The sequence below is a fragment of the Mesorhizobium sophorae genome, assembly GCF_002270415.1.
Taxonomy (GTDB): Bacteria; Pseudomonadota; Alphaproteobacteria; order Rhizobiales; family Rhizobiaceae; genus Mesorhizobium; species Mesorhizobium sophorae.
In genome coordinates, this window is sequence record NZ_NNRI01000007.1 from 1 (window position 1) to 57,671 (window position 57,671).

The 57,671-nt window shown below is 60.9% G+C and carries 43 protein-coding genes and 9 pseudogenes (1 of these 52 running past the window's edge); 32 read left to right on the top strand and 20 right to left on the bottom strand.

Features of this window, described 5'->3' with window-relative positions:
• The 3 genes and pseudogenes from CGZ66_RS40320 to CGZ66_RS04515 form a co-directional block, all read right to left on the bottom strand.
• Positions 1-257 (bottom strand): annotated as a pseudogene (locus CGZ66_RS40320) (IS4 family transposase); the annotation flags it as partial.
• A gap of 450 nt (positions 258-707) precedes the next feature.
• A pseudogene (locus tag CGZ66_RS04505) lies at positions 708-1,720 on the bottom strand (IS110 family RNA-guided transposase).
• A gap of 587 nt (positions 1,721-2,307) precedes the next feature.
• On the bottom strand, positions 2,308-3,138 hold the full coding sequence (locus CGZ66_RS04515) for an Effector protein NopP (RefSeq protein WP_095082018.1): 831 nt from the start codon (positions 3,136-3,138) through the stop codon (positions 2,308-2,310).
• Positions 3,139-3,938: 800 nt separating this feature from the next.
• Here CGZ66_RS04515 and CGZ66_RS41680 point away from each other — a divergent pair.
• Positions 3,939-4,281 (top strand): annotated as a pseudogene (locus CGZ66_RS41680) (IS110 family RNA-guided transposase); the annotation flags it as partial.
• A 417-nt stretch (positions 4,282-4,698) separates the two neighbouring features.
• Positions 4,699-4,881: pseudogene (locus CGZ66_RS04525) on the top strand (IS66 family transposase); the annotation flags it as partial.
• Positions 4,882-5,155: 274 nt separating this feature from the next.
• Here the strand turns inward: CGZ66_RS04525 and CGZ66_RS04530 are convergent.
• Positions 5,156-6,178 (bottom strand): IS110 family RNA-guided transposase, encoded by a 1,023-nt coding sequence (locus CGZ66_RS04530; RefSeq protein ID WP_095084243.1) that lies wholly within the window; start codon positions 6,176-6,178, stop codon positions 5,156-5,158.
• 74 nt (positions 6,179-6,252) lie between these two features.
• On the opposite strand from CGZ66_RS04530, the pseudogene tnpC reads away from it, so the two are divergent.
• The 9 genes and pseudogenes from tnpC to CGZ66_RS41685 form a co-directional block, all read left to right on the top strand.
• Positions 6,253-6,813 (top strand): annotated as a pseudogene (tnpC, locus tag CGZ66_RS04535) (IS66 family transposase); the annotation flags it as partial.
• Positions 6,814-7,391: 578 nt separating this feature from the next.
• A complete protein-coding gene (locus CGZ66_RS04540; RefSeq protein WP_167391999.1) occupies positions 7,392-8,444 on the top strand; it encodes an efflux RND transporter periplasmic adaptor subunit in 1,053 nt (350 codons plus the stop codon).
• A 3-nt stretch (positions 8,445-8,447) separates the two neighbouring features.
• Positions 8,448-10,376 carry an ATP-binding cassette domain-containing protein gene (locus CGZ66_RS04545; protein ID WP_095084244.1) on the top strand — a complete coding sequence of 643 codons (1,929 nt, stop codon included), beginning with the start codon at positions 8,448-8,450 and terminating at the stop codon, positions 10,374-10,376.
• Between the two features lie 70 nt (positions 10,377-10,446).
• Positions 10,447-10,595 (top strand): annotated as a pseudogene (locus CGZ66_RS04550) (IS3 family transposase); the annotation flags it as partial.
• Positions 10,596-11,249: 654 nt separating this feature from the next.
• Positions 11,250-12,833 (top strand): TIGR02677 family protein, encoded by a 1,584-nt coding sequence (locus CGZ66_RS04560; protein ID WP_245331017.1) that lies wholly within the window; start codon positions 11,250-11,252, stop codon positions 12,831-12,833.
• Positions 12,830-14,113, top strand: a complete 1,284-nt coding sequence (locus CGZ66_RS04565; RefSeq protein ID WP_095082024.1) for a TIGR02678 family protein — start codon at positions 12,830-12,832, stop codon at positions 14,111-14,113. Before CGZ66_RS04560 ends, CGZ66_RS04565 begins: the two co-directional genes overlap by 4 nt.
• Complete coding sequence (locus CGZ66_RS04570; protein WP_167392000.1) at positions 14,110-18,276, top strand: TIGR02680 family protein; 4,167 nt, start codon at positions 14,110-14,112, stop codon at positions 18,274-18,276. Before CGZ66_RS04565 ends, CGZ66_RS04570 begins: the two co-directional genes overlap by 4 nt.
• Positions 18,273-19,574, top strand: coding sequence for a TIGR02679 family protein (locus CGZ66_RS04575; RefSeq protein WP_095082028.1), 1,302 nt, complete (start codon positions 18,273-18,275; stop codon positions 19,572-19,574). Before CGZ66_RS04570 ends, CGZ66_RS04575 begins: the two co-directional genes overlap by 4 nt.
• 151 nt (positions 19,575-19,725) lie before the next feature.
• A pseudogene (locus tag CGZ66_RS41685) lies at positions 19,726-20,093 on the top strand (IS481 family transposase); the annotation flags it as partial.
• Positions 20,094-20,145: 52 nt separating this feature from the next.
• Here CGZ66_RS41685 and CGZ66_RS04585 read toward each other — a convergent pair.
• From CGZ66_RS04585 to CGZ66_RS04595, 3 genes are all read right to left on the bottom strand, one after another.
• Positions 20,146-22,299 (bottom strand): xanthine dehydrogenase family protein molybdopterin-binding subunit, encoded by a 2,154-nt coding sequence (locus CGZ66_RS04585; protein WP_095082032.1) that lies wholly within the window; start codon positions 22,297-22,299, stop codon positions 20,146-20,148.
• Positions 22,300-22,311: 12 nt separating this feature from the next.
• Entirely contained in the window at positions 22,312-22,764 is a 453-nt protein-coding gene (locus CGZ66_RS04590; protein WP_095082034.1) for a (2Fe-2S)-binding protein, read from the bottom strand.
• Between the two features lie 301 nt (positions 22,765-23,065).
• Positions 23,066-24,148, bottom strand: a complete 1,083-nt coding sequence (locus CGZ66_RS04595) for an LLM class flavin-dependent oxidoreductase (protein WP_095082036.1) — start codon at positions 24,146-24,148, stop codon at positions 23,066-23,068.
• Here CGZ66_RS04595 and CGZ66_RS39785 point away from each other — a divergent pair.
• Positions 24,129-24,482, top strand: a complete 354-nt coding sequence (locus CGZ66_RS39785) for a hypothetical protein (RefSeq protein WP_167391994.1) — start codon at positions 24,129-24,131, stop codon at positions 24,480-24,482. The genes CGZ66_RS04595 and CGZ66_RS39785 overlap by 20 nt on opposite strands.
• On the opposite strand, the gene CGZ66_RS04605 is transcribed toward CGZ66_RS39785, so the two are convergent.
• From CGZ66_RS04605 to CGZ66_RS04620, 4 genes are all read right to left on the bottom strand, one after another.
• The gene (locus tag CGZ66_RS04605) at positions 24,449-26,050 is read right to left on the bottom strand and encodes an SDR family oxidoreductase (protein ID WP_095082040.1); all 1,602 of its coding nucleotides are present in this window, start codon (positions 26,048-26,050) and stop codon (positions 24,449-24,451) included. The genes CGZ66_RS39785 and CGZ66_RS04605 overlap by 34 nt on opposite strands.
• Positions 26,051-26,261: 211 nt before the next feature.
• Positions 26,262-26,801 carry a nuclear transport factor 2 family protein gene (locus CGZ66_RS04610; protein WP_095082042.1) on the bottom strand — a complete coding sequence of 180 codons (540 nt, stop codon included), beginning with the start codon at positions 26,799-26,801 and terminating at the stop codon, positions 26,262-26,264.
• A gap of 171 nt (positions 26,802-26,972) precedes the next feature.
• Positions 26,973-27,218: a ferredoxin gene (locus CGZ66_RS04615; protein ID WP_095082044.1), complete on the bottom strand. Its 246-nt coding sequence runs from the start codon at positions 27,216-27,218 to the stop codon at positions 26,973-26,975.
• A 44-nt stretch (positions 27,219-27,262) separates the two neighbouring features.
• A complete protein-coding gene (locus CGZ66_RS04620) occupies positions 27,263-28,480 on the bottom strand; it encodes a cytochrome P450 (protein WP_095082046.1) in 1,218 nt (405 codons plus the stop codon).
• Positions 28,481-29,719: 1,239 nt separating this feature from the next.
• Between CGZ66_RS04620 and CGZ66_RS04625 the strand changes: the two genes are divergently transcribed.
• Together CGZ66_RS04625 and rpoN are read left to right on the top strand one after the other, a co-directional pair.
• On the top strand, positions 29,720-30,253 hold the full coding sequence (locus CGZ66_RS04625; RefSeq protein WP_095082048.1) for a peroxiredoxin: 534 nt from the start codon (positions 29,720-29,722) through the stop codon (positions 30,251-30,253).
• A 151-nt stretch (positions 30,254-30,404) separates the two neighbouring features.
• Positions 30,405-31,892 carry an RNA polymerase factor sigma-54 gene (gene rpoN, locus CGZ66_RS04630; RefSeq protein ID WP_095082050.1) on the top strand — a complete coding sequence of 496 codons (1,488 nt, stop codon included), beginning with the start codon at positions 30,405-30,407 and terminating at the stop codon, positions 31,890-31,892.
• A gap of 20 nt (positions 31,893-31,912) precedes the next feature.
• Here rpoN and CGZ66_RS04635 read toward each other — a convergent pair whose 3' ends face one another.
• The 4 genes from CGZ66_RS04635 to CGZ66_RS04650 all read right to left on the bottom strand — a co-directional run bounded on the left by CGZ66_RS04635 (position 31,913) and on the right by CGZ66_RS04650 (position 34,795).
• Positions 31,913-32,503 (bottom strand): nitrogen fixation protein NifQ, encoded by a 591-nt coding sequence (locus CGZ66_RS04635; RefSeq protein WP_095082052.1) that lies wholly within the window; start codon positions 32,501-32,503, stop codon positions 31,913-31,915.
• Between the two features lie 30 nt (positions 32,504-32,533).
• Positions 32,534-32,848 carry a ferredoxin III, nif-specific gene (gene fdxB, locus CGZ66_RS04640; RefSeq protein ID WP_095082054.1) on the bottom strand — a complete coding sequence of 105 codons (315 nt, stop codon included), beginning with the start codon at positions 32,846-32,848 and terminating at the stop codon, positions 32,534-32,536.
• A gap of 421 nt (positions 32,849-33,269) precedes the next feature.
• Positions 33,270-33,725: a TroA family protein gene (locus CGZ66_RS04645; protein ID WP_143748678.1), complete on the bottom strand. Its 456-nt coding sequence runs from the start codon at positions 33,723-33,725 to the stop codon at positions 33,270-33,272.
• A gap of 5 nt (positions 33,726-33,730) precedes the next feature.
• Positions 33,731-34,795 carry a hemin-degrading factor gene (locus CGZ66_RS04650; RefSeq protein WP_095082058.1) on the bottom strand — a complete coding sequence of 355 codons (1,065 nt, stop codon included), beginning with the start codon at positions 34,793-34,795 and terminating at the stop codon, positions 33,731-33,733.
• A 709-nt stretch (positions 34,796-35,504) separates the two neighbouring features.
• On the opposite strand from CGZ66_RS04650, the gene CGZ66_RS04655 reads away from it, so the two are divergent.
• The 18 genes and pseudogenes from CGZ66_RS04655 to CGZ66_RS40650 all read left to right on the top strand — a co-directional run bounded on the left by CGZ66_RS04655 (position 35,505) and on the right by CGZ66_RS40650 (position 51,422).
• Complete coding sequence (locus tag CGZ66_RS04655) at positions 35,505-35,825, top strand: iron-sulfur cluster assembly accessory protein (protein WP_095082060.1); 321 nt, start codon at positions 35,505-35,507, stop codon at positions 35,823-35,825.
• Positions 35,826-35,849: 24 nt separating this feature from the next.
• Positions 35,850-36,074: a hypothetical protein gene (locus CGZ66_RS04660; protein WP_095082064.1), complete on the top strand. Its 225-nt coding sequence runs from the start codon at positions 35,850-35,852 to the stop codon at positions 36,072-36,074.
• Positions 36,071-37,270 carry a cysteine desulfurase NifS gene (gene nifS, locus CGZ66_RS04665; RefSeq protein WP_095082066.1) on the top strand — a complete coding sequence of 400 codons (1,200 nt, stop codon included), beginning with the start codon at positions 36,071-36,073 and terminating at the stop codon, positions 37,268-37,270. Before CGZ66_RS04660 ends, nifS begins: the two co-directional genes overlap by 4 nt.
• Positions 37,267-38,418: pseudogene (locus CGZ66_RS04670) on the top strand (homocitrate synthase/isopropylmalate synthase family protein). Before nifS ends, CGZ66_RS04670 begins: the two are co-directional and overlap by 4 nt.
• Positions 38,419-38,530: 112 nt before the next feature.
• Positions 38,531-38,911: a nitrogenase stabilizing/protective protein NifW gene (gene nifW / locus CGZ66_RS04675; RefSeq protein WP_095082068.1), complete on the top strand. Its 381-nt coding sequence runs from the start codon at positions 38,531-38,533 to the stop codon at positions 38,909-38,911.
• Between the two features lie 183 nt (positions 38,912-39,094).
• Positions 39,095-39,946, top strand: a complete 852-nt coding sequence (locus tag CGZ66_RS04680; RefSeq protein ID WP_095082070.1) for an electron transfer flavoprotein subunit beta/FixA family protein — start codon at positions 39,095-39,097, stop codon at positions 39,944-39,946.
• 16 nt (positions 39,947-39,962) lie between these two features.
• A complete protein-coding gene (locus CGZ66_RS04685; RefSeq protein ID WP_095082072.1) occupies positions 39,963-41,072 on the top strand; it encodes an electron transfer flavoprotein subunit alpha/FixB family protein in 1,110 nt (369 codons plus the stop codon).
• Between the two features lie 11 nt (positions 41,073-41,083).
• Complete coding sequence (locus tag CGZ66_RS04690; RefSeq protein ID WP_095084245.1) at positions 41,084-42,391, top strand: FAD-binding protein; 1,308 nt, start codon at positions 41,084-41,086, stop codon at positions 42,389-42,391.
• A 7-nt stretch (positions 42,392-42,398) separates the two neighbouring features.
• Positions 42,399-42,698 (top strand): ferredoxin family protein, encoded by a 300-nt coding sequence (locus tag CGZ66_RS04695; protein WP_095082074.1) that lies wholly within the window; start codon positions 42,399-42,401, stop codon positions 42,696-42,698.
• Between the two features lie 324 nt (positions 42,699-43,022).
• A pseudogene (locus CGZ66_RS40645) lies at positions 43,023-43,423 on the top strand (helix-turn-helix domain-containing protein); the annotation flags it as partial.
• A gap of 238 nt (positions 43,424-43,661) precedes the next feature.
• Positions 43,662-45,143 (top strand): nitrogenase cofactor biosynthesis protein NifB, encoded by a 1,482-nt coding sequence (gene nifB, locus CGZ66_RS04705; protein WP_095082076.1) that lies wholly within the window; start codon positions 43,662-43,664, stop codon positions 45,141-45,143.
• 33 nt (positions 45,144-45,176) lie between these two features.
• Positions 45,177-45,371, top strand: a complete 195-nt coding sequence (locus CGZ66_RS04710) for a 4Fe-4S dicluster domain-containing protein (RefSeq protein ID WP_095082078.1) — start codon at positions 45,177-45,179, stop codon at positions 45,369-45,371.
• Positions 45,372-45,432: 61 nt separating this feature from the next.
• Complete coding sequence (locus CGZ66_RS04715; RefSeq protein WP_095082080.1) at positions 45,433-45,753, top strand: nitrogen fixation protein NifZ; 321 nt, start codon at positions 45,433-45,435, stop codon at positions 45,751-45,753.
• The gene (nifT, locus tag CGZ66_RS04720) at positions 45,750-45,962 is read left to right on the top strand and encodes a putative nitrogen fixation protein NifT (protein WP_095082082.1); all 213 of its coding nucleotides are present in this window, start codon (positions 45,750-45,752) and stop codon (positions 45,960-45,962) included. The genes CGZ66_RS04715 and nifT overlap by 4 nt, the downstream gene beginning before the upstream one ends.
• A gap of 40 nt (positions 45,963-46,002) precedes the next feature.
• Positions 46,003-46,923 carry an SIR2 family NAD-dependent protein deacylase gene (locus CGZ66_RS04725; protein ID WP_095082084.1) on the top strand — a complete coding sequence of 307 codons (921 nt, stop codon included), beginning with the start codon at positions 46,003-46,005 and terminating at the stop codon, positions 46,921-46,923.
• A 69-nt stretch (positions 46,924-46,992) separates the two neighbouring features.
• Complete coding sequence (locus tag CGZ66_RS04730) at positions 46,993-48,846, top strand: ABC transporter ATP-binding protein (protein WP_245331070.1); 1,854 nt, start codon at positions 46,993-46,995, stop codon at positions 48,844-48,846.
• Positions 48,846-50,747 (top strand): ABC transporter ATP-binding protein, encoded by a 1,902-nt coding sequence (locus CGZ66_RS04735; protein ID WP_095082088.1) that lies wholly within the window; start codon positions 48,846-48,848, stop codon positions 50,745-50,747. The genes CGZ66_RS04730 and CGZ66_RS04735 overlap by 1 nt, the downstream gene beginning before the upstream one ends.
• A 498-nt stretch (positions 50,748-51,245) precedes the next feature.
• A complete protein-coding gene (locus CGZ66_RS40650) occupies positions 51,246-51,422 on the top strand; it encodes a DUF2087 domain-containing protein (protein ID WP_245331018.1) in 177 nt (58 codons plus the stop codon).
• Positions 51,423-51,872: 450 nt separating this feature from the next.
• Here the strand turns inward: CGZ66_RS40650 and CGZ66_RS40325 are convergent, their stop codons facing one another.
• From CGZ66_RS40325 to CGZ66_RS04770, 5 genes are all read right to left on the bottom strand, one after another.
• The gene (locus CGZ66_RS40325) at positions 51,873-52,082 is read right to left on the bottom strand and encodes a hypothetical protein (protein WP_206073676.1); all 210 of its coding nucleotides are present in this window, start codon (positions 52,080-52,082) and stop codon (positions 51,873-51,875) included.
• 18 nt (positions 52,083-52,100) lie between these two features.
• Positions 52,101-52,976 (bottom strand): tyrosine-type recombinase/integrase, encoded by an 876-nt coding sequence (locus tag CGZ66_RS04755; protein WP_206073677.1) that lies wholly within the window; start codon positions 52,974-52,976, stop codon positions 52,101-52,103.
• Complete coding sequence (locus CGZ66_RS04760) at positions 52,966-54,054, bottom strand: hypothetical protein (RefSeq protein ID WP_245331019.1); 1,089 nt, start codon at positions 54,052-54,054, stop codon at positions 52,966-52,968. Before CGZ66_RS04760 ends, CGZ66_RS04755 begins: the two co-directional genes overlap by 11 nt.
• A gap of 437 nt (positions 54,055-54,491) precedes the next feature.
• Positions 54,492-56,267: a nif-specific transcriptional activator NifA gene (gene nifA, locus CGZ66_RS04765; protein ID WP_095084246.1), complete on the bottom strand. Its 1,776-nt coding sequence runs from the start codon at positions 56,265-56,267 to the stop codon at positions 54,492-54,494.
• 716 nt (positions 56,268-56,983) lie between these two features.
• Positions 56,984-57,671 carry the 3' portion of a LysR family transcriptional regulator gene (locus CGZ66_RS04770; RefSeq protein WP_095082092.1) on the bottom strand. 230 nt of this gene lie beyond the right edge of the window, so only the last 688 of its 918 coding nucleotides appear in the window; the start codon falls outside the window, past its right edge; the stop codon is at positions 56,984-56,986.

Consider the following 57,671-nt stretch of genomic DNA (forward strand, 5'->3'; position numbering starts at 1 on the left):
CCCGGCGCCAAGGTATTGATAGCGGCGAACTTCACTTGCAGCCAGGTCGTCTCGTCCTGATCGACCGTAATGCGATGTCCCGACCAAGGCGCCGCCGCAAGTTGGGCAGAGACGCGATGAGCTGGATCGTGTGGGGCAGAACCGGCAGGCCGCTCGGCCAGCCTGTTCGTCTGCACCCGCACGAGGAAGCTGGTATCAAGGGCCTGCGCGGTGCAATAGAGCTCGTAGAGGTCGCTCTCCTGGTCAGCCACATGCACGCAGCGCTCGGGCGTGCCAACGAGCGCGATGGACTGGCGCAGGTTCTCCAGCCATACGGGGCAATCGGCCCGCCGATGTGGGTCGTTTAAATCGCAGCTCCGTCAAGGCTAAATTCGATCTTTCTCCGACCTACGGTTGTTTGGTTGTTCCGTCGTAAGCTTGGCTGGTTTTAAAGCGCCTTCAACTTCTGCGGTGCGGGTGATGCCGTTTGCCGGGTACAGGGTCGTTTACGCGGTCGAGACAGCCCGCCGCAGGATAGGTCTTCGTGGGACGGATCTTCCAATGTAATTGACGCACTTTGCTACCAGAATAGTGGCAAGTGCAGCCCACATCGCGGAATGATCCTGTCCGCGTCCCGACAGGGACGGATCGGCGCGTCCACAGCGTAGGCGCAAACGATAGAAAAGTCAGTTCAGAAGAGCGCTGCCTCTGGCGTCTTGTTGCGCATGTCAGGCTTCAGCAGCGATGCAGCGCTCGAAGAGTTCGCCCGTTCGGAGCATGGCATGCATGATCACGGCAAGCTTGCGCGCGACCGCGACGGCGGCTCGCTTGAACCCGATTTTCTCCTTGAAGCCCATATACGCAGCGCGCTATCGGCCTTGGTGCGCGTGAGGATCACGGTCGCCGCTTCATACAACAGTCCGCGTAGATGGTTGTCGCCCCGCCGGGATATATGACCGTCGTAATCGACTTCGCCCGATTGGTAACGTCTGGTGGTTAGGCCGATCCAGGCGCCGACCGAGCGCGACTTTCTGAAGTTTTCCGGATCCTCGATCGCCGCAACGAAGGAGGAAGCCGTCACCGAGCCGACGCCCGGGATCGACGCAAGCAGCTGGCATTGCTCACTCGAGCGGGCCGAAGCGACAAGCTGCTTGCTCAATTCGGCAGCGCGGGCGCGCACTCCAGGCATCGAGCAACGGCATGATAATCTGCTTGTAGCCCAGCATTGTTCGCTAGCAGGCTGCGCACATGGTCCTCGAACACGCGTCCCGCACCCTTGGGACGACCAGGCCGAACGTCTTCATCAGACCGCGGATCTGGTTGGACAGCTGGGTTGTCATCTTGAGCAGCTGATTGCGCGCTGCGACGAGCGTGCGAACCAGCATGCTGTCAAAGCTCTTCACTCGCACCTCGCGGTAAAAGCCGACCTCGGCAAGATGCGCGAGCCCGTCCGCGTCATTTGCATCGGTCTTGTTCGGCGCCATATCCAGCGCCGCCTTGGCATGGCGGGCATCAATGCAGATCGCCGGCAAGCCTTCCAGCGTCAGCGCATGATAGAACCAAACCGCCAGGGGTCCCGATTCGAACACGACACGTTCGGCGTTCGGAGCACGCTTGCGGATGACCTGTGCTATCAGTTTCGGATCGGACGGGCATTTTCCGCGCCAGATCCGCTTGCCTCCTTCGCGCACGAGACGAATGTATCTTTCAATGACACGTCGAGGCCGATAAACTGCTTCATGGTTGTCTCCCGTTTGATGCTGGGCTCGGCTGTGTGGTCGTGAGCCCGTATTTCATCCTATAGGGGGCAACCATCCTTCCAACGCATCGCAACCGCGCCAGTGTTCCCAACCCCGCGATTACCCTATGTAATCGGAAGCCGGCGTGGGCCGCGGCAGACGTCGTTTTCAGCTGCTGGACTGCTTGCATGGCGATATATGCGCCTAGACAGAGGGTCGCCGATCGGGCTGTTGGGGTAGCCGGTGATGATCCTGGCGAACACGTCGGCCAGGTAGCCGAGCGGCTCGACGTCGTTTCAGCTTGGCGCGTTTCGATTGACTCGATCTGGGACTATGGCGTCGGAGAAGACGGCGCCAAGTCGTTCGCTGATGCCGTCATCACAAACCGTTCGGATCTACGAAGTTCATAAAGAAAACCTGTGGTGCGCAGGCGGTAATGGCTCCGCTAGCGAACCCACGCCAAATGGATACCGCTCGCTGCGCGCACTGCCATTGCCGACGAGCGGCTTCGCTTATGCGCATGACATGGGACAGCATATATAGTCAGATGCGGCGCCCGCCATCGCGACTAAATCCAACAAGAGTCCGGTCACATAAAGTCATCCTCGTACGAGCATCTGGGTGAACCTGATGCGCTCTCGGTATCACTGCTTTCGCTGTCCTCAGTTTTGCAGAGATAGAGCGGCGGTTTGTCTGCACGCTGCCATTCACCGGCACTGTTCATCGTCCACTTTTCGGGATGCTGGGTAGGGTCAAGGACCATGTCGCAATCATCTACTTCAACAAACCCCATCGTCGCTGCGCGGGCTTGTGCTTCTGGATTAGCCGCACGCCAATTCAGCAACGGTCGTTCGCCGTCCATCCGAAGTTGATGCTCCAGCAGAATATCGCCTGCATTCTCGGCCAGCGGATGAGCGACCTGTAGATCCACTATGGAGGTGACCTCGGTTCGGCCAGGAAATTGTTGCCGCCAACTGTCGGATTCGAAATCAGTCATTCTGAATCCGCCTTCCGTTCTCAGCAGTCCGGCACTCTGGTTTCCCAATTGGTAGCTGAAATATCGCGCGTGCTCCGTGTCTCGGCGAATGCCGTATTGCCTAGCAACGTCCGCAGCGCGTCTGGCTCGGGAGGATACGAATTCCGAATACTCTTGTGGATTGTCGGCGATGTGCATGATCTCATCGCCATGAAATTGCCTCACCTCCCTCGTGAAAGAAGACCTGTCGATCTCCACCACCGGAGGTCTGGGATGGAGGGAGTACGGTTGCGTAGCCGCCGACGATGAGTCGCCGCTGGAATCGGATCCGGCTAAGTGCATCCGGGCAAACATGTCCCCGAGCTCTTGATTTTCTGCATCTGCTTGCCCGCTGGCATTACGCGTGTAGCGGACGTCGGACGAGCCACCAATTCGACCATACATGACGATTCGCACTCCTATCCTTCGAAATTGAGTTCAGGCCGGTTAACCGCGCAGGTCTAGATAGACCGTTTAGTTGACGACTAGCTGACGAATGAGTTCTCCCGGATGCAGAAACGAAACTCCGAACTGTTTTAATTGTTAGCGATACTGAAAAGGCTGCGGCCTACCGCAGGTCAGGCCATCCGCACTTTCGGATCTTGCTTGCTGTTAATCCAAAGGGGAGCAGTCCAGCCTCGTCGTCGGCATGAGAGAGAGAGCGAGAACGTGGGCAAACCACGTTGCGGTCGAGCCGTTGAAGCTGGGAGTTCGTCCTTGCCTGCTCGATGACGCCCCGCGCAACACCTTCTGGCAGGTGTTGCCGGCGAAAAGAAACAGAGCGCCGTCGCCTTGCTCTTGCTTGAGGCGGCTATCGCCTGCTCGGCAGCTTAGGTTACAAGTCGAAAGACCCAGCAAGGTAGGCCGCAACCTTGGTTAAAGCCATCCGCGCCAAACCGCCAAGACCAACGTAAGTGGGCAGCTGAGGCCATTCAGCGCTGGGTATGCGGGGGGCAGGATCGAAAGGCTTGGAGCTCAGGCAGGATTCCTTGGTGAGGAATAGACTTCCATCTCGTTTGTAACCGGTATGAGATTCTTGGTGCCGATGTCCGGCTACGCTTTTCTGATGCGCGGCGTATGGTGCGACCATCCGGGACGGAGGCACCGGGAGCACGAAGGTGGGGGCAGGCCGATGCACACGATGAGCTGCGAGCTCGTGTTAGTAGCTGGCCGCCTCCGCGACTCGCCCGGTTGAGCCGTGAGCGCGAATCCGGGCCAAGCGTGGCCCTCAGATTGCTGCCGTCGACGTGGCACGAAAATTGGCGGTTCTTTGCCGGCATATGCTGACGCAGCAAGAGGACTACCTCTGGGCGCGATCCAGTCTGGTCGCCCACAAGATGCGCAACATGGAGCTGCAGGCCGTCAAGCCGCATAAGAAAGGCAACCGCCGCGGTCCGACCTATGCTTACAATGTCAAGGAACTTTGGAATCAAGAGATGCGTGTCGCCGAGCGGGCCCAGGAGGGTTACGAACACTTCGTCGAGGCTTGGCGCCCGCGCCCGCCAAAGGAAAGGGCGCGGGCGCCTCAGTCCGGCAAGGCTCGAATAAGGCGGCCCGGCGGCGCTTTCAGCCGGTGCACCACGCTTCGCCACGAGGTCGCCCGCGCTGGACGACAATAGCTGACTGCGGCGGGTATTTCCAGTTGCGCCAGCCCTCGGGGCTTTGCACCCCCGATCCGATCGAGCATGCCGCCGTGCTCGGGCCGATCAAGGCCAAGCCTTGCGGTGGCCGCGTAAAACGCGGCCACCCTCGACTGCTCCTGCGCCCGGCGGCTGTGAAATGGGGCGATCGGGACGGAAGAACACCAGCGACGCGGTCGAACCAAAGAACATACTCGGGGAGGTTCCAGGGCTCGTCACAAAATAACGCTTGTCGATCTCATCCGTCGTGGGCAATCACTTGTTCAGTTTCGGTAGACCAGAATGATGTCGTTTTGCCTGCCTGATGGCCCCAACGCCGCTGTGTAGGGCATGGGACGGAGCCGATCCGCCCGGCGTCGCCTATGTCTACGCGCCCGACCGCAAGGCGGAGCGGCCGATCGCCCATCTCGCAGGCTTCACCGGCATCCTGCAGGTTGATGGCTATGGCGGCTATCGCGTGCTCGCCGACAAGAGCGGGGTAACGCTCGCATTCTGCTGGGCACATCTATGGACGCCCCCGACTTTGCAAGGACTTTATGCGCGGCTTCGGCAATGCCTGCGGCTGCAGTCATCTATTCGGCCTCTACGATGTGGAGCACCCTGCGCCACGGGCCTTGATGGAATATCCGCGAACCGGCACCCAATCACGTTGCGCGAGCTCGAGGCTCGATGCGCCCAACGGGTTCACCCGGTCCCGGTACGCCCGGTCTTGCCATCACCTGCTTACTTACCCTCGCAACCGCATTAGCCCGAAGCCGGGCCGATCAGAATGGCGTCGGAGATCATGCCGCTCCACGCGTCAGTACGCCGTAGGTTCCACCGTATCGCAATAATGCCCACACAACGCGTGCCGTCTTGTTCGCGATCGCCACGACCGCAACATTAGCAGGCCGCCGGTCCCTCAATTTAGCGAGCCAAATCCAGGTGCGTCCTCGCCAGCGCATGATTGAGCGGCTACCGTGAATCAGCAGCTTGCGTAGATAGCCGTTCCCTCGTTTGCTGATCGAGCCGAGCTGCTCCTTACCGCCCGTGGAATGCTGCTTGGGCACCAGTCCGAGCCACGCGGAAAAATGACGGCCGGATTTGAAGTCGGCCGGATCACGCATGGACGAAACCAAGGCACTCGCGGTGACAACGCCAACCCCGGGTATGGTCATCAATCGCCGGCAGGCGCTGGAGTCTCTCGCCACTGTAATCAGGTCGCTGTCGATCCGGGCGAGTTTGGTCTTCACCTCTCTTAGCTGCTCGACGAGATAACGCAGCGCATGCCGCACCACAGGCGGAATACGTGTCTCTGTCTCATCTTCGATCAGAACGGTGAGCAGGCCGATATTATGCGCCCGGTTCGGACCAATCACCCCGAACTCGGCCAAGTGACCGCGGATCGCATTGATAAGCTGCGTCCTCTGGCGGATCAGCATCTCCCGGACGCGGTGGATGACCAGGATCTCCTGCTGCATCTCTTCCTTGATGGGAACGAAGCGCATCGTCGGTCGCGTGACTGCTTCACAGATCGCCTCCGCATCGGCGGCATCATTCTTATTGGTCTTTACGTAGGGCCGAACGTATTGCGCTGGGATCAAGCGGACCTCGTGCCCCATACTGCGTAGCAGCCGACCCCAGAAATGTGCACCCGGGCATGCTTCCAGCCCAACCAAGCAGCTCGGAAGGGCGCGAAAGAACTGCTCCACGTCATCGCGCCTGAGCTTCCGTCGGACAATTGCTCTCCCATGCTCGTCAGCCCCGTGAACCTGAAAGACTGATTTGGCTATGTCGAGACCGACCACGTGAACTTCATCTGGCATGGCAATATCCTTTGTTTGACCACGCCCCATACTCCTCGCCACAGGGCGGAAGCGGAAGGGGGCGTCCATGCCATCACGTGCGCCGCCGCTTCTATGAACTGGCCGCTGCCGGCCCCGCGCCGATCGCCAGCGAGGCGCTCAAACGGATCGCCGAACTCTACAAGATCGAGGACGGCATCCGCGGCCGACCAGCCGATGAACGTCGTGTCGTGCGCCAGGAAAAGACCGTTGCGATCATCGCCGATCTTGAACCTTGGCTGCGCGAGAAGCTCGGCCTGATCAGCCAGAAGACCAAGCTCGCCGAGGCAATCCGCTACGCGCTCTCACGCTGGGAAGGCCTCGCGCGCTTCCTGAATGACGGCCGCATCGAGATAGACAGCAACACGGTCGAGCGTTCCATCCGTCCGATCGCGCTCAATCGCAAGAATGCCCTCTTCGCCGGCTCCGATGGCGGCGCCGAGCACTGGGCTGTCGTCGCCTCACTGATCGAAACCTGCAAGCTCAACGGCGTCGAGCCGCTCGGCTATCTCGCCGACGTCCTCACCAGGATCGTCAACGGACACCCCAACGGCCAAATCGACGAGTTGCTGCCCTGGGCCTACATCACCGCGCACGAACTCAAGGCCGTGGCCTGAGAACACCGCTTACCGAAGATCCCAGATTGTGGCGTTGCAGACATAGAAGGTTGGCACGCGCATTGCAGGACAGTCATGAAGGGCTAGTGATGGTGACAAGCATTGAAACCTTTGAGGTGCTTCGAAGAGATCCGTTTTCGAAAGGTGCCGGCCGATGCGTCCTTTTGAGCAGCGCAAGCTATCGGCGGAGCACTCCATAAGCGCATCACCGTTCCGCAATGTCCTAACTAGATCTTCTGCTAACTTGTTTGATTTTGACCAATTAATAATCTTCCTGGATTCTCATCACACGGCCATACATGCCATCTACATCAGCTACAATTCATGTTTATAGTTATGTATATAGGCTATATTTTTGTTCATATTAATATCTGAACAAACTTTCCGATAAACCAGTCGCTTAATAGAAACCTCTAGGAATTTATCTGCTCTGTACGCATGTAAATAGCGAGTGTCATGGATCTCATATGGGAAAAAAATCGATATATGTCCTAGTGGCGGTCGCAGCTATAATTTTATGTGCAGCGTATCTGTCTTTTTTTTCGATGAACTCCGCGGAAAGCTCGCGAGGCGACGAAATGACGGGGATTGTTACGCGAGGTTCAGTTGAAGAAGTCGTATTAGCCCTGGGCACTCTCGAGCCGACTTCGATGGTCCGGGTTGGCACCCAGGTAACGGGCCAGATTAAGGCAATCCATGTTCGCGTCGGCCAGACCGTCATGCCTGGAGACCTTCTGGCGGAGATCGACGCCGTGACAGAGCAAAACACCCTTAGAACTGCGAGGGCCAAGGTAGAGGACATGAAGGCCCAGAGGGACTTGAAGCAAATAGAAATACGGTTCGCGGAATTCGACTACCGCAGACAGCGTAGCCTCAGCAAGCATAATGCAGTCACTACCAAGGAGTTGGAAGAGGCTGAAAAAACATACCAGACGCTATTGGCCGATCTGGTCTCGCAGGAAGCCAAGATTCGGCAAAGCGAGGTCGAGGTTGAGTCCGCGCAAGCCGCTCTTGCACATACGCGGATCACAGCGCCCATGAACGGCAAGATCTTGGCGATCCCGATCGAGCCGGGACAGACGCTCAATTCTGCGCAGACTTCGCCAACGGTCGCCGTGCTCGCGAACCTTGACGAGATGACGGTAAAGATCCGGATTTCCGAGGTCGACGTCTGGCGTACAAGGCCTGGTCAAAACGCGTGGTTCACGATCATCGGAGATCCACAGACTCGCTACCAGGCCACGCTTGAGGCGGTTGAATATGCACCGCCGTCCATCGCCGACGAGCCGGCGAACGATCGCTCCGCGGAGAAAGCGGAAGACAGCGCAATCTATTACCACGGCGTGCTTAGGGTGAAGAATCCAGAAGAAAAGCTGCGACCCAAGATGACCGCTCAAGTGCACATTTCTATGGGACGTGCGGATGATGTCTTACTTGTGCCGTGGGCCGCTCTTTCGCTGCGACAGGCGGACGGATCATACCTAGTCAAGGTGAAGGACACAGGCGGCAAGGTAGCAGAGCGACCTGTTCGGATTGGCTATACGGACAGGATCCACGCTCAGGTGCTTGAAGGCCTTCGTCAAGGAGAGACCGTATTGCTCGGCGTATCCGAGCCAAACACAACGAGCTGAATGATGAACCATCTGATAGAGCTCCGCGATCTTGGCCGGTCGTTCAGCCTGGGCAGAGAAACCGTCGAGGCACTCGAAAGAATCAATCTCAATGTACAGCGCGGCGAATTCGTGGCGCTTGTGGGCGCGAGCGGGTCCGGCAAATCGACGCTCATGAATATCCTGGGGTGCTTGGATGCCCCGACAGCCGGCACTTACCGTTTGGCCGGGCAGGATGTCTCGGCCCTTGGTCAGGACGGGCTCGCAGAACTCAGGCGCAGGCATTTCGGCTTTGTGTTTCAGCGGTATCACCTCCTGAACTCGCTGAGCGCAATATCGAACGTCGAGGTGCCGGCTATCTATAGCGGCGTGTCGAAGTCGACGCGGCAAGCCCGAGCCAGGCGATTGCTGACCCAACTCGGCCTGGGAGATCGGCTCCATCATCGCCCAATGGAAATGTCGGGGGGGCAGCAGCAGCGCGTATCGATCGCCCGAGCATTGATGAACGGTGGAGAAATCATTCTTGCAGATGAGCCGACAGGGGCGCTCGATTCAAAGAACGGGGAGCTTGTTCTGGACCTCCTGAAGACCCTTCATGCGGAGGGACACACCATCATCATAGTTACACACGACATGTGCGTCGCTCGACACGCCGATCGGATCGTCGAGATCAATGACGGACAGATCGTCTCTGATCGACGCAGCGCGGCGAGTGGAGCGCCTCCCTTGCGCGACCTGGTTGATGTTGCGGAAAATGTCGGTTTCCTGACGAGCTTCCTCAGAAGAACGTCCGAGGCTGCCAGTATCGCATTGCGATCAGTTGCCGCACATCGGCTGCGTAGCGCTCTTACACTGCTCGGAATCGTCGCCGGCATCATGTCGGTGATTGCCGTCGTTGGTCTCGGTGAGGGTGGCCAGACGATCGTTCTCGACCAGATCAACAGCCTTGGCGCAAACTCGATCCGCATCTTCCCTGGCACCGGCTGGGATGACCGAAACCGCCGACATGCCGACAGCCTCACTCGCGACGACGCGGCCGCCCTGACAGAGCAATCCTACGTAAATAGTGTCAGTCCGGTGACCATGGATTCAGGGCAGCTCATGTTCGAGAGCAGGACCGCTGACGGAGAAATCATGGGCGTGAGCAACGCCTATTTCGACGTCGCGCACCGTCCCATAACGCAAGGCAACCGATTCACCGACGGTGGGAATGCCACTCTGCCGGAGGCGATCATCGATAGCAACACCCGACGAACGTTCTTCGGCAATTCAAGGACCCCGATTGGTGAGATCCTAGTCATCAAGGGTGTGCCCTTCGTGATTGTCGGTGCCGTTGGAGAGCAGGATGGGCAGCCGCAAGTGTTCATTCCACACCTCAGCGTGTTTTCCCGCATTTCGGGCTCGCAACGGCTGCGCGAGATAGACGTCCGAATCAATGGGAGCGTTGATACAAACGTTGCCGAGAAAGCCATGATAGCGTTCTTGGAGAAGCGTCACGGAACGCGGGATTTCTTCACATACAATAGCGATCAGCTACGGCGGTTGCTCCAGAAGACGACGCGAACTTTCTCGATGCTCTTGGTTTCCATCGGAGCTGTCGCTCTGTTGGTCGGAGGTATCGGCGTGATGAATATTATGCTGGTTTCGATCACCGAACGCACCAACGAAATCGGCTTGCGGATGGCTGTAGGAGCCCGGGCGAGCGATATTATGTTGCAGTTTCTGATCGAGTCCCTTGCCATCACTATCATGGGGAGTTGCGCGGGCGTCGCCCTCGCCTTCGGCCTTGGCGCGCTCGCCGGCTCCATCGAAACAACCATTCCGATGGTGATCTCATTGCACGCAGTCAGCGTCGCTTGCGTCATGGCTGTTATGATCGGTGCGATCTTTGGCTTTTTCCCTGCGAAAAAGGCGGCGCATTTGAAGCCCGTCGAGGCGTTATCTCGCGATTGATTGATGCTGACCACACAGGGACGTTGCGAACAGAGCAACGGTGCTAACATGTATCGTCATGGGCTGATAGCGCTCATCCGAGGCCGTCGAGTTCGCGGCGTTGGAATGGTGGACTGGTTCAACAATCGCCAGTTGCTGGAGCCCATCGGCAACATCCCGCCGGCCGAAGCCGAGGAGCGCTACCATGCCATGCTGGAAGAACCAGCCATGGCCGCGTGACTCAAACGAAACGGCCTCCGGCAAACCCGGGGCGGCTCATAGGGTCTAGTCAGTTCGGCATCGGTGAACCGATTCGGGAAGAGCCTCTCGCGATAGTCCAGTGGGAAGGCTATACGGACAGTGGCTTTTTGGGCGTTTAGGACTTTAGGAGCCCTTGTCTAACCAGGGCGGACATCGTGTTCCGTGCCGTTCTTTCCGATGTCTTGAGCACAAGGTGAACATCACCGCGCTCGAGTGATTCGTGCTTGAGGACCGCCGCTAAGAGAGCGGGCGCGCGTTTGTCGTCGCTGATGTCCTTGACCAGGAAGCGGTACCGATCCTCCAAGCGATCAAGGTCGAAAATCGCTGTGGAGAAGCGTATTTGATCGAGTGCCCCGGTAAGGAACCACTCGCAGAACTCCTTGAGGGCTGCTTCCGAGAGATCGCCTCGGCCATTGAGGTCCCCGCGACGAGGGCTGTCTGCATGGTCCATCATCCGTTTGTATTCGCCTCGATCCTCAAGGCTGCGGGCAAGGCCTCTGGAGATCGACCATAAGCCAAGTCCCCGATGCCTGCTTTCAGCGCCATCGCATGCGACGGTGGTGACACACGGCCATTGCCGTCCGGGAATGGGTGGATGTGTGGGCGGAAGCGATGGCAATGATACGAGTGGTCTTGACTGAACGTGAGAACAAAGCAAAAACATTCAAAGTGGATTTGGGGAGGCAGCGATTGCCTGTGCACATTGCAAATGACCCGGCGGACCTATTTCGTCACGTTAGCGCCGAGAAGGCCGCATTCTACCGCTGCATCATGGACGTCTTCGCAGCGGCGAAGCGGCAATATCGTTTGCAGTTGCGGCCCGACGAAGTGCTTGCCGAAGCCCGATGGCCGGACGGGCCGCCGCGCATTGAGGACGTGAATACGGCGCTCACTCAGCTTACGGAATGGGGCAATCTTGAATCGCATCCCGACACCGCGCGGGTTGCCAGCCTTAGCGACTTCTACCGTGCACGCTTTCTCTATCGCCTTTCGCAGGGCGGCGAGGCCGTGGAATCCGCCTTGGCAGTGTTCGTACAGACCTTGCAGCGCCGCGCTGAGCTGCAAACGGTAGCGCTCGAGGACATAGCGAGCCGACTGCAGGCACTTCAGGCGCTGGCCGAAGCAACCGAACCTGACGCGGCCAAGATCCACGAAACGCTACGGGATCTCGTGCGTGTCTTCGAAAGTCTGGCCGAGAACGCCCAGGCGTTCATGGCCGGCGTCGCGCGCAGCATCGAGCTGCAGCAAGCCGAAGCAGGGGTGGTCGCAAACTACAAGAAGCGGCTGATCGACTATCTGGAGCGCTTCATGGGTGATCTGGTGCGCCGTTCCGACACCATCGCACGCCTCATCCTGGCTTTGGAGCCGGGCATCGATGCCCTGCTTGGACAGGTGGCCGAGCGCGAATCGCGTGACGCGGCTCCCGGCGGCGCACGGGATCATGTCGAGGCGCGGAAAGATTACCTGCAAGCCTGGCGAGAACGCTGGAAGGGTCTGCGCGGTTGGTTTCTCAGCACCGGCCACGAGCCCCCGCAAGCCGAGCTGTTGCGGGCGCGGGCACGATCGGCCATCCCCCAGCTTCTGGCTGCTATCGCCGCGCTGAATGAGCGGCGCAGCGGCCGCAGCGATCGCTCTGCCGACTTCCGCATGCTCGCCGGCTGGTTTGCCGCCTGCGCAGACAACGGCGAGGCGCACCGCCTTGCGCGGGCCGCCTTCGCCCTCAATCCGGCGCGGCATTTCTCGCTCAACGCCAACGCGGACGCCGAGCTGCCGGCCAGCACCTCCTGGGCCGACGCCGCGCCGCTCAAGATTCACCCGCGTTTGCGCGAATACGGCGAAGCGGCCCCGCGCGGACCGCTGCCGCGCGTGCGAGACCGCGCCGAAGAGCGAGCGTTCCTGGCACTTCAGCTCGCGGAGGAATCGCTGCAGGTCGAAGCGGCGCGCAAGCGCCTCGCCACCAGCCGCCCGGCGCGGCTTTCGGATCTGGGGGAACTCGACATACATGCCTTTGGTCTGTTTCTGGGCCTGCTCGGGGAGGCGCTAAGCGAACAAGCCGGACCGGACACGCCGGTGGAACGCCAGACGGGCGATGGCTTACTGCACATCCACTTGAAGCCGCTTGCCCCCGACAGCCGCGCCACGATAAACACGCCGCATGGCGTCTTTGCAGGGCGCGACCATCTGATCACCATCACGCCCTTGCAGGACGGTCGATGACAGCGACGAACGGCTCTAACGACAGTCGCGGAATTGGCCTGCTGCAGCAGCGCTTCCGGCGCGAGGAGTTCCGCGCCTGCGTGCGCGCCCTGCTGATGACGCCGTTGATAGGCCCGGCACATGAGGATTTCGCCGTCATACGCCGCCAGGCCGAATCATTGCGCGAATGGTTTTCTCGCGAGACGGGCTGGATATTACAAGTCGAGCGCGAGGGCGCGCGCCTCTACAAGCGGCCAGGAGACGTGACCGACGCCATGCGCGGCCTCCCCGGCTACGATCGCCGGCGCTACGTGCTGCTTAGCCTCGCCTGCGCGGTGCTCGAACGTGCCGACCCGCAGATCACTTTGCGCCTGCTAGGAGAGAGGCTGCTGGAGCTCGCCGCCGAGCCGATGCTCGACTTCACCTTCGTTCTCGAGGCGCAACACGAGCGGCGCGAACTGGTTTCGGTGTGCCGCACCTTGCTGAGCCTCGGGGTGTTGCACCGCGTGGCCGGCGACGAAGAAACGTTCGTGCAGGCCGGAGGCGATCAGGCGGATGCGCTCTACGACGTGCAACGCCGCATGCTCGCCGGCATGCTGGCGGCTGTGCGTGGCCCGTCCACTTGGTCACCGGAAGAAGCGCCCAAAACGCTCGAAGAGCGGCTACGCGCCCTTGTCGGCGAACATGTAGCGGACAGCGAGGAAGGTCGGCGCACGGCGATGCGCCACCAACTCGCGCGCCGGCTTCTCGATGATCCGGTGGTCTATGTCGAGACGCTGGACACGGAAGCCCGAGCCTACTTCTTCAATCAGCGCGGCGCAATGGCGGCTCGCCTGTGCGAGGCCGCCGGCCTGGTGGCCGAGCAGCGCGCCGAAGGGCTGGCGCTGGTCGATGAAGCCGGTGTGCTGACCGACGTCGCCATGCCGGCCGAGGGCACCGACGCCCACGTAACGCTGCTGGTTGCCGAACACCTAGCCACCGGCCAAAGGCAGCGCCGGACGGATGGGGCCGGCACGGCACCGGCCACCGGCATGCGGGAGCACGACATTGCCGACTTCCTGCATGAGGCCAAGGGCCGGTATGGCCGCTACTGGCGCAAATCGGCGCGCGAGCCCGGCGCCGAGCGCGAGCTCGCCACCATTGCGATCGATCGATTGGAAAAGCTGCGACTTGCCGTGCGGATGGCGGGCTTCATACAGCCCCTGCCGGCGCTCGCGCGCTTCGCGCTGGGCGAGGCTGAGATTCGCGAAAGCCGCGGCGCCTCGACCAGGGCAGCCGGCCTTCGATTGGAATCGACATGAACCTGTTCGCCTTGCCTCCGGAAAAACCCGCCTTGCCGATGCCGACGCGGCAGCGCTGGCAGCCTCTGCGCCTGGGTCTGGTGGAGCTCTTCCACTACGACAGCGAGGAATTCTGGTTCCGCGACGGCCACCTGCTGCTGCGGGGCAACAACGGCACCGGCAAGTCCAAGGTGCTGTCGCTGACGCTGCCACTGCTGCTCGACGCGCAGCTCAAGTCTTCGCGCATCGAGCCCGACGGGGACGGCAGCAAGAAGATGGCCTGGAACCTGCTGATGAACAGCTATGACCGGCGCATCGGCTATACGTGGATCGAGTTTGGCCGCGTCGCGGAAGACGGCACGCCACGTTTTCTCTCGCTCGGCGCCGGCCTTTCGGCAACGGCGGCCCGTCCGCAGGTCGATAGCTGGTTCTTCCTGTTGGAAGACACCGACGGCGCGCCGCGCATCAACCAGGATCTGTGGTTGACGAGCGCGCAGCGTGTCGTACTGACCAAGGAGCGCCTGCGCGACGCGCTCGATGGTCGTGGCCAGGTGTTCGACACTGCAGCCGGCTACCGCCGCGCCGTCGACGAGCGCCTGTTCCATTTGGGCGCCAAGCGCTACGACGCGTTGATGGACACGCTGATCCAGCTTCGCCAGCCGCAGCTTTCCAGAAAGCCGGACGAGACCGCGCTTTCGAATGCCCTGACCGAGGCCCTGCCGCCGCTGGCGCCCGAATTACTCGGCGACGTTGCCGAAGCGCTTGGACAGTTGGAGGAAGACCGTCGTCAGCTCGACGAGTATCAGGCCCTGGTCAAGGCCGTCGGCCGTTTCGAAGAGCGTTATCGCATCTACGCCGGCACACAGACCCGCCGGCAGGCACGCTTGTTGCGCCAGGCCCAGACCGAGTTTGACAACGCCAGCCGGACACGAGGCGAAGCCCAGGTCCGGTTTGACGAAGCCCAAGCGCAAGAAACGCTGGCACGAACGACCCACGATGATGCGGAGATCGTGCTGACGCGAGGGCGCGCGCGTCTCGACACTTTGCGTTCCGACCCGACGATGCAGGACGCCAACCGCCTCGAAACCGCCGAAAGAGACAGGGCTGCACGACTGCAGGCGATGCAGAAGGCCACGGCGGCCGTCGAAGAGGCGGGCCGACGGCTGGGACTCAGCACGCAAGAAGCCGGACGCGCAATCCAGCGCGCGGACCAGGCCGAACGCGCATTGGCCCATCTGCGCCTGGAAAGTGCGACGCACGCCGATGCGGCGGGCATCGCTGGCCAGCATGCCGGAAATCCCCTCGCCACATCGCAAGCTTCCGCGCTGATCGAGCTGACGCAGCATGCTTTCGACGGGGCCTGCGGCGAGCTCCGCAACCTCGTTGTCGGCCGGCGTGAGCAGATTGCCCAGTTGCGTCGCCGCCACGACGAAGTCGCGCGGGCCGAGGCCGCCTATGCGCGGCGCTGCGAAGTCCAAGATGAAAGGCGCATCGCAGCTGAAGAGGCTGCCGAAAGTCGGACCCAAGCCGACACTAAGTTCGAACAGCAAGGCCGTGCTCTGGTGGAGAGCTGGGACCGCTATTTTATCGGCCTAAAACAATTGCTGGTCGATCCCGACGGCAGATCCGCGGCATTGACGGCCCTGGCGGAATGGACAATAACGCTCCAAGGTGACAACCCCACCCTCCGGCTTCTGCAAGCGGCATATCAAGGGGCCAGCCTTTCGCTGACTCAGCGTCGCGTAGCGCTCGACGGCCAAAGGCAGGCGCTGGAGATGGAATACGACACCCTGAAAGACGAACGCGGACGCCTGGAAGCCGGCGACGAAATGGCGCCGCCCCTGCCCTATACGCGCGATGCCTCTGTCCGCGATGCACGTCAGGGCGCGCCGCTCTGGCAAGTGGTCGATTTTCGCGGCACGGTGGCTGCCCCGCAACGCGGCGGCCTTGAAGCCGCGCTCGAAGCCGCCGGGTTGCTGGACGCCTGGATAGCGCCTGACGGACGCCTCCAAGCCGGCGATGGCGGCACCCTACCTTACGATACGCAGGCTGTGGAACGACAAAAGCACTCTCCATCGCTCGTTGACTGGCTGGAAGCCACCGTCTCGGCCGGCTGCGTCGTGCCAGCCAACATCATCGAGCGCGTGCTGTCGGGCATCGCCTGCGCGGACGACGATCCGATCGACAGCGAGGCCTGGATCGCCCCCGACGGCCGCTTCCGCCTCGGCGCATTGTCCGGTGCGTGGGGCAAGCCAGAGGCAGTCTACATCGGCCACGCGGCCCGCGCCGCAGCCCGCGGGCGGCGGTTGGCCGAGATTGCTGGCCGCCTCGCCCAACTCTCCGTTGAGTTGACGGATGTGCGAGCCAAGGTGGAGCAGCTCGCGCTGTATCGGGAACAGGCCGACGAAGAGTGGCGGCTTGCGCCCGCCGACGAGGCGTTGCGGGTCGCTCATTTGACCGCCACCGCTAGCGCCCAAGCCGCGCGTCTCGCCAGCGAAAAGCTGGCCGAAGCAGACACACGGTGTCGCGAGGCCGAACAGGCGCTCACGGCAGTGCGCGAGCAGCTTGCCGCGGATGCCGTTGACCAGCGCCTGCCCGAAATACCCGAAGCGCTGCCTGCCATCCAAGCAGCGCTCGATCATTATCGCGATGCGCACGTCCGGCTCGAACAAGTGGCCCATGAGGTCCGTCTGGCACTGCCGGAGCGGCAACGTCAGCGTGCCCGCGAGAGTGAGGCACGCCACGATGTGCGGCAGCGCGAAGAGGAACTCGCGACAGCCCGTGTTGAAGCGGAAGACGCCTCTGCTCGGCTCGACGTGCTGCGCGAAACGGTCGGCGCCAAGGTCGAGGAATTGCAGCGGCAACTGACCGATGCGCGCCGTGTGGTCGAAGCCGGTGAAGCCGCCCTGAAGCTCGCCGGCGAAGCCTGGCGCAAGGCAAGTGAGGCGCGTGCGGTTGCCGGCCAGCAGGCTGAGACGGCGAACCTCGTTCTTCAGCAGCGCGGCGAGGCCCGCGCCAAGGCGATCTCCACATTGCAGCAATTCTCGGGCACGGGCCTGCTGTCGGCCGCCCTGCCGCATATTGAAATGCCCGACATGAGCGTTCAGTGGACGATCGACCCGGCGTTGACGCTGGCCCGCCGCGCCGAACAGGATCTGTCGAACCTCAAGGACGACGACGAGGCGTGGGCGCGCGTCCAGCGGCAGACAGCTGAAGAACTGACCGAGCTGCAGCGCGCGCTTGGCGCGCTCGGCCACCAGGCCCAGGCCGACCCCAGCGATTGGGGTTTCAGGGTGGATATCGTCTATCAGAACCGGCGCGAACGGCCCGACCGCCTTGCCACGCGCCTCGCCGAAGAGATCGCCCAGCGCAGCGAACTGCTCACCGCCAACGAACGGGCTGTTCTGGAGAACCATCTGCAGGCTGAAATCGCCGCGGAAATCCAGCGCCTGTTGCAGGGCGCCGAACGTCAAGTCGACGCCATCAACGGCGAGTTGCACAAACGCCCTACCTCCACCGGCGTACGCTATCGCCTGTTGTGGCAGCCACTGCTAGAAGAGGAAGGAGCGCCGGTGGGCCTCGACGTGGCGCGCAAGCGCCTGCTCAACACCAGCGCGGACCTTTGGTCGTCAGGCGACCGGAGCGTCGTCGGTGCGATGCTGCAACAGCGCATCTCCGCCGAGCGGGAGCGCGCTGATTCCAGCGGTGGAAAAGACAGCGGCGGGACCTTGCTCGACCAGCTGGCCCGCGCCCTGGATTATCGCCACTGGCACCGCTTCCGCGTCGAACGCTGGCAGGAGGGACATTGGCGCAAGCTTTCCGGACCCGCCTCGAGCGGCGAGCGGGCGCTCGGTCTGACGGTGCCGCTGTTTGCTGCGGTCGCCAGCTTCTACAGCCAGGGCAGCCACGTCCTAGCCCCGCGGTTGATGCTGCTCGACGAAGCCTTCGCCGGCATCGATGACACAGCACGCGCGCATTGCATGGGTCTGATCCGCGAGTTCGATCTGGACTTCGTCATCACCAGCGAGCGCGAGTGGGCGTGTTATGCTGAACTGCCGGGCGTCGCCATCTGCCAGTTGCAGCGGCGCGAAGGTATCGACGCCGTGTTCGTGTCGCGATGGAGCTGGGACGGCCGGGAAAAGACGTCCGAGGCCGATCCCGATCGCCGATTTGCGCCAGCATGAACGACCAGGCCGACCCGCGACTTCAACGCCTGCTCGGCGGTGAGCACCTCGCCTTGCTGCGCAAGCGGCTGCGCCAACGCTTCGAGCGCGCTCCGCTCGGCGGCACTGTCGATCCTATTCGCGTCGCCGGGCTTAGCGCGGAAGAACACGCAACACTGGCCTCGCTGCTCGGTCGCCCGCAGCGCCGCTCCAAGTCCCTACAAATCAACGTCCGCCAGGTCGATGCCGACCTGCTGCACTCCGGCATCGCCACGTCCCTGCGCGATGCGTTGGAAAAGCTCGACGGCCCCATCGTTCATCTCGCCGGGATGCGCCTCCATCTGCAAACAGTGTGGTCCGGTGTAATCGAGGGTTGCAGGCATTCCGGCTTGGCCAGCATGCTGCTGACACCTGAGGGCATCGGCCTGCTCAAGCGGATCGCTCGGCGGGATGCGATCGCTGCAGCGGAGCTTTGCCGACGCGCCGAAGAGGTGCTGCGGTATCTGCCGGCGAAAGGCATCACGCGTTCGCAATTGGCTGCGGACGTTCTGGGCGATGCCCATGCGCTTGACAACGGCCGCGGGGTCGCGACACTCGTGTTGGCAGTCTGGCGCCAGACCGCCACGCCCGCTGATGACCCGGCCGCACCCGTTGCCAACGAAGATGGCAAGACGATACGGAAATCGAGCGAGGACATCGATCTGATCCCGGCCGGCGGTGCGGAGCGAGCCCGCGAGACGTGGGCCAGAGCAGGGGTTCTGGTCAATGAGCTGGCACGCCCTGCCCTGTCCCTGAACCTGCCGACAAGCGGGACAGAAAGCGATCGTTGGCGCTTGGGAGAGCCAGCCTATGCATCGCTGCGATCGCTGCTGCGCTCGCCGCCCCGATGGGATGCAACGGGCCGTAACGTCTACGTGTGCGAAAATCCCAACCTGCTCGCCATCGCCGCTGACCGATGGGGAGCTGGCTGCGCCCCGCTGGTCTGCACCGATGGTATGCCAGCGGCTGCCCAACGATGCCTTCTGGCCCAACTCGCGCAGGCGGGCGCGCGCCTCTACTATCACGGCGATTTTGACTGGCCCGGATTGCGCATCGGCAACCACATCATGCGCGAACATGGTGCCGAGCCATGGCGCTTTGGCGCCGTCGACTATATAGCCGCCGTGCGAACAGCTCCGAGCCTGGCCCACCCGCTTGGAGGAAAGGCGGTCGAAGCAGCATGGGACGGAGCGCTGACGCTGGCCATGCTTCAGCATCGCGTGGCCATCGCCGAGGAGGCCCTGGCTGCCTCGTTATTGCAGGATCTTGATGATCGATAAACCTGATTTCTATATCCTCATAGCCCATCGCAAAGGGCAAAAGTTTAGACTTAATCTGACAGACGGTGTCATAAAGCTGAACCGAGAGCCGAGGCCGGGCGCGGAGTGGTCAGGGTTCGCAGCGCCCGGCCTCGGCGTGAAAGATTCCGAAATGACCAAGGACCAAAAGATCATCCGCGCCAAGGTGGGGCTGTTGTAGCTCGCCAAACAGCCCGGCAATGTCAGCCAAACCTGCAAGATGATGGGTTATTCGTACGACAGCGTAGGAGACGGGCGGGAGCTGACTCTGCAGGAGATGACGCGCAAGAAAGCCGCTGCTGCCCACCGACGCTCCGGAGGTGGAGACGATCATTCTCGAATTGTCGCTGGAGCTGCTGGCCTTAGGTCAGATCCGCATGCCATAAGGCTGGCGAGGAAACGCGGCCACTCGGTCTCGCCTCCGGGGTGCGCGGGGTGTGGCAGCGGCACAATCTCGAGACGATGAAGAAGCGGCAGAAGGCGCTGGAGGCCAAGGTTGCCTGGGATCTCGACCCGCAGAGCTTCTCCAATTAACCCTATACCCTGAAAGCGGTCAGATAGATTTGAGGAGTTTGGTGTCTACGGGCAGCGTGCGGATGCGCTTGCCCGTCGCCGCGAAGATCGCATTCGTTAGGGCTGGAAATACCGCCGCGGTTCCAGCCTCGCCCATCCCCCCAGGCGCTTCGGCACTGTTGACGAAGTGTGTCTCCACTACGGGCACTTCATCCATTCGCATCGGAAGATAAGTGTCGAAATTGCCCTGCTCCACCCGCCCGTCCTTCAGCGTGATGGCGCCGTGCGAGGCAGCCGTCAGGCCGAAGATGCAACCGCCTTCCATTTGAGCCGCAATCGTGTCGGGATTGACCTGCAGCCCGCAATCGACCGCACAGACGAGCCGATGAACCTTGACCGTGCCGTCGGTGCCCACCTCGACCTCCGCCACGGTCGCCATGTATGTGCCGAAGGCGAATTGCACCGAAACGCCCCGACCCTGCCTCTGGGGCATCGGTGCTCCCCAACCCGCCTTCTGCGTGGCCAGCGTCAGCACGCCAAGCGCACGCGGATTGTGGCTGAGCAAGGCCTTGCGAAACTCGACAGGATCAGCCTTCGCCGCCGCTGCCAGCTCATCGATGAAGCTTTCGACCACGAAGATATTATGGGTCGCACCAACGCCACGCCACCAGGCGGTGGGAACGGCCGGCGGCTCGACCCTCTTGAATTCAACATGAATGGCAGGAAATGCATAAGGCGGTTGATCCGCTCCCTCGACGCCGTCCGGATCGACACCATTCTGCATGCCAGCAGGAAAATAACGCGCCGTCACCGACGATCCGGAAACGCGGTGAGTCCAGGCAACCAGCTTGCCAGATGCGTCAAGCCCGGCCGACAGCCGGTCATAATAGTAAGGCCGATACATGTCGTGCTGGATGTCTTCCTCGCGGCTCCAGATAACTTTGACTGGCCCGTCCACCTGCTGCGCCACCTTAACGGCATGCTCAATGCCGTCCACCTCCAACCGACGGCCGAAGCCGCCGCCGATCAGATGATTGTGGATGGTGACGGCTTCGACAGGCAAGCCGGTGAGCTGCGCTGCGGTCGTCTGCGCCATGGTGGGCACTTGCGTACCGACCCAGACGTCGCAAGCATCCTTCTTCACATGCACGGTGCAATTCATCGGCTCCATGGTCGCGTGCGCGAGGAACGGCAACTGATAGACAGCTTCCAAGCGCCGGGTCGCACCAGCCAGCGCTTTCTCGACGTCACCTTCACTGCGCGCTACAGCTCCGGGTGTCTTCGAAGCCTCCTTGAGCTGGCGGATGATGTCGGCACTGTTGACAGTGGCGTTCGGCCCCTCGTCCCACTGGATCGCAGCCGCATCGAGGCCTTTCTTGGCAGCGCCCATATGGTCGGCGACAACCGCCACAGCCTGATCGGTCAGGACGACCTGATGGACACCTCTGACAGCCAGAGCCGCTTTTTCGTCGACCGATTTCGGTTTGCCGCCAAATACCGGCGAGATGGCGATTGCGGCGATCTTCATCCCGGGAATTTTAGTGTCGATCCCGAAGACAGTTGTTCCATTGACCTTCCCGGGTGTGTCGAGCCGCCTGTGAGGCTTGCCGATGATTTTGAAGTCCTTCCGATCCTTGAGGGCTACGCTTTCGGGTGCGGGTGCCGGCAGGGTGCCTGCGGCATCGACAAGCTGGCCATAGGCGAGATGGCGGGATCCAGATGTTTCGAAAACCGAGCCGCTCTCGGCGCGACAGGTCTTGGGATCGACGCCCCATTTTTGGGCCGCGGCTTCTAGCAAGAGAGTGCGGGCAACCGCGCCTGCCTGGCGCAGCGGCATCCAGAAAGCGCGGATCGAAGTCGACCCGCCGGTGCTCTGAGGCCCAAACAGAGGATTGCCGTATAGCGCGTCGCTCGCGGGCGACAGTTCGAGGCGAACCTGATCAAGGCCGACGTCAAGCTCCTCTGCGAGCAGCATGGCGTGCGCGGTGTGGATCCCCTGCCCCATCTCGGCCATGGGCATCACCATCGTGGCGATGCCCTGGCGATCGATACGAATGAAGGCATTCGGCGCGAAGCCTGGTGATGCTTGAGCCGCAGCCCTTCGAGGCGACGACGGCAGAGAAAGCGCGACTACGAGACCTCCCCCGGCAGCGAGAAAGTTGCGGCGGTTTAGACGGAGCGACCTGTCGAACATTAGCCTCTATCCTCAAGCGGTCGCACGATGGATGGCAGCACGAATGCGCTGATAGGTGCCGCAGCGGCAGACATTGCCGGACATCGCAGCGTCGATATCAGCGTCGGTGGGCTTCGGTGTGGCTGCAAGGAGAGCGGCAGCCGACATGATCTGGCCGGACTGGCAATAGCCGCATTGCGGCACGTCGAGATCGATCCAGGACTGCTGGAGCGCTTTACCCTGCGGCGTCTCGCCTATGGCCTCGATTGTTGTGATGGAACTCTCCCCGACGCTGTCGATCGGGGTCTGACAGGCGCGCACAGCCTGTCCGTCGAGATGCACCGTGCAAGCACCGCATAAACCGGCACCGCATCCGAACTTGGTACCGGTCATGCCGAGGACATCGCGCAAGACCCACAGCAATGGGGTATCACCATCGGCATCGACCGTGTGAACAGTACCGTTGATCTTGATGTTGGTCGTCATACGGGCCTCGTGTGGAGAGTAGGGTTTGAATTTTCAGTAAGCTGACGGGACAGCGGTGACCGCTCGATCGTGGTTGTCTTCTAATTGGTTTTGGAGCCTTGCAGCACGCTCTCGCTGCTGAATCGCACATGCGGATGGGTGTCCGCCAATTTGGGTTGTGGTGCATGATGGCTGTGAGGCGTTCCGATGGACCTTCGACGGTGCTGAAGATGCTCGTAATGTGCAAATGCATGGCGGCCAGCGGTGTCCGCCGTTGGGCAGTGCTGCCCGATGCCGGCCAGGGCAAGCCAATGGCAGCAATTCAATTCAAGTCGTTGCGAACTTGCAAGCTGCCAGCCTCCGAGGGGCCGAGCGACTTGTTGACCGCCGGGATGATCTTGTCTCCCCAGAGCTCGATCTGGCGTAGCATCGTCTTTTGATCGAAATCCCCCAACTGAGTCTGAATTGCGATCTGGTCCGGTTTCAAGACCTCCATCTCCTCCAACAGCCGATCAATCACGCGATTGACGCTGCCGATCGGCAGGTTCTCGCGCATGGTCTTGAACGACAGATCCTGCTGCGTCGGCGTTTCCTCCAGCAGATAGCCGTCCTGGCTCTGCTGGCGGCGCTGATGCAGTGCTTCAGACAACCGGCGCTGGAAGCGGGCATTGTCGAGGTAACAGTCGATCTCCGCTTCGTCGTCGCTGGCGTAGCAGCAGCGCAGCAACGATATCTTGGCGTCCGTGACATTCTTGCCCTCGGAAGCCGCCGCCTTCTCGATCGAATCGCGCAGAGTGCTCAAAGTCTCCAAGCCGTTGTGGAATGCTGTGACAAAAAAATTATGTCCCTCACGATAGGCCCGGGCCATCCTCTCGGACCCGCCAGCGATCCAGATCGGCGGAGTCGGCTTCTGGACGGTGCGCACCGAAATCGCCGTCGGCGGTATCTTCTCATACCGGCCGTCGTGCTCGAAGATTTTTTGGTTGAGGCCCTTCAGAAGGATGTCCAGATATTCCGAAAAGACCGCCGGCGCCTCATCGATATTCACGCCGAAACGCTCGAACTCGAACTGCTGGTATCCCAGGCCGACGCCGAGTTCGAGACGACCGCTCGCAACGATATCGGCGAAGCCGATCTCGGAAAGCAGGCGCTGGGGTTGATAGAGGGGGAGCACGCAGACGGCGGTGCCGAGGCGAATGGTGTCCGTCAAGCCGGCGCAGTGCGCCACCATCATCAAGGGCGAGGGGATCAGGCTGTAATTGTTGAAGTGGTGTTCGGCGAACCAGGTGGTGTCGAAGCCAGCCTGTTCCGAAAGGACGACCTGTTCGATTGAGTTGCGGATGACGCTGTCGGATGATTGATGATAGCCGCGCTGGGCGGCCAGGATGAAGGTCGCGAATTCCATGGTGTTTCCTTTGTCTGCAGAGGGGGGTTTGGCCGATAACGGTCGCTCGAAATGTGCAAACAAGGCGTTGGCCGCGGTTGATCCAAGCCCTTGTCGGCGGCGTAGTCTTGCGCCAACCCGCTTGCCAGTGGGCGGCGGCAGGCGCGCCTGGAGCGGTTGGGACTGCATCGACCGGTTCGGCGGCGATGACATCTTCGATCGCAGACAGCGTCGCGGGCGCGACGCGCTGAATGGGCGTGAAGGCTTGGACGCCCTCGGCTTCGATGAGCCGCAGCGCGTTGCCTGGCGAATGATCGACAATCAATGCCCGACCTCCGCAAAACATTCGTCATAGAGTTCGCTGGCGTTTCCCGCATCACCGAACGAGGTCCAGCCGCCGTCCACATAGAGGACCGAGCCGTTGATGTATGAGGCGTCGGACGAAGCAAGGAAAAACGCCGCGTGTGCGATGTCTTCCGGCCGCCCCATCCTGCCCATCGGTATGCGTCGTCCGATCGCTTTGGAGTCGATGCGGCCAGCCTTGGCCAACTGGGCAACGCCAGGCGTGCGGATGTAGCCAGGAGCGACGGTTACTGTCCGAATGCCGACCGGCCCGAGTTCGGCCGCCATGCATCGGGTCAGCATGTCCATCCCGGCCTTCGAGGCGCCGTAAGCATGGCGCGGCGCGACAGGGAGAAAGCTGTTGATCGATCCGAGGTTGAGGATCACGCCGCCAGCGCCCATCGCCTTGATCGCCTCGCGCGCGCAGGTGAAGGCGCCGGTAAGGTTTACACCAAGGACGTGTTCAATATCTGCCGGGATTTGTTCGATACCCGCCGCAAAAGTGTCGGCGACGGCAGCACCGTTTACAAGGACATCGACGCGCCCGAAGCGTGCCCGCAGCTCCTCGAACAGCGCCACCACTTCGCTTTCGACGGCCACATCCACGGATTTCGCCAGGTTCTTGCTGTCGAGCGATGCAGCGAGCACCGTCGCCGCATCGCGATCTCTATCGGCAATCACGACGGTGTCACCGTTCGAGGCAAAGCGGCGAACGACGGCCGCGCCTATGCCATTGGCGCCCCCGGTGACGAGCACGATTCGCGCGTCGGTGCGTTCGGCCGGACAGGAGAGTTCGGCTGGAGGCGTCCCATCCACCGGTGCATGCGCATCCCCTGGCTGGTTGAATGACATCCAACCGCCGTCGACCGCCAGCACCGATCCCGTGATGTAGCGCGCCTCCCTGCTGATCAGAAAACGCACGGCGAGGGCGATCTCGACCGGGCGCGCCAAGCGTCCCATAGGCACGCGGCGACGCACCGCCGCAAGGTCGATCTTGCCTGCGCGTTCCAGTTCCGCGACCATCGGCGTGCGCACGTAGCCCGGCGCGACAGCCGTCACGCGGATGCCGCGAGGAGCCCATTCGCATGCAAGCGACTTCGTCAACGAGATCAAGCCCGCTTTCGAGGCTGCGTAGGCGTTGCGCTTGGGGTTGCCGACCACGCCCGCCATGGAAGCTAAGTTGACGATGACACCGCCCGGCCTCATGCGCCTTGCCGCTTCGCGAGCCATGACGAACGGCCCTATCAAGTTTACTGCCAGGTCGCGCCGGAAGGCATCGACACCGGTGTCGACAGTCGCAGCCATGGCGGGTCCAACCGCGGCGTTATTGATGAGAACGCCGATCTGCCCGAACTGTGCTTCGATCCGGCCATAAAGGGCGAGGACATCCCCCTCTCGCGAGACATCGCATTCGAGGCCGAGATGCGGGCAGCCGAGGCTACGGGCAAGTTCAACCACGCCGCTGCCCGGAAGGTCCACCGCAACAACAGTCTCTCCCTCGCGCGCAAGAAGATCGACCAAGGCACGACCGATGCCGCCGGCGGCGCCTGTAATGATGACGATGCGTCCTGCCTGCTTCATGCGCACTTCTCCGCGACAGCCCTCAGTGATCTCAGCCCATCAACGTTGGGTGGTACAACCGGCCGGGTCACGTCCCGATGACGGCCAGTTGCGGCCCAGATAGACGTCGTGCTTTCCGGCAGCGGTATTTTCACGGGGCGGGCTTTCGCCGGGATGGCTATGGCATTGCAAGGTTGTCCCCACTGCTGATGCGGATCTCCGGTTCGAAATCTCAGACGGCAACATGGACGCCACGCTTTCCGAGCGCATAGACCGGATCGTGCGGATACGGTGCTCCAATCGGCCGCCGCGGGCCGAACCGTTCTGCCTCGGCAACCGCTGGTGGGGTCTGCTCCTCGCACCAATCGTAGACGACCGTCCGTTCCGCAATCCGCCACTGACCTTCCCTCTTCTGAAACAGATCGCAGTAACGGCCGCACAGCAGCGTCTGGCGTATTTCTCCGTCGTTGTCCGGTCCCCGTTGCAGGGCAGTAAAATAGCTCTCGACCGTGGCCTCTGCCCGACTAGTGAATTCGATCAGGATGTTCGCGATCTGATGGATGTTGCGCGGTCCGGTCTCGAACACCGCGAGCGCAAACCGAATGAAGCCGTCGGCCGAGCCGCAATAGGCCCCGTGATTGTCTTGCGCATCGGGCCAGTACGAACTGCGCAGCGCCGCCTCATCGGCGCGGTCTATCCCGCGGCAGTACCGGTAGAGGCAGTCGCGGATTGCCTCACGGTCGGTGAGTTCGATTATTTTTTCCTGGTCCATCGGCTCTGTTGCGAATCCTGAGATTGGAAGAGGCGTTTCGCCACCCTGCTGGCGTTTGGGCAGTGGAGCACCTCGATGTCGCAGATATGCCCCTTGCGCGGTTGCACGCGGACAGCGGTGGGACAGGCCGCGCCAGCCTTTTCCGTTGTGCGGTCCCATCGCTCCGCGCATCTAAACTTGCCGGGCTGTCGGTTGGACGGCGTCCAGTTCGACCTGCGCAGCCGGAGCGTGGTCGACTTCCAGCGCACGTTCTGGGCAGGACCTCGCGGCTCGGAACGCAAGCAGTTGCTCCGCCTCCGCAACCTCGATGTCACCGGGCAGGATGGAGCCTTCATCGTCAAGCTTAAAGATGCCGGGCGCTTGCGCCCAGCAGCGCGCGTGACCCTGGCATTTGGCAGTATGGACGATGATGCGCATGGTGCTGTCTCCATTGTCTGCGCCGCGTCTCGGGGCGGCTTTGCTCAGGACCAGTCCAGGATCAGATTTTCGATTCCGAACAAATGGCCGCCATGGGCGATGGGCGCCGTACTTTCCTTGATCCGAAAGGCCGGGATGCGCGACAGCCACTCCTCCAGACCAATGACAATCTCCCGCCGGGCAAGGTGTGAGCCGAGGCAGCGGTGGGGACCGTAGCCGAACGCGGCGTGACGATTTTCCTGTCTCGCCAGATCGATCGTGTTGGGGCGTTCGAATTCCGTCGGGTCACGATTGGCGATCATCGTGGCACAGGAAACATAATCCCCCTTGCGGATGGGCGCGCCCTCGAAGTCAATATCTTTCTTCGCCACGCGGATGATCTGCACCGTTGGATAGGCGCGCAGCAATTCTTCGGCCGCGGGCGCGATCCGGTCCGGTTCGGTGCGCAGCCATTCCTGCTCTTTGAGGTTGCGCGCCAGATAGGCGAGGTCAAAGCCTAAGGCTGCTGCAACTGTGTCAGCCCCCGCGACGAACAGAAGCACGCCCACGCCACGGACTTGCTCATGGGTCAGCGGTCGGCCCTCGACCTTGGCCTGAACGACAAAGGTCATGAAATCGTCGGCCGGTTCCTTACGGCGAACGGCTGCAAGTTCGTCGATGAACGCCACAATTGTGCGGGCTGCCACCTGTCTTTTCTCATCGTCGCCGTGCAGCAGATCTTTGCCCCAGGCCACGAATGTATCGAGTCGGTGATCGGGTAGCCCAAGAAAGCTAAGAAAGATGCTGACCGTGAAAGGAACGGCAAAATCCTTCATGACGTCGCAGCTTGTGCCGGATGCGACGATCCTCTGGATCAGCGCGATCGCTCGTTCGCGAACAGCCGGTTCCAGCACCAGCACCCGCTTGGGCGAAAGCAGCGGACTAAGTAGTGAGCGGAACACGCCATGGGCCGGCGGATCGAGTTCAAGTGGGATCATCGGCCAGTTTTCGCCCAGCGCGGAGGCGAAGATGCTGCGATGGCTGGAAAAGGTTTCGGCATCCTGCAGCACCCGGCGCTGATCTTTGGCGCGAGTGATGACCCAGGTGCCCTGGCCATCGCGCGTATTATAGGGAGAATAAAAGATCGGCGGTCCTTCGTGAACGCAAGCGACCGCTGCGTGCGGATCCCCATTGGGCGTCGGCAGCATGCCAGGCGACGTGAACAGACTGAAGTCCCTCACCATTTCGGGCGGGACATGATCTGGAACTGGGTTGGGGGCCATTTTGACTTCTCCTGAAACGTCAGGCGTTCTTCCGCTCGGTCGAGATCGCACGGCTGGTCATAAGGTCGATCAGCAGCATGTTGCACGTCCCGGCTCAGTGCCTCGAGATTTCCGTTTCGCGATGCAGCGCCTGCGCGCAAGCGCGGATGAGATTGGTTGCGAACTCATGCAGGCAGGGTGTCCACGTCGTCCTTGGTCCATAAAGCACCTCAGCCGCCTACTCGCGTTTAGCTGACAGACTGGTCAAACCCCGCTGAGCTGCGAAGCCCTGCTGATGACCACTCTGACAAGATCATCGGAGCAAGTTGCGTGCCGATTAGCGTACCGTTTGCGTTGCACCGCTTGCACCGCGTTGCGGGCTTGGCGACCCTTGGTCGCCTTGCTACATTCTTGTCCGACTTCGGACACAAGAACATGTGCGGTCAGACACGCACGGCAGCGCAAATGAAGATATCTCGATCACCGCGACGCGAGCCCGCGCGTCCCGGCCCTTGGGCACTAGCTAGAGCTGGAGGGCGGCAAAGACCTCTTCGATGCGGGTAGGGAATAGCAACAGCGCGCGATCTTAGATGCTGACAGGTGTCTTCGCAGAACGCCGCGCATGCAGGAACACAATAGAGAAATAGACTCGCGCGGTCGCTGCAGTCCCCGCCGGTGTACGGTAAGGCATCGGTCCGGCTGTCCGGAAACGGTTGGTCTTTCCCGAACCGGCGCAGAACTGCCGATTATCCAACCATACTGCAGTCTTGCCCGATCCGGGTGACCAGTCGATTATTCCGCGCCTGTCGGCTACGCACGGCGCTCCCGCACAAGCCCAAAAAGGTCTTCGCAAAACTCGTCAGATTCACTGCCTTCGAGGGGTTGGCATGGCGCTTGCTCTTCGTCGTTAGAGCCCATCAAGGCACCAAGAAGGCAACAACGAACCATGGCTGAGACGCGAAGCTCCATACAAGCGCCCCAGGAGATCGTACCGATTCCGGGCCCACATCGGGACGCCGTCCCCTCCAGACATCGATGGTCGGTGGCTACTTTGCACATGAGTGCTTCGAGGCCGACAGGCCAAGGCATGGCGCTCGCCCAATCGCGGTTTGCCAGCCCTGCTCGGCGTGTGAGCGCCGGCGAGACGAATAGCCAACACGCAACCGATAGACCGAATGATCGGCGAGCCAGCCCCAGCCCGGTGTCGCGTCAGCCAACCGAGAAACAATGCGCCACCCTTCAATTAGAGGAGAAACATAGATGACCGTTAAAAAGAAGGTTCCCTTCGTCACCTTTCGCACGCGTGTTCGCGACAAGTCGATCGAGGGGCCAAATCCATACCGCTGGGAAGACAAGACATCCGACGACTATTTCAGCGGCAAGCGCGTCATCCTGTTCTCGCTTCCTGGTGCCTTCACCCCGACCTGCTCGACCTACCAACTGCCCAATTTCGAAGAGCTCTATGACGAGTTTCAGAAGGAGGGGATTAACGCCGTCTACTGCGTCTCCGTCAACGACGCCTTCGTCATGAATGCGTGGGCGAAGTCCTTGGGACTGGAGAAGGTCGAGCTTATCCCGGACGGCAAAGGCGAGTTCACGCGCAAGATGGGTATGCTGGTCGCCAAGGACAATCTGGGCTTCGGCATGCGCTCCTGGCGCTACGCGGCCCTGATCGAGAATGGCGTGGTGGAGAAGTGGTTCGAGGAGGAAGGCTTCTCGGACAACTGCGAGACCGACCCCTATGGCGTCTCGTCCCCGCAGAACGTTCTTGAAACGCTGAAGGCCGCCGCATGAACCTTGTGCATGTCGCCCAAAGTGCGCAGCGGGGACATGCAAAGACACAAGACTCTAAAGCGCCTCGCCTGAGGCCCTCCAGCCGCGATGCGCTTTAGAGGGGTCGACGTTTCAATGCCCAAGGGTTCCCTCGAGAGGATTGGCGCTAACCATGCAACCCACAGCAAGCCTGCTTCAGCGCCAGCAGCAATCCATGGTGGCATCGCCTCAACTCATTGAGTCGATACGCTTGCTGCAACTGGCGCATGCCGAACTGCATCAGTACGTGGAGCGGGAACTCGAGAAGAACCCGCTGTTGGAAACAGCGTCGGACGACGAGGGGCCTGTCGGCGACGCTTCCTCGAATTCGGAGAGGGATCCGCAGGTCGGCGCAGGCGGCAACAACGTCGACGGTCCGATCAGGGCCGGTTCCCCGGATCGGGTCGGGCAACGGAAATCACAGCGCAACACGACGAACGATGCGACGGGAAGTCGCCCTGCCCCCGAGGAATTTGTCGCCCTCACCGAAACCTTGCATGACCATGTCGCTCGTCAGATCGCCCTCACCGCATTTACACCGCAGGAGCGGCTGATTGCTGGCCTGCTTGCAGCTGATCTGGAAGACACTGGCTACCTCCGGGTAGACCTCTCGGATCTGGCCGGCAGCCTAAACATCCGGGAGGCTGATGTGGAACGGGTTCTCGGAACCTTGCAACAGTTTGATCCACCCGGGATTTTTGCGAGAACTCTCAGCGAATGCCTGGAAATACAGTTGCGCCAGCGAGACCGGTTCGACCCCGCGATGGCAGCTTTGGTTGCCAATCTTGACAAGCTTGCGCGACGTGATTTTCAGACCTTGAAGCAGCGTTGCGGCGTTGATGAGGACGACCTGCTCGAGATGTTGCATGAAATCCGTGCGCTCGACCCCAAGCCTGGAAACCGATTCCAATCCGGAGAGCCCCAATCCATCATACCCGACGTCTGGGTCATGCCCTCGCCCGGAGGTGGATGGCATATAGAACTTGATCCAGAGACGCTGCCCAAAGTGTTGATTAATCAGACCTATTTCGCCGAAGTCTCACGCCTGACCGCCAAAGGTTCGAAAGATCAAGCATTTCTCAACGAGTGCCTCGAAAGCGCGAACTGGCTAATCAGAAGCCTCGATCAGCGCGCCAAGACGATCCTGAAGGTTGCGGCTGAAATCGTCCGCCAGCAGGATGGCTTCTTGGAACATGGCGTCGATCACCTGCGGCCTCTCACTCTGAAGACTGTCGCTGACGCGATCAAACTGCATGAGTCGACGGTAAGTCGAGTGACGTCGAACAAATACATGCTTACGCCGCGCGGCGTGTTCGAACTGAAGTATTTTTTTACTGTCCCGATCGCCTCCTCGCAAGGCGGCGACGCGCACTCCGCCGAGGCGGTTCGTCACCGGATCAAGGCGATCATCGCGCTGGAATCGCCCAAAGACGTACTTTCTGACGAGGACATCGTTCTCCGGCTCAAGGAAACCGGTGTCGACGTCGCGCGACGCACAGTCACAAAATATCGCGAAGCGATGAACATCCCCTCCTCCGTGCAGCGGCGGCGGGAAAAGCGCTTATCGCTTAATGGCGATAAACCCTTGCCGCCTCGTACCCATGACGGTAGCGCTCCCTAAACGGAAATCGATCCCGGGCCTTATCCGCGGCTTTCGCCTTCCTCAGCGCCGAAACAATTTTCGAAATCATTGCATTGTCCGCAACTGGGCGCGGTGCACAGCGAAAAGCCTTCGGCCTCGCAGAGCTTGCGGTAAAAGTACTTTTTCCATTTCATGTTTTGGGTGTTTCCGGACGCCAGCCGCGGAAAATGCGTGGCAAGCAAGCGGCTGAGCTCGGCACGATTGAAAAGGCCAAGGTCTTGCCAGAGATGGTCGTTGCGCATGGCACGCCGTGCGATGATCTTGGCGAAACGGGCGCCCGACGGGTCTCCTGGCCGGGCATGCGCGAGCAAGAGATCGCGCAGAAGTTCTTCCTCCAGGCTCGGCTCGGGGTCGCTCGCCTCTTCCAAGGCGAAAGTGTTGATAGCAGTTGCGGGGAAATCGCGGGCCAGGACATCCTGCAACTCGGCGCGCGAAAGGCCGGTTGCCTCGGTGGCCGTCGTGCCGCCGGCCTCAACCTCCTTGAGCGCCCGCGCGAAGATGCAGGCAAGCACATGCTGGTCGAACCCCGTGCCTATCTCAGCCCACGGCCATTGGCCAGTGCCGCGGCAACCGTGGTGATGGGCAAACATGGTGCCGTTCTCCCAGTCTGTTGCGTCAGATTATGGGGCGACCTGGTCGGCCGCGACATGCGTCTGACAGTTCTTCGGGCAGACGCGAGCGCAGGCGCCGCATCCGATACAGCGGCCGGCATGGTCGACCACCATGATCATGCGATTGAGCTCGCCGTCGAAGTCATCGTCCTCGCCGTCACAGATGCCAAGGATCTCACCCTCGTCATCGACGCCGTAAAGGTGCATGACCTCGCGCGAGCAGACTTTGAAACAGCGGCCGCACCCGATGCAGGTCGTGCCGTCGATAGCGGTCAGATATTGCGGCATCCATCCGGAACCGTCGCGGGTGACGAAAGCGTTCATGGTGAATTCTCCGGCCCAGCGAGTTCTCTTGCAGCTACCGAGCACCCTTCGTGCCAGCGCGGCCGAGTAGTAAGATGAGCGCTGCGTTCCCGCCATATCAACAGCGATGAAGGCCAGGGACGTTTTATGTCGGAATCCCGAACTGGTCTCAATCGGGCTCTGATCCGGTTCAGATATTGCATCGTCTGCAGGCCATCAATCACGCGATCCAGCCGGCCGATGCGCAGGTTGTCATGCACAGACTGGACGATAGGTCCTGCTGCTTCGGGGTTTTGCGCAGCAGATTGCCGTGCTGGCTCTGTCGCGGCGCTGATGCAGCGCTTCAGGCTGCTAGCGCTGGACGCAGGCATCGTCGAGATAGCTGCTGATTTCCGCCTCGTCGTCGCCGGACGACAGCTGCATGATGCCGCCGCAGGCGGTGTCATGCAGCTGTCGGAGGCGGGCAGTTTCCCGGCCTTTCCTTGCCGACGACGTATATCATTCGAGGATACCTTTGTTGCGACCGTCCTCTGGCAGCTTGATCAAAGGGTGTACGCCACTTTGCATCGATCGCGTCCTCTCGGCGGCTGCCGTGGACGGCCAGAACGCCGGACCGACTGACGGACGGAGCACCCTCCGCCAACAGCCGTTGCACGTTGCCGACAATGTGCCGCTTCAGTGAAGCGTTCGGGTCGTAGCTGGTCGAATCGCGAGCCACGAGGGGGCGCTCCTCGCCAAGCGCATAGATGATCTCGGTGACAGACCCGCCGATCGAGGTGATCCGCAGCGGATCGGAAAAGACAGCTGCGCCCTGACTGCGCTCGGCAGGCAACGCGGCGGCCAGCAGGAGGCCGAGCATCAGCGCGAGCAGGGAGCGTAAAGGGAAGGCAACACACATGGTCGTTATCTCACGCTGCTGACGGGGGTTGGGATACGTGGCAGGTTCTCGGCCAGAAACCGCCAGTCACCGCGTTCGCGGTCGCCTTCATAGCGCTGCCCGAAGAACTGGATGATCATTCTGCCGTCGGCGCCATAGGCTTCGAGCGACGTGATATGACCGTCCCTGGTCGGCTTGCGCACGGCCCAGACTTCGCGGATGTGATGGGTTCTCAGATGCAGGTGGAAGGTCGCGTCGAGCACATTGATCCACGGGCCGATCGGCTTGACCGACTTGACCGGACCGGAATGAATCTGAATGCAACCACGATTTCCGACGAAGCACATGATCGGCATCTCGTCTTCGGCCGCGCACTGGAACATGGCGCCAATGGCAGCATTGTCGAGCAGCCAGGCGTATTCCTGGCCGACCATCCGCATCGCCTCGCAGCGGCTGAGCTTCAGCGTCTTCAGCATATCGAAGAACTGATGCACGTCGGTCAGCCGACTCCAGTGGTCGCGTAGATCCTCGACCGTGGCGGCTTGGTCCGGAATCTCAGCATCGTCAGCTTCGCTCGCCTTAGCCGACACGATCGGCTCCTGGTTTGAGGATTCGAGCTGCGCCACCAGCTTCTGATAGGCATAGAGGTTGGAGGCCGGCCTGACGTGCACCTTGTGCACCGCCTTGCCGTCGGCATCGAAGAATTGCAGGCTGCGGTGGATGTCGCCGCCATCGCGCTTTTCGACGGCAAAACCGTGCTCCCACACCTTCGGGAAGATGCGCAGGTTGATCTCATCGCCAAGCACCATGGCATGGTGGTTGCCGGTTACCACCTTGTCGTAGATGCCGATCTTCTCGTGCACGGCGCTTTCATTGCGGGTCTGCGCCATCACCTCGCCAACCGCTTCGAGGCCGGTCAACAGGTCGTTGACGCGCGGCTCGATGCGAACCGCGTCGAAACCACAATCGGCGGCAACCAGTTCGGCTTCCGAAATCCCCAATTGGGCGGCGAGATCGGGCTCGCGGATTTTCGGACTGTCTTTGCGTGCACGCCGGATTTGCTCGGGCGAGGGCTTCTCGCGCTGCTCCATGTCCTATCCCCTGCTTCCACATACGTTTTGATCATCGATGCCATGCCGGCTGATCTCCAGCCGACGGGGCGCGCCTTGATGCTCGACCCGGTCTTGTGCTCGCCGAGAACAGAGTGTTGCTGGAGAGCCGTCCGGCACCCCTCGAAACGCGCGCGCGTACCAACTGAACTGCGGACGATGGCCGACAGGCACATGCCGGTCCCATCTCACTTCAGTCGACGGCCACTAGCCGGTGGTGAGCGATTGTGGATGCCGACGCCAATTGGCCGATCAGGGGTTCGGATTCTACGGACGGTGCTTAATTCCCATTGAAGGCGGAGCTGGTTCGGACCTGACATGTTGCTTTCCTTCCTGGCATCGATCACGAGGCTACCCAAGAGATGAATATCCGTCGACCAGTCTTGGGCCTCGCCGAAAGGGCAGGTTCAAAAGTCGTGCCAATTGCGCGGAAGCAGGCGCAGGACGGATCTTCGGCATGCTCGTCAATGGCTTACGTGCAAGCGCAGCCGGATCTGAAGCCGAACATCGCTGTGTGCCTTACTCGACACACCTGACGGGGACCTGTCGGTTACCCGACGTCGTCCCAACGATGGCACGCGAGATTCACGGCAGAGTCAGGGATATCGCACTGTTTGAAGCGGTTTTTTCCTTTGGCACGGTCCATGCATGATGATCCGCAGTACGTCACGGACTGAGGAGAGATCGAACCATGATTACGCTCACCGACAACGCCGTTGCCGCCGTCAAGGCCGCACTTTCCCGCGCCAGCGAGCCGGTTGAAGGCTTTCGCATCATGGTCCAGGCCGGCGGTTGCGCCGGCTTCCAATACCTGATGGGCCTGGAGAGCGTCGAGCGCGAAGGCGATGCCATTATAACGGCGGATGGGGTCAAGGTGTTCGTGGACGTAGGCTCCCAACCCCACGTCGCCGGTATGACCGTCGACTTCGTTACGGAGATCGAATCCTCCGGTTTTGTCTTCGATAATCCCAACGCGCGGGACAAGTGTGGCTGCGGCAAGTCCTTCGGCTGATCGCCCCAGAGAAGGAAAAGAGGCATGTTGGACTATAGCGACAAGGTCAAGGGATGCTTTTTCGTCCCGAAGAATGCCGGCATTCTGGAAACAGCCACTGCACTGTGTAAGGTCAAAGCCATTTACAAACTGACGGGCACCGGCAGCGGCGGCCGGTTCGCCGTCAGCATCAACCACGTGTGCCAGAAGCTCAATGCGACGTGGCTCGCGCTTCGCATCATTCCGATCGACTGTGAATCGTGCGCATGAGGACTGTCTATCTCGACAACAACGCAACGACGCGGGTCGACCCTGATGTCGTTCGAACGATGCTGCCGTTCTTTTCGGAGCAATTTGGCAACCCTTCGTCGATGCACAGTCTTGGCGCCTCGGTCGGTGCAGCGGTTGGAAAGGCGCGTCGGCAGGTACAAGCGCTGATCGGCGCGGAGTTCGACGATGAGGTCATCTTCACCTCTGGCGGGACGGAAAGCGACAATGCCGCGATTCTTTCGGCGCTCGAAGTGATGCCCAATCGAGCAGAGATCGTGACTTCTGCCGTCGAGCATCCGGCCGTGCTGACGCTGTGTGCACACCTTGAGAGGACGCGCGGCGTCAAGGTGCACACAATCCCCGTGGATCGCCGTGGCCGGCTCGACCTGGACGCCTACAGGGTCGCCCTCACGCCAAAAGTCGCAATCGTCTCGATCATGTGGGCGAACAATGAGACTGGTACGATCTTTCCAGTGGCCGAGCTTGCCGACTTGGCCAAGGAAGTCGGCGCCCTTTTCCATACCGATGCCGTGCAGACGGTGGGCAGACTCCCGATAGAGCTGAAATCGACGGCAGTCGACATGCTGTCGCTCTCCGGCCACAAGCTGTATGGGCCGAAAGGGATCGGCGCGCTTTATGTAAGGCGCGGCGTGGCCTTCTGCTCATTGATCAAGGGGGGGCACCAAGAGCGCGACCGGCGCGCGGGCACCGAGAACACGCCGGGCATCGTCGGGCTGGGGATGGCGGCCGAACTTGCCTTGAAATTCATGGAGGACGAGGCTACGCGGGTAAAGTCGCTCCGCGACCGCCTCGAGGACGGGATCCTCCAGCATATCCCAAACAGCTTCGTCGCTGGCGATTCGCTTGAGCGGTTGCCGAACACCGCTAACATTGCCTTCCAAGATATCGAAGGCGATGCAATCCCACTTCTTCTCGGCCGCCTCGGCATCGCCTGTTCCTCCGGCTCTGCCTGCACCTCTGGATCGCTGGAGCCGAGCCATGTCTTGCGGGCGATGAAAATGCCATACGCAACAGTCCGCTTCTCCTTCGGGCGCCAGAATGGCGAAGCGGACGTCGATCGGGTGCTCGAGGTCGTGCCCGCAATCGTGGAAAGGCTGCGTGGGCCCGGCAGGCGAAGCGCTGAAGACCGTCAATCCGGTCTATGCCTGGGCAGCACGAGAACCGGCAGCTCATGAACCGTCGGATCTTTCTCAGCGATACGACATTGCGCGATGGTGAGCAGGCACCCGGCGTCGCCTTCACGACAGGCGGAAAAGCTGGAGCTTGCCGATTCTCTCGCCGCAGCCGGCGTCCCAGAAATCGAGATCGGCACGCCCGTCATGGGCGCCGACGAGATCGAAGCAATTCGCGCCGCGGTTGCGCGGAGTCTCCCGGTTCGGCTAACGGCATGGTGCCGGATAACGTCGCAGGATCTCGATGCAGCGATCGAGAGCGGCGTCTCCGCCATCGATCTGTCGCTGCCTGCATCGGACATCCAACTCGCCACAAAGCTAGGTCTCGATCATGCAGGAGCGCTTCAGGTCATCGAGTATATGGTCGGACGCGCAGCCGCCGGCGGTTTCTTCGTCGCCGTGGGCTGCGAGGATGCCTCGCGGGCCGATCGGGATCATCTCGCTCGCGTTGTCGAAACAGCCGCGCGCGCCGGCGCCAGCCGTGTCAGGCTGGCCGACACAGTCGGCGTTCTCGATCCGTTTTCGATTTTCGAACTGTCGCCCAGGTCGCGGCGCAGTCTCCTATCGATATAGAATTTCATGGGCACAACGATCTCGGCCTCGCTGCCGCCAACACGCTGGCCGCGATACGCGCCGGCGCGCGCCATGCCTCCGTCACCGTTCTCGGGCTCGGCGAGCGCGTCGGCAATGCCGCGCTGGAAGAGGTGGCTACCGCGATGGCGGTCCTCGGCGGCCCAGACACGGGCCTAGAGCTGGCCGCATTGCCCGCCTTGGCGGCCCAGGTGACGCAGGTCGACCGGCGGACGACAGCAGCCATCAAGCCGGTTGTCGGCGCCGATGTTTTCACTCACGAATCCGGCATTCACGTCGCCGGGATGCTGAAGGACCCGCGTACCTATCAGGGACTGGATCCGGCTCTCGTGGGCCGCTGCCGGCGTATCGTCATCGGTAAGCATTCCGGCGCCACCGCGATTGCTCATGTGCTGGGCGAAAGCGGCCGCGATCTCGACCCGGATCTGGCAGCCGCGATGGTTGCCCGTGTCCGCCGCATGGCAGCCGAGATCAAATCGACCGTCACCGCAGCTCAACTGGTCGAGCCCTACGATAGACTGCGCAGCGAGACGGCTGGCCGAAGCCTTGCATTCCACTGAGGCGGACGATGTCGTTTTTCCTCGCCATCCGTTCCGCCAGGATAGCAGCCGCGGCTTGTGGCGCAAAAAGCCGCTCCGCCATCGCACACAATTTCCGACCTTGGAGAATGCAATGAGTTGTTCCGCTGACGGCCGTCCCTTCGATCTCACGGATATCCTCGCGCGGCTGAAAGGCCTGTCGGCTGCGGAGGAGTTCTTCGCCATCCTTGGCGTTTCCTATGACCCCAAGGTGCTCAATGTCTCGCGGCTCCATATCATGAGGCGGATGGGCCAATACCTTGCGAGCGAAGATCTCTCCGAACTGCCCGACTCGGTGATCGCTGCGCGGGTCCGCGGCACGCTGGAGCGCGCCTACCAGGACTTCGCGATTTCCTCGCCGCTCACGCACAGGGTGTTCAAGGTGCTCAAAGACCACGATCCGGACAAACCTGCTACGCCGGGCCGCACCTTCGTCCCGTTCGAGTCCATGCTGAAACGGTTCGGGAAGGAATGAGCGCGACACGGATGCGACGCAACAATGTCGCCAAGTCGACAAATGGGGGTCATCACGACGAAGCCTTCAGAAGCAACCAACCGAATTTCCGGCAAGAGCGGCGCGCAAATGATTGGCATGAATGATGCGCGAAGGAGACGACCGCAAAGCCCGCATCCGGACAGGAGCCTAGAGAAACCGCCAATGCACATCGTAATCTGCATCAAGCAGGTGCCGGACTCGGCACAGATACGCGTCCATCCGGTGACGAATACGATCATGCGTCAGGGTGTGCCGACCATCATCAACCCATACGACCTGTTCGCCCTCGAAGAAGCGCTCAGGCTACGCGACGCTTATGGCGGCGAGGTCACAGTGCTCAGTATGGGTCCGCCAATGGCAGAGAACGCGCTGCGCAAGGCGCTCAGTTATGGGGCCGACCGCGCGGTGCTCTTGACCGACCGCTATTTTGCCGGCTCCGACACGTTGGCGACCTCCTTCGCTCTTTCCCAAGCAATCGCCAAGGTTGGCGAGACGTTCGGCACGCCAGACATCGTCTTCACCGGCAAGCAGACGATCGATGGTGACACCGCCCAGGTCGGACCCGGCATCGCCAAGCGCCTCGGTCTCTTGCAACTCACCTATGTCGCGAAGATCGCCTCCATTGATCTCGCTGCGCGCGAGATCAATGTCGAGCGCCGCTGCGAAGGCGGCATGCAGTTGCTTAAGAGCAGACTTCCTTGCCTTGTCGCCATGCTGGAAGGCACCAACGAGATCCGCCGGGGTTCGCTTCAGGACGCCCTGTGCGCAGCGCGCAGCCAAGTCGTGAAGTGGAGTGCGGCCGAGGCCGGCATTGAGGACCTCACCAGATGCGGCCTGCGCGGCTCGCCGACGGTCGTCAAGCGTGTTTTCGCCCCGACCCCACGGGCGGAAAAGGCGGAGCGTATCGAAACCGCGGAGAAGACGCCGCGCGATCTCGCTGACGAACTCGTCGCCGCACTCTTCACCCGGCAGCCGGAATTGGCACACGAACTCGCCTTCAACAACGACGCGTGAGGGCAAGGAGCAGACGATGTCGACCCCGAACCGAGAAACCCCTCGCCCTGCCGCCGGCCGTGCCGGCATAAAGAAGGAACTGCCTGACCGTTTCAAGGACCATCGGCATGTCTGGGTTTTCATTGAGCTCGAACGCGGCCAGGTTCATCCCGTATCCGTGGAACTGCTCGGCGAAGGCCGCAAGCTGGCAGACAAGCTTGGCGTCCAGCTTGCGGGCGTCGTGCTCGGACCGCCTGAAGAAGCCACCCGCAACGCCGTTGCCGAGGCCTTCGCTTATGGAGCCGACATGGTCTACCTCGTCGAGGCACCGTTGCTGGCCGACTATCGGAACGAGCCTTTCGCCAAGGCGATGACGGATCTGGTCGATACCCACAAACCGGAGATCCTTCTGCTGGGCGCGACCACGCTCGGCAGGGATCTTGCCGGCTCCGTGGCGACGACTTTACATACGGGGCTCACGGCCGACTGCACCGAACTGGACGTGGATACAGACGGATCGCTCGCCGCGACCCGTCCGACTTTCGGCGGTTCCTTGCTATGCACGATCTATACGCTCAATTGCCGGCCGCAGATGGCGACAGTGCGTCCCAGGGTCATGCCCATGCCGCAGCGCGCCGACAGGCCGGTAGGTCGTGTCATCGAGCACAAGCTGTGGTTAGCCGAGGATGAGATCGTCACCAAGGTCCTCGGGTTCCTGCCGGATAGCCAGTCGGCAAAGGCAAATCTCGCCTATGCCGATGTCGTGGTTGCGGGAGGCCTTGGTCTCGGCGGCGCGGAGAATCTGCAGCTTGTGAAGAATCTCGCGCGCGCGATCGGCGCCGAACATGGCTGTTCGCGCCCGCTGGTCCAGAAGGGCTGGATGCCGGCTGATCGGCAGATCGGCCAAACCGGCAAGACCATCCGGCCGAAGCTTTACATCGCGGCCGGGATTTCCGGCGCCATCCAGCATCGCGTTGGCGTCGAGGGCGCCGATCTCATTGTCGCCATCAACACCGATCCGAACGCGCCGATTTTCGATTTTGCCCACCTTGGAATCGTCACTGATGCGATCCGCTTCCTGCCCGCACTGACGGAAGCCTTCACCCGGCGGCTGTCGCCGCATAGTCGCGACAAGCTAGCGAGTTAAGGAAGATGGACATGATCGAGGAAGAATTCGACGCCATTGTCATCGGGGCCGGCATGTCCGGTAACGCGGCTGCTTACACCATGGCAAGCCACGGCCTGAAGGTGCTGCAGTTGGAGCGCGGCGAATATCCGGGTTCCAAGAATGTCCAGGGTGCCATCATGTACGCGAACATGCTGGAGAAGATCATCCCGGACTTCCGGGACGATGCGCCTCTCGAGCGGCATCTGGTCGAACAGCGGCTTTGGGTGATGGACGACACCTCCCACACCGGGATTCACCACCGGTCGGACCACTTCAATGAGGCGAAGCCGAACCGCTATACGATCATCCGCGCACAGTTCGATAAATGGTTTTCGCGCAAGGTGCGCGAGGCTGGCGCGACGGTTCTTTGTGAGACGACCGTGACGGAGCTCGTCCGAGATGGCAGGGATAGGGTGATCGGCGTCCGCACAGATCGGAGCGGCGGAATAATAGGCGCGGACGTGGTCGTTCTCGCAGAAGGTGTGTGCGGGCTGCTTGGCACCCGGGCCGGCCTGCGATCGATGCCCAAACCAGAAACCGTGGCGCTCGCCGTCAAGGAGATGCATTTCCTGCCCGAAGAGGTCATCGAGCAGCGGTTCGGCCTCAACGGCGATGAAGGCTGTGTGATCGAGGCGGTGGGCACGATCTCCCACGGCATGGCCGGGCTCGGCTTCCTCTATACCAACAAGGAGTCAATCTCATTGGGCGTCGGCTGCCTCGTTTCCGATTTCGCCGCAGCGATGGAGAGCCCTTACGCTCTCCTTGACGCCTTCAAAAACCATCCTTCGATCCGGCCGCTGATCGCCGGCTCCGAGGTCAAAGAATATGCCGCGCATCTCATTCCCGAAGGTGGCTACAAGGCGATTCCGCAGCTCTTTGGCGACGGCTGGGTGGTGGTCGGCGATGCCGCGCAGTTGAACAACGCCATCCATCGCGAGGGTTCGAACCTCGCCATGACCTCCGGCCGTATCGCGGCTGAGGCAATCGTTCAGCTCAAGAGGCGCAGTCATCCAATGACTAAACGGAACCTATCTCTTTACAAGATCATGCTTGACAATTCATTCGTGGTCAAAGATCTGCGCAAATACAAGGACATGCCAGCCTTGCTTCATACCAATTCGTGCAATTTCTTCACCACATATCCGCAATTGCTGTCCAAGGCCGCGCAGAACTTCCTGCGCGTCGACGGCACCCCTAAGATCGACAAGGAAAAAGCGACCACGGCCGCCTTCGTCAAGGCTCGTTCGCGCTGGGGGCTGGTCAGCGACGCGGTCCGCCTAGCATGCGCGTGGCGCTGAGGGAGAGATGACGATGGCAGTGACCAAGTTACGCGTCGAGGACAAGCTTTACCACAACCGCTACTTGGTCGATCCTGGCCGCCCGCATATCAAAGTGCGACCGCACGAGAAGCCGAGCCCGAACCTTCTCGCCCTGACCCGCGTGTGCCCGGCCAAATGCTATGAGTTGAACGACGCAGGCCAAGTGGAGATCACCCCCGATGGCTGCATGGAGTGCGGCACCTGCCGGATTTTGTGCGAGGCCAGCGGTGAGATCGAGTGGAACTATCCGCGCGGCGGCTTCGGTGTCCTCTTCAAGTTCGGATGATCGGCGGCGCCCGCACTGTTCAAATGAATACTGGAGTTCAAACGACCAAGGCGCGCTTGGGAGGAGTATCCTGGATAACCGCTGAGGTGTTTCGATGGCCCATATGCTGCGGGATCGGTTCGATGAAGGAGGTCCTCCGGACATCGGGCCGGAACCGGCCCTCAAAACCATGCACAAAGCCGATCTCTCACTCAGGGAATTTATGAGATATCGAAGGTTCTGACTGCGCCAGCTCCGCTGGAGATTACGCTCGCCAACGTTGTGAAGGTCCTCCCGTCCTTTCTGCAAATGCGCCACGCAGCAGTGGTTGTCCTGGACACTGCTGTGCGCGAGCTGGAAAACTGCGTGCAATGGACGGCTACACTTGCTCGGTCATGGACAATCACTTCGTCGGACTTCGCCTGCACGAATAGTCAATGCCTTTCTTCGCTCCTGTGGAAAGCAGCCGAGAGTTCGCATGGCGCCAATGCAATCGACGGGCTGTCACGCAGCAACATTTTGCCGGCTGGATCAGGGCTGCTGGCCAGCCGCATCGGCACTCCACACGACAAGGTATCGTCCCTGCTTGCCCAGCGACAGCCCTGCGTCTGACAGAGCGCGACCGGCTGATCGACACTATGGAGAAGGTGGGCTGGGTTCAGGCAAAGGCCGCCCGTATCCTCGACCTCACGCCGCGGCAAATCGGCTACGCTCTGCGCCGGTATGGCATCAAGGTGAAGAAATTCCAGAGATCAGATAACCTGCAATGGCGGGCTGCATCAGCGCTGCTGAACTGTGGCTCAGACACGCTTGCCTTCGCGGCCCCGATCCGCTTGTCCGCCTGTCGGAATGCCGACAAAACGCTGTCCGAACAAAACGACAGAATTCGACACGGAAAGCCAATTCGTGAATTAAAACCGCTCTTTGAGCTGGCATGGCTCTTGCGCTTCCAGCTGCGACGTCCACCAGCAACGGAGCCGTTCGATGCCCGCACCGATCGTTTCGCTTGAGGCCCTGACCAGCACGACGACTTTCGACCAATTGCTGGCGACGGCGAAATCGGCTGGCTGCACATCGCCATCCTGCGGCTCGTCGGAGAAGCCAGACGACTTGGATCCGGTTGTCTGGGAGAGAATCAAGGATCATCCCTGCTTTTCAGAAGAAGCCCACCATTATTTTGCGCGCATGCACGTTGCGGTCGCGCCGGCTTGCAATGTCCAGTGCAACTATTGCAATCGCAAATATGACTGCGCCAACGAAAGCCGGCCCGGAGTCGTCTCGGAAAAGCTCACTCCCGACCAGGCGCTACGCAAGGTGATCGCGGTTGCCAACGAAGTGCCGCAGCTTTCGGTACTCGGCATCGCCGGACCGGGCGACGCCTGTTACGACTGGAAGAAGACAAAGGCAACGTTCGAGCGAGTCGCCAGAGAGATCCCCGACGTCAAGCTGTGCATATCGACCAATGGACTCGCGCTACCGGATCGCGTCGCCGAGCTTGCCGACATGAATGTCGATCACGTGACGATCACCATCAACATGGTCGATCCGGAAGTCGGTGCAAAGATCTATCCTTGGATCTTTCACGGCCACCGCCGATACACCGGCATCGAAGCCGCCCGGATCCTGCACGAGCGGCAGATGCTGGGTCTGGAAATGCTGAGCGCGCGCGGCATCCTGACCAAGATCAACTCGGTGGTGATCCCCGCCGTCAACGACGAGCATCTGATCGAGGTAAATAAATGGGTCAAGGAGCGCGGGGCGTTCCTGCACAATGTCATGCCCCTGATTTCCGACCCCGCGCACGGTACGCATTACGGCCTGACCGGGCAACGCGGCCCCAATGCAACGGAACTCAAGGCCCTCCAGGATCGTCTCGAAGGCGGCGCCAAGTTGATGCGCCATTGCCGGCAATGCCGGGCCGATGCCGTCGGCCTGATCGGCGAGGATGATGGCCAGGAATTCACACTCGACCGAATTCCCACCGAGGTCACCTACGACGCCAGCAAGCGCGAGGCCTATCGCGAGGTGGTCGCGCACGAGCGCCGCGATCACATGGCGGCCAGAAGCAAGGCGATCGGAATGCTCAAGGCAGCAGGTTCCGGCAAGTCCCTTCTTGTGGCAGTTGCGACCAAGGGCGGCGGCCGTGTCAACGATCATTTCGGCCATGCGAAGGAATTCCAGATTTATGAAGCCTCGCCGCGCGGGATCACCTTCGTCGGGCATCGCAAGGTCGAGCAGTATTGCCTCGGCGGCTGGGGCGAAAAAGGCACCCTCGCAGCAATCATCGCTGCTCTGGGGGGCATAGACATCGTGCTGTGCGCCAAGATCGGAGATTGTCCAAAGGATCAACTCGCGGAAGCTGGAATCCGAGCGAGCGACGCTTACGGGCATGACTACATCGAGACGGCAATCAGCGCGCTTTACGCCGCCGAGCTTAGCGTCCAACCGCTGGCGGCGACGGCCTGAGCCGTCTCATTCCCAACCGAACCAGGAGTTACAATGAGTTTTAAGATCATCGCATCCCAATGCACTCAATGCGGCGCTTGCGAGTTCGAATGTCCCTCAGGCGCGATCGAATTCAAGGGCGAGAGCTACGTGATCGAGCGGGACAAGTGCACCGAATGCGAGGGGGCCTTCGATACGCAGCAATGCGCCTCGGTGTGCCCTATGCCGAAGACCTGCGTTCCTGCTTGATATCCGGTGGCCTGAAACGCCTTTATCAACAAACTGACACCTCAAGAAGGAAGGAACGGCCATGGGGCTCGGACGCGAACAGGAGGTCGAAATCCACCAACCTCCACGATTTGAGCCGGGTGAGCGGGTCCGTGCCACGCGCCACATAAAGAATGACGGCACCTTTCCTGGCAGGCAGATCGGCGAAAACCTCGTGCGGAAGGGCGACGAGGGCTATGTGCGCGATGTTGGCACCTTTCTCCAGCAGTTCTTCATCTACGCGGTCGAGTGGATCGATCGTGGCACGGTGGTCGGCATGCGAGCGCGTGAACTGATGAGCCTCGACAAGGTCGAGGCTCCGAGCAGGACCGACAGCACTGTGAATGAAGGAACGGCCAGATGAAAGTAATGATCCGCAGGACCGGCGCTGGCTTGTCGGCGTATATCCCCAAGAAGGATCTCGAAGAGCCGATCGTCAAACTCGAGAAGGAAGCGTTGTGGGGCGGGGCCGTGACGCTCAAAAACGGCTGGCGATTCGTTTTACCCGACCTTCCACGCGATACGCCTTTGCCGATCACCGTCGAGGCAAGGAAGATCTCCGACGAGGACTAATGCCGCGGATTGATAGAGAGCGCGACCAGAGGAAGCGAGCATGAACACGATCCCACCCTCGAGGCACCTCGTCATTGTCCGGGACAGCTTTGCCGAAAAGCTGCTTGAGCTTGCGAAGCAAGCGCTAGCCGCCGATCAGGTGATCCCGTATCTCGGTCCGGGCCTTCTCCGGCTGAGCTCCGCGGAGCCGACTGTACCGTTTACCTCGGAAGCCGTCGCCGCGGCGCTCAACACGAGGATGCCAGCACCTTCCAAGATCCGCACCAATATGTGGTCGGTCGCGCAGTTTATTGAACAGCGCCGGCACCGCCGCACACTTCAAACATGGATGGCCGAGATCTTCGCAGCGCCGGCGGCGCCGACTGTCCTCCACGCCTGGCTCGCAACGCTGCCGCTCTCCCTCATCATCGACAGCTGGTACGACGGCGCCATGCGGGCGGCCCTCGCAGATGCCGGCCGAACGGACGTCGTCGAGATACAAGGCGTAACTCGGGCGAACGAATTCGGTGACATTTGGACGAAAACGTATGATTTGTCCGGCAACGAACTCGAATCCGGATCGGTGGCAAAGACGGTCCTCTATACACCTCACGGCAGCATTAGGCCGGCGGCAAATTTCCTAGTGGCGGATTCCGACTATGTCGAAGTCCTTACCGAAATCGATATTCAGACCCCGATCCCAGACGCGGTGAAGGAACGGCGCAACGATCGGGGTCTTTTCTTCTTCGGCTGCCGCTTCAATGATCAGATGCTGCGCACCTATGCCAGGCAGATCTTGAAGCGCTCCATAGGCCCACATTGCACGGTAATGGATGCGCAAACGCTGACCAGAAACGAAGCCCGTTTTCTGGCGGCAAGCGGAATCACGGTGATCGATATGTCAGCAAGCGAAGCGGTGGCTCGGCTTGTCGGAGCGCGCACTGCAGCAGATGGCCAGGATCAACTTCGCGGACGCCTTTGATATGGAAAGCCGTCCGGCTTGCCGTCAAGGGGGCAAAATTCAGTCGGGAACACACCCGTGAGCAATGCCATTGGCACAGCAACGAACGCTCTGAATTCGGCCACCCATGCGGAGGCGACCCGCCGGGGGCGAGGCTTGAATACGCTGCTGCGCATTACGCGTATGAACTTGCGGCACCCTCGGCAGGTCACCTTCGCTTTCGGTTCCACGATCGGAGCAGTAATCCTCCAGTTGCTCATTCCCCAGCTTCTCGGGCGGGCTGTCGACCAGACCCAGATAGCGATCGGGGACGGTGTCACGGGGACCACGGCAGAACAAGCGCTCTGGACCCCGGCTCTGCTGCTGCTCGGTGTCAGCGCGCTACGCGGCCTCTTCACGATGGCGCAGAACTATTTTGCCGAAGCCGTCGGGCATCAAGTCGCGTACGAACTGCGGCTCGCTTGTTACGACAAGATCCAGCGTCTCAGCTTTTCCTATCACGATCGCGTGCATTCAGGTGATCTGATCATGCTCGGCATTCTCGATCTTGACGGCGTGCGGACGTATTTTTCCAACGCACTGGTTCGCGTGCTCTTGCTCAGCATGCTGATCGGGATCGGCGCCTACACTATGATCTCAACCGACCCGGTGCTCGGCCTGGTCGCGCTGAGCTTCGTACCTTTCGTCGCCTGGCGCTCGTCGGTCACACACCTTAGGCTGCGCGCCACCTGGCTAGACCTGCAGGAGCGGCTTTCGGTCCTGAGCCGCGTGATGGAGGAAAATCTCGCAGGCATCCGGGTCGTCCGCGCCTTTTCGGCACAGGCTTATGAGATGCTGAAGTTCGACCGCGCCTCGAAGAACGCGCTCGACCGCGCACACCACCAGGTTGACGTCTCCGTGCCCAACACATCGGCAATGACCCTCTCCTTTTTTTTCGCCATGGGGTTGGTGCTCTGGATCGGTTGCAACAAGCTCATCGCCGGCGATATCACGGTCGGGACGCTGGCGACGTTCCTGACCTTCATGACGATCCTGCAAATGCCCGTCCGCCAGATCGGTCTGATGGTCAATGCCTTCGCCCGCGCTTCGACTTGCGGTTCGCGTCTCTTCGCTCTCCTCGACCAGGATATCACGATCAGGGATGCTCCCGGCGCCAGACCGCTCGAGATCAGTGAAGGCATTCTGCGGTTCGACAATGTCTCGTTTGCATATCCCGGTACCGAAAACCGCGCCATTTTGAAGAATATCAGCTTTGAAGCCCGCAGGGGCGAGACGATCGCGATCGTCGGTCCGCCGGGTTCCGGCAAATCGACAATGGCTCATCTGATTGCCCGCTTTTACGACGTGAGCGGGGGCGCCATCACGCTTGACGGGCATGACATCCGCGGGGTCACCCTCGCGACGCTTCGCAAGATGGTCGCCGTCGCACAGCAGGATGCATTCCTTTTCACCACGACGATCGAGAACAACATCGCTTACGGCGATCCCTGGGCGAGGGAACAGCGGATCGAGCGCGCCAGCGAATCCGCCCAGCTGCACAGCTACATCCTTAGCCTGCCATCAGGCTACGAGACGGTCGTCGGCGAACGCGGCGCCTCTCTCTCGGGCGGCCAGCGCCAGCGTCTCACGATAGCTCGCACGATGATGCTGCGCCCATCAATCGTCGTTTTCGACGACTCAACGGCCGCGATCGATGGGGCCACCGAGCAGCGCATCCGCGCGGCGATACGACGTTTCGCCAAGGATAGGGTTACGATCATCATCGCCCACCGGCTGAGTTTGCTCACGCACGCCGACCAGATCCTTTTTGTCGACAACGGCGAGATCGTCGAGCGCGGTACCCATCAAGAGCTCTTGGTCAAGCGAGGACGCTATAGCGCCTTGCACGATTTCCAGTTGCGCGCCAGTGATGACATCGCGATCGCGAATGGAGGCGTGACCTGATGGCCAAGGGGCATGTCAGCGAACCCGAAACCGAAACCAATGACGGCAGGCGCCCCCCGCGCGCGGTCGTCGGCTCCCATCGCATCGAGGAGGAGATGTTCGGCCGGGCTTTCGACAACAACATCGTTCGGCGCATCTGGGCCTTCGTCCGCCCCTACCGCGCTATGGTAATCATCTCCGTCGCCGCATTGATGATCTTCACCGGTACGCAGCTTCTCATGCCGCTTATCATCCGTTACGCGATCGACCACGCCATGACTTCGGCTGGCGCTGATCGCTCCGCCCTGCTTGCGGCCGCCGAGGCGTTCGGCCTCACCATTGTGGTTAATTTCGGCGCCGCCTACACACAGGAAACCGCGGTGGGGAAAATGACCGAGAACGTCCTCTTCGATATCCGCCGCGCCATGTTTGGTCATCTGCAGAAGGTTTCGCTCTCCTTCATGGACAAGACCGAGGTCGGACGCCTGATGTCCCGCCTTCAAGGCGACGTCTACGCCATCCACGAATTCCTCGAAACCTCAATCTATTCCGTAGCCGATTTTGCGCTTCTCTTCGGCATTGTTTTCGTGATGTTGTACCTCGACTTCCGCCTCGGCCTCCTGACGCTCTCTGTCCTGCCGGCCTTGTTGATCATCCGGATCGTCTGGTTGCCGCGTGCCCGCCATGCCTTCATGGCCGCACATGAGACCAATTCGGTCGTCAATGGCGCGCTAGCCGAAGCCATTCACGGCGTGCGTACCATACAGTCCATGCACCGTCAGCAGGTAAATTTCATGCTCTATGACGATAAGGCACATGCCAACCTCAGGGCTCACCTGATCGCTGCCAGGTGTGCACAGGTCATGGTCCCGATCGTCGATGGCCTCACCGGCCTGGCCATGGCCGTCATGATCGCGGTCGGCGGCTCCATGGTCATGAATGGTAGAATCGATGTGGGCGTATTGGTCGCCTACCTGTTCTACATCCAGCGCTTTTTTGACCCAATTCGCTCACTTACCCTGCAATATTCGGTCATGCAGCGTGCCATGGCCTCCGGCAAGCGCCTGACCGATGTGCTCGACGTCAAGATCGAGGTACAGGACAAACCGGGTGCCAGGGTGCTTTCGCCGGAAATGGGCGGCTCGGTCGAATTCAGGAACGTCACCTTCGGCTACGAACCCAACCATCCGGTGCTGAAAAATGTCTCCTTCCGGGTCGATCCCGGCGAGACGGTCGCCTTGGTCGGGCCAACCGGTTCTGGCAAATCGAGTGCGATGGCCCTCGTCCGCCGCCTCTATGATGTTCAGCAGGGCCAGGTGCTGGTCGGCGGACATGATGTGCGCGATCTCACCCAAGAATCGCTCGGCGGCCAAATCGCCATGGTGCTGCAGGAGCCGTTCTTATTCACGGGGACGGTCTTCGATAACATTCGTTACCATAAGACCGACGCCACGCGCGACAAGGTCATCGAGGCCGCCAAGGCGGTCTGCGCCCACGACTTCATCATGAGCCTTGCCAACGGCTATGAAGCCGAAATCGGAGAACGCGGTGGCAACCTTTCTCTCGGCCAGCGCCAGCTCATCAGTTTCGCCCGCGCTCTCGTTGCCGACGCCAAGATCCTGGTTCTTGATGAGGCCACCGCCAACATCGACAGCTACACGGAAATCCTGATCCAGAAGGCTCTGAGAAAACTTCTTGAAGACCGCACTGGCCTCGTCATCGCCCACCGCCTTGCAACAATCCGTGGTGCCGACCGCATCATTGTACTTCAGAATGGCCAGGTCATTGAGACCGGCAACCACGACCAACTGATGGCCATGGGTGGGTTCTATTCCAAACTCTACAATCTTAACTACGCATCCTTCGACGACATTCCCGAAGAAAAACTCGATACCACCGCACTAGGGGGGTCCCGGACCTGATGTAAAGTCGGCCGCTGTCGGCCTCAACCGTTCCATCTGGTTGAGGCCGACGAGATCGTTGGACCTGGCGTGCTCGTCGGCGATAGTGTCGGCGGCCGCGCTACATGATCGGGCTCGGCGGCCAGGCTGCGTCGCATCTATCTCGCAGATTCGCGATGGCGTCTCCGGGCTGATCAGTCTCGACAGCAGTCCATCCCGAAGCTGGACCATGCGCGATGTGTCCCCGCGGGTCACTTCAATATTCCCCCGGTTAAGCTCAGTCAAACTCCTCCACCCGCAAGGCAGGACAGATGTGGATTTGTTAGTTTGACTTTGTTTCCCGGGCAAAGGCTTCAGCGGCTTCTTTGAGGCGATAGCAGTCATGAAAACAGCGCGTATCCAGGTCCGCAGCGATGCCGATGCCGTTCTGGTAGAGTCCATCGAGCGCGCAAAGAAGGCCATGCGAACGGGTATCCCTTCGGAACCTTCACATTCAGTTCGCCCTCGCAGCTGTTCACGGTGATCAGCCCCAAGCGGTGGGAGCTGATCGAGCACCTGAAGCGCGTGCATGACGATCTGTCCGGGCTGATCGATTGGGGCATCATCGAGCGCACCGACGACGGAAAGGTTTACGTGCAGATTCCGACATATCCGGCCGGGCATTCTAGCTTGAAGCCGGCCGCCGTTCCGACGTGAAGCTGGCCACCATTCCGATTAATATCCGGCCACTTTGAAGCCTGAGAAGGAGCACCTGGGTCAGCAACTTTGGCATGACGGTCCTTTGGAACAAGAGACGCGTAATGCCGGCAAAGAGAAGGCTGACCATGAGACATTTACGACAGATGCTGCGGCTTGCGGGTGACGGAACGAGCGCCCGAGAGATCGCCCAGAGGCTGGGCACAGCGCGCAGCACCGTGCAGGATAATAATCTGAAGCGTGCAGCTCCGGCGGGGTTGAACTGGCCGCTGCCGGGCGAGCTGACCGACGACGCGCTTGAGCGCCGGCTGTTCGCCAGGGCGGGCTCAAGCAGGGCCTGCGGCGGCTTCCGGAGCCGAATGGGCGGGGCTGGCGCTGGAACTGAAGAGCCGGGGCACGCTAATGCTCGCCGTATCGCGCCGTCCATCCCGGCGGCTATGGCTGCAGTCGTTATGTTGCGGCCAGATTTATGTTGCGGCTGCAGGGGTGAGCCAAGGCTCTCGGTGATTTCCTCGGCCCAAGCCGCCACATAAAGAAGAACGGCGATGGCAATTGCACTACAATGCTTTCAGGAATGCCATCAATGACGGCAGGGAATCGTTGACGTGGGGGCTTTTTCAGGCTGCTGATATCAACCTTGGCCAACGCCTTGGCCTTCATTTGCAGATCCACCTCGGCTTAGATGTGCGTGGTGTCCAACGACACATGGCCCAGCCAAACGCGGATCGTGTTGATATCGACACCTACACGCAGGAGGTGGACGGCTGTCGTGTGCCGAATCGTATGGGGGCTGACGCGCTTCTTGGTCAGGGTCGGAACGGCTTTGCTTGCCATGGCAGCATATTGCGTCACGACGCGGTGTATTCCGAACCGCGTCAGAGGCTCCTTCATCCGCCCAAGAAAGACTGCATCGCTTTTATCCCGATCGATCACCAGGCGGGCCAGCGATGTTGCCGTCGCTGGCCACAATGGGCAGATCCGGATCTTGTTCCCCTTGCCATGAAGACGCACTGAAGGAAACGCGCCCAGTTGAAGATTGCCGACCGTCAATTTTGCTACCTCATCCGCGCGAGCACCGCTGTTGTACAGGAATAGCAGCAGAGCATGGTCGCGCGCCCCCAGAGTCGTACGCCTGTCGGGTTGACCGAGAAGCGCATCCATCTCGGCCTCTTCGAGATATCCGATCGCGGCCTTTGCGGTCTTCTTGAATGGGATTGCCCTTATCTCGGAACACCAGGCCAGGTGGACCGGCGACCGCGTGCCGATGAAGCGAGCCAGTGAATGAATGGTCACAAGCCGTTGGTTGCGGGTTGCATCGCTGCATCGGCGATCACGTTCCAGATGGTCCAGGAACTTACGGGCGACTTCCGGCGTCAGCTCTTCGACGGTCATGCAATCGATGGCACAGCCTTCCTGTTTGCTAGCGAACGGCAGCAACAGAGCCAGCGTGTCGCGGTAGCTGGCTTGGGTGTTGCGGGAAAGATTGCGCTCGGCGACAAGATGTTCCAGTAGAAACCGACGAATCCACGGACCAAGGAGGTTTTTATCCGTCATGGTTGGCCTCCATCGCGTACGGTGCAAAGCGCTCGCTGGCCGCCTCGAGGAGATCCGGCGTCATCTGCAAATAGCGCTGGGTTGAATGTTTCATAATGAGTCCTGTCCGGTTGATGGAGCGGTAATTAAGGCACGGCGGGCGGGAACGGCGTTCGGACCCGGGCGGCCTTTGATAATCGTGAGGCCGGAAGGAGTATCCCGCAGACCACGGTTGAGATTGTCGCTGCAGACTTTGGTGATGAGCCCTGGCGCCCCCATTGATGCACCGTGGTCTCGGCGATCGCGAAGTGTTCGGCCACTTCCTGGGTGATGAGCAGACCACAATCCCGCAGGCGCTGGCGACGGCCGGGCAGGTTGTAGGCCCCACGGATGAAGGCGATCTTCTTGAGTTGAACGGCTTGCCTTCCCAGCTTCGCAGACCGCGTTCATTGAAGATATCGGCGATCTCGCGATCGCAATGACGGTCGAGCAAGCGGTCTACATCGGCGACGAGCTCAGGCTTGAACTTGCGGATCTGGGCGATCGGCAAGGGCCGGTCCAGCGTCAAGGTGCGGGTCGCCCCGCCGGATAGTCGCACGTTTGCGATAATCCTCTCGGCCTTGACCAGGGTGACGTCGGCCACCAGCAGACGCGGGATGCGCTTGCGCTCACTCATGTCGATGCGGGGATCGCTCCAGATCCGCGGGAGTTGCTCGGCAAGATCGCGGACGCGTTGCTGCGTCTCGGCATCGAGGGCAGCGGCTTGCTCGGGCGCGCGTTGTTCATAGTCTTCGACGACGTCGGTGTGGGGCCGCAGCTTCTCGTTCCACTCGGCCTCGATAGTGTCGGCAACGAGGCGATTGGCGGGATCGACCTTCATGTAGCGGCGCCGGGCGAGCTCGGCGTCATGACGCGTCCGCTCCAGGGTGACGTCAAGGGTCATCGGCGTCATCAGCTCGACAAGCAATGCACCCACCGCGGGGTCGACGACTTTGCCGGGCACGGACTGGCATACCTTGCCGCCACGACGGGTGGCGGTCTCCTGGCAGATATAGGTCGGGACGGGTTTGCCGTGCTCTTGGCTATAATGAACTCCCATGCGCTCGCCGCACAGGGCCGCAGAGAACGCGGCCCTGGAGCAAGGCGCTGCCTTCGCGCACCGGTCCGGCGCGGCGCTGCATTCCATAGGCTTGTGCATTGGTGGTGAGACGCTCCTAGTTGGCCCTAAAGCACTCCCAGGCGATATAACCTGGATGCATGTCGGGGATGACGAACCGAGCCATATCCACCTTGATCTGCGAAACGCCACCGCCCGGCCCGGGGCCGTCCACGCGTTCGACCGTAGACGAAGGCGCCGGCATATCTCGGATTATGCAGGACCTGAAGGATGCGGGTGTGCCGTGGCGGCGCCCTCGATCATGACGCGCACCCCTCAATTGGTTCAGCATGCAGACCTTTTCAAATGCACGCGATGGAGCGGCTCGGGCTTCCCCAAACCACCAACGCTTGATTTGTCGATTTCGCTTAAAAGTCCTTTCACAGACGCTTGATCTCGATGCCATATTTCCTCAGCACGTACCCAATCTGGCGCGGCGTCAGCCCGAGCAGGCGCGCCGCCTTTGCCTGGACCCAGCCACATTTTTCCATAGCCGCAATGACACGATCGGCATCAGTCACCCTCGCGCCATTTAAGTAGGCTGGGCCGGCAGGCGCTAACGGCGCAAGCTCGCCTATGGGAGGCGGGACCCCAAGGGCGGCCGAACCGGTGGCGTCGGCCGGCGGCGTGCTCGACTTCACTGGCACCGGGACGATCGGCCCAGCTTGCAGCGAGGCCTTCCACAGCGCCGCGGCAAAGCACTGACCGTCGCAGCAGGCAAGGTCCTTTCTGAAGATAGATGGGCCCGCCGCCAAGACCGCTGCCCGGTGCACGCAATTTTGGAGCTCACGGATGTTGCCGGGAAATTCACAGTTCTTCAGTACCTCAATCGCACTCGGATCGAAGGTCAGCGTACGGCCGTTCTCATCACTAAAATTCTTGAGAAACTCAGCCGCGAGGAGCGGAATATCACTGCGCCTTTCCCGTAACGCCGGCACCTGCAGGTGAACCACGTTGATGCGATAGTAGAGGTCGCGGCGGAACTCGTTCCTTGCAACCGCCTCTTCCAGGTTCTTGTTCGTGGCGGCAATCACGCGAACATCGACCTTAACGGTCTGGTTGCTGCCGACGCGCTCAAACTCCTCCTCCTGGAGAACGCGCAGGAGCTTTGCCTGAAACGACCCCGAGATCTCGCCGATTTCGTCGAGGAACAACGTTCCCTTGTCAGCGAGCTCAAACCGTCCCTTGCGCGAATTGAACGCGCTGGTGAAGGCACCCTTTTCATGGCCGAACAATTCGGATTCCAGGACTGTTTCAGGCAATGCCGCGCAATTAAGTTTGACGAAGGGTCGCTTGGCGCGCGGCGACAACTCGTGAAGGGCCCTGGCAACCAATTCCTTCCCGGTACCGGATTCGCCTCGTATCAGAACCGTGCTCTTTGCCTTGGCAACCACCGCTATCTTCTCAAGCAGCGCGTTTAGCGCTGGACTGTCGCCAATCATCCCCTTGACGTAAACCTTCTTACGCTCCCGCGCAGGCTGCTTTTGCAACCGTTCCCCCTCCGCCATCGGTCGCGCGCGGTCGCCGGGGGACAAACGATGCAACTTAATGGTCTGTCCCACCAGGGTGGCGACAACGGTGAGCAGCTGGACATCACAATCGGGCGGATACCTTGGCCCATTGTCCAGGGCGCGGTCGATGGTCAGGGTGCCCACTACGTTCGCATCCACGCGAATGGGAACGCCGATGAACGACACTGCTACGGTGTCTGAGGCCCCGAGCATTTCAATATCGGCGGCACTGAAGGCCAAATGCAGCGCTATGTTCTCGGCGACGAGCGGCGTATCGGTCGTCATAATCTGATCGATTGCCTTGCGCGGCAGGCGCCTGCGGTAGCGCTCATCGCTGCTCTCGTCCCACTCGGTGCTTACGGCAATGTCCAGTACGCCGTCACCGTTGAACGAAGAGATGATGCCGTGTTGCATCCGCACAAACGAGCGCAGCAGCTTGAGAGTTTTGGCCAAAGCCACTTCGAGTCGGGAGGGAGCGGCGAGTACTTTCGATATTTCGGAGATCCCGGTAAACGCGCTTTCGTACGGCTGCACACCAGGGATCACGTCGTTCTTCTCGGGCTTTGCGTTAGCCCCTTGCGCGTCCTTGTCGCACGACGGCGTCTTCCTGGCCCTTTGTTCGGGTTTGCCGATGTTGTGATGCATGTCGTCCTCGATCTCGCGCTTTGAAAACAATGCCCGTTGCAGGGTGCAGCTGCGACGTTTCGGACAAGCGCGAAAATGGCCCTGACATGAAGTTGGGGCGCCACCATCCGATTGCCCGCCAAGCGGGGCATTGCCTGACGCATGTCTTGGTTTTCCTCTTAAGGCGGGGCCGCCATCTCGGCTTCTGTCAGGCGCAACCGCACGTTGACGAAGTGACCGGATCGAGGGAGGATAGTCAATCGAGCTATCCTTTCATTTGTGAAAGGATACTCGGCGCTCTGATAGAATTCTATCAGGTCAATACATTTCTCTTGTCGGTCTCAAAATCTTGCTGCTTATGCAGTTCCGGCACGTCAAGCCGCCGGCGCAACGCTGAGGAGTCTCTCCCCAGATAAAATACGATATTCTTGGCAGTTGCCCATTTTGCGCCATAACGGCATCCGCTCCAGGACTCGAAAAAGGGGCGTACGCACTCGGAACGAAGGCCCGGGTCTCGCTGGAGTGGCTCTGGTTAAAGGAAGGCCTTGGCCTGGCGCCTGACAGGCCACGGCAGAGACGACCGTGGTGGAGATGATTGGCTTCCTGAGGAAACTCGGCGCTAGACGACCTCGCGGGCGCACTTGCCGCTAGCATCGGTTTCATCCGACATGGGCTATGACCCGGGAGTCGGTGGGAGACGCTCAGTAGACCCAGGAACTCTGCGACCTCCCGTGATCTCACGTTGGAGTAGCCATCCGGGACGCCTGCTGCACCATCATCTCCCGCATCCAGATGCTTGCCGGATCACTGTTGTGAAAGGCGGGCCATTGGACGGTCTCGGTGAATGTGGGAAGCGGCAGCGGGAGTTCAATGATCTTCAGGGGGAACGTTTTTTCGAAATGCTTAACCAGCCGTAACGGCATGGTCGCTACACGATCTGTGCCTGACACCATGGGCGGAATCATGCTGAAGCCCTGCACGGCGACCTCGACACGTCTCTTAAGACCATGCTCAAGGAAAAACCATTCGTCGATAGAGGGCCTCAGCGCGCGCCCGAACCTGACCGCAACGTGCCTCATCGACAAATATCTCTCGAGTGTAACCTGCCGTGGTAGCTGTTTGTTCGTAGGGCAGCCCACGCACACGAGCCTCTCGTCGAACAACGCCACTCTTGAATGCGCGCTCGACGTGTACAAATCCGGAAGAATTACAAAATCGATGTCACTGCGCCGGAGAAGCTCATCCGGCTCGTCGTCGACATGCAGCAATTCGAAGCTGACGGAGGGTGCTTCCCGGGCAACACGCTCCACGACCTTCCCAAAAAATACTAGTGTGATGAAATCGGAAAGAATGATCCTGAAGCGCCGATCGGATTGAGCTGGGATAAACGGGTCCTGGGAAATAATCGAGCGCTGGATTTGCAGG

Bases quoted from the DNA above. Each gene is read 5' to 3' on its own strand.
- CGZ66_RS04515 (WP_095082018.1), bottom strand. From the start codon at position 3,138: ATGTATGGTCGAATTGGTGGCTCGTCCGACGTCCGCTACACGCGTAAT.
- CGZ66_RS04530 (WP_095084243.1), bottom strand. From the start codon at position 6,178: ATGCCAGATGAAGTTCACGTGGTCGGTCTCGACATAGCCAAATCAGTC.
- CGZ66_RS04540 (WP_167391999.1), top strand. From the start codon at position 7,392: ATGACGGGGATTGTTACGCGAGGTTCAGTTGAAGAAGTCGTATTAGCC.
- CGZ66_RS04545 (WP_095084244.1), top strand. From the start codon at position 8,448: ATGAACCATCTGATAGAGCTCCGCGATCTTGGCCGGTCGTTCAGCCTG.
- CGZ66_RS04565 (WP_095082024.1), top strand. From the start codon at position 12,830: ATGACAGCGACGAACGGCTCTAACGACAGTCGCGGAATTGGCCTGCTG.
- CGZ66_RS04570 (WP_167392000.1), top strand. From the start codon at position 14,110: ATGAACCTGTTCGCCTTGCCTCCGGAAAAACCCGCCTTGCCGATGCCG.
- CGZ66_RS04575 (WP_095082028.1), top strand. From the start codon at position 18,273: ATGAACGACCAGGCCGACCCGCGACTTCAACGCCTGCTCGGCGGTGAG.
- CGZ66_RS04585 (WP_095082032.1), bottom strand. From the start codon at position 22,299: ATGTTCGACAGGTCGCTCCGTCTAAACCGCCGCAACTTTCTCGCTGCC.
- CGZ66_RS04590 (WP_095082034.1), bottom strand. From the start codon at position 22,764: ATGACGACCAACATCAAGATCAACGGTACTGTTCACACGGTCGATGCC.
- CGZ66_RS39785 (WP_167391994.1), top strand. From the start codon at position 24,129: ATGAAGGTCGCGAATTCCATGGTGTTTCCTTTGTCTGCAGAGGGGGGT.
- CGZ66_RS04595 (WP_095082036.1), bottom strand. From the start codon at position 24,148: ATGGAATTCGCGACCTTCATCCTGGCCGCCCAGCGCGGCTATCATCAA.
- CGZ66_RS04605 (WP_095082040.1), bottom strand. From the start codon at position 26,050: ATGAAGCAGGCAGGACGCATCGTCATCATTACAGGCGCCGCCGGCGGC.
- CGZ66_RS04610 (WP_095082042.1), bottom strand. From the start codon at position 26,801: ATGGACCAGGAAAAAATAATCGAACTCACCGACCGTGAGGCAATCCGC.
- CGZ66_RS04615 (WP_095082044.1), bottom strand. From the start codon at position 27,218: ATGCGCATCATCGTCCATACTGCCAAATGCCAGGGTCACGCGCGCTGC.
- CGZ66_RS04620 (WP_095082046.1), bottom strand. From the start codon at position 28,480: ATGGCCCCCAACCCAGTTCCAGATCATGTCCCGCCCGAAATGGTGAGG.
- CGZ66_RS04625 (WP_095082048.1), top strand. From the start codon at position 29,720: ATGACCGTTAAAAAGAAGGTTCCCTTCGTCACCTTTCGCACGCGTGTT.
- rpoN (WP_095082050.1), top strand. From the start codon at position 30,405: ATGCAACCCACAGCAAGCCTGCTTCAGCGCCAGCAGCAATCCATGGTG.
- CGZ66_RS04635 (WP_095082052.1), bottom strand. From the start codon at position 32,503: ATGTTTGCCCATCACCACGGTTGCCGCGGCACTGGCCAATGGCCGTGG.
- fdxB (WP_095082054.1), bottom strand. From the start codon at position 32,848: ATGAACGCTTTCGTCACCCGCGACGGTTCCGGATGGATGCCGCAATAT.
- CGZ66_RS04645 (WP_143748678.1), bottom strand. From the start codon at position 33,725: ATGTGTGTTGCCTTCCCTTTACGCTCCCTGCTCGCGCTGATGCTCGGC.
- CGZ66_RS04650 (WP_095082058.1), bottom strand. From the start codon at position 34,795: ATGGAGCAGCGCGAGAAGCCCTCGCCCGAGCAAATCCGGCGTGCACGC.
- CGZ66_RS04655 (WP_095082060.1), top strand. From the start codon at position 35,505: ATGATTACGCTCACCGACAACGCCGTTGCCGCCGTCAAGGCCGCACTT.
- CGZ66_RS04660 (WP_095082064.1), top strand. From the start codon at position 35,850: ATGTTGGACTATAGCGACAAGGTCAAGGGATGCTTTTTCGTCCCGAAG.
- nifS (WP_095082066.1), top strand. From the start codon at position 36,071: ATGAGGACTGTCTATCTCGACAACAACGCAACGACGCGGGTCGACCCT.
- nifW (WP_095082068.1), top strand. From the start codon at position 38,531: ATGAGTTGTTCCGCTGACGGCCGTCCCTTCGATCTCACGGATATCCTC.
- CGZ66_RS04680 (WP_095082070.1), top strand. From the start codon at position 39,095: ATGCACATCGTAATCTGCATCAAGCAGGTGCCGGACTCGGCACAGATA.
- CGZ66_RS04685 (WP_095082072.1), top strand. From the start codon at position 39,963: ATGTCGACCCCGAACCGAGAAACCCCTCGCCCTGCCGCCGGCCGTGCC.
- CGZ66_RS04690 (WP_095084245.1), top strand. From the start codon at position 41,084: ATGATCGAGGAAGAATTCGACGCCATTGTCATCGGGGCCGGCATGTCC.
- CGZ66_RS04695 (WP_095082074.1), top strand. From the start codon at position 42,399: ATGACGATGGCAGTGACCAAGTTACGCGTCGAGGACAAGCTTTACCAC.
- nifB (WP_095082076.1), top strand. From the start codon at position 43,662: ATGCCCGCACCGATCGTTTCGCTTGAGGCCCTGACCAGCACGACGACT.
- CGZ66_RS04710 (WP_095082078.1), top strand. From the start codon at position 45,177: ATGAGTTTTAAGATCATCGCATCCCAATGCACTCAATGCGGCGCTTGC.
- CGZ66_RS04715 (WP_095082080.1), top strand. From the start codon at position 45,433: ATGGGGCTCGGACGCGAACAGGAGGTCGAAATCCACCAACCTCCACGA.
- nifT (WP_095082082.1), top strand. From the start codon at position 45,750: ATGAAAGTAATGATCCGCAGGACCGGCGCTGGCTTGTCGGCGTATATC.
- CGZ66_RS04725 (WP_095082084.1), top strand. From the start codon at position 46,003: ATGAACACGATCCCACCCTCGAGGCACCTCGTCATTGTCCGGGACAGC.
- CGZ66_RS04735 (WP_095082088.1), top strand. From the start codon at position 48,846: ATGGCCAAGGGGCATGTCAGCGAACCCGAAACCGAAACCAATGACGGC.
- CGZ66_RS40325 (WP_206073676.1), bottom strand. From the start codon at position 52,082: ATGAAGGCCAAGGCGTTGGCCAAGGTTGATATCAGCAGCCTGAAAAAG.
- CGZ66_RS04755 (WP_206073677.1), bottom strand. From the start codon at position 52,976: ATGACGGATAAAAACCTCCTTGGTCCGTGGATTCGTCGGTTTCTACTG.
- CGZ66_RS04760 (WP_245331019.1), bottom strand. From the start codon at position 54,054: ATGGGAGTTCATTATAGCCAAGAGCACGGCAAACCCGTCCCGACCTAT.
- nifA (WP_095084246.1), bottom strand. From the start codon at position 56,267: ATGCATCACAACATCGGCAAACCCGAACAAAGGGCCAGGAAGACGCCG.